Origin of the sequence: Streptomyces sp. SID8374, from assembly GCF_009865135.1 — a bacterium.
Taxonomy (GTDB): Bacteria; Actinomycetota; Actinomycetes; order Streptomycetales; family Streptomycetaceae; genus Streptomyces.
Genome location: NZ_WWGH01000001.1, coordinates 1,136,672 through 1,194,062, shown reverse-complemented (window position 1 = coordinate 1,194,062; position 57,391 = coordinate 1,136,672). Strand labels below are relative to the sequence as shown.

Annotated in this window: 52 protein-coding genes (1 of these 52 only partly in view); 41 read left to right on the top strand and 11 right to left on the bottom strand. The window is 72.1% G+C overall.

Going from position 1 to position 57,391, the window contains the following annotated elements; all coding sequences use genetic code 11:
- Positions 1–50: 50 nt before the first annotated feature.
- The 11 genes from GTY67_RS05370 (at position 51) to GTY67_RS05320 (ending at position 12,368) form a co-directional block, all read left to right on the top strand.
- Entirely contained in the window at positions 51–2,195 is a 2,145-nt protein-coding gene (locus GTY67_RS05370) for a tetratricopeptide repeat protein (RefSeq protein WP_161277943.1), read from the top strand.
- A gap of 143 nt (positions 2,196–2,338) precedes the next feature.
- Complete coding sequence (gene ald / locus GTY67_RS05365) at positions 2,339–3,454, top strand: alanine dehydrogenase (protein ID WP_093686509.1); 1,116 nt, start codon at positions 2,339–2,341, stop codon at positions 3,452–3,454.
- A gap of 368 nt (positions 3,455–3,822) precedes the next feature.
- On the top strand, positions 3,823–4,941 hold the full coding sequence (locus GTY67_RS35275; protein WP_018488026.1) for a ParA family protein: 1,119 nt from the start codon (positions 3,823–3,825) through the stop codon (positions 4,939–4,941).
- On the top strand, positions 4,938–5,510 hold the full coding sequence (locus tag GTY67_RS05355) for a hypothetical protein (RefSeq protein ID WP_343238742.1): 573 nt from the start codon (positions 4,938–4,940) through the stop codon (positions 5,508–5,510). Before GTY67_RS35275 ends, GTY67_RS05355 begins: the two co-directional genes overlap by 4 nt.
- 83 nt (positions 5,511–5,593) lie before the next feature.
- On the top strand, positions 5,594–6,718 hold the full coding sequence (locus GTY67_RS05350; RefSeq protein WP_161279959.1) for a segregation/condensation protein A: 1,125 nt from the start codon (positions 5,594–5,596) through the stop codon (positions 6,716–6,718).
- The gene (gene scpB, locus GTY67_RS05345; protein WP_093686506.1) at positions 6,715–7,371 is read left to right on the top strand and encodes an SMC-Scp complex subunit ScpB; all 657 of its coding nucleotides are present in this window, start codon (positions 6,715–6,717) and stop codon (positions 7,369–7,371) included. Before GTY67_RS05350 ends, scpB begins: the two co-directional genes overlap by 4 nt.
- Complete coding sequence (locus tag GTY67_RS05340) at positions 7,371–8,717, top strand: pseudouridine synthase (protein WP_161277941.1); 1,347 nt, start codon at positions 7,371–7,373, stop codon at positions 8,715–8,717. Before scpB ends, GTY67_RS05340 begins: the two co-directional genes overlap by 1 nt.
- A 123-nt stretch (positions 8,718–8,840) precedes the next feature.
- On the top strand, positions 8,841–9,497 hold the full coding sequence (pnuC, locus tag GTY67_RS05335) for a nicotinamide riboside transporter PnuC (protein WP_161277940.1): 657 nt from the start codon (positions 8,841–8,843) through the stop codon (positions 9,495–9,497).
- On the top strand, positions 9,494–10,573 hold the full coding sequence (locus tag GTY67_RS05330; protein WP_161277939.1) for an AAA family ATPase: 1,080 nt from the start codon (positions 9,494–9,496) through the stop codon (positions 10,571–10,573). Before pnuC ends, GTY67_RS05330 begins: the two co-directional genes overlap by 4 nt.
- Positions 10,570–11,295, top strand: a complete 726-nt coding sequence (locus GTY67_RS05325; protein ID WP_161277938.1) for an NUDIX domain-containing protein — start codon at positions 10,570–10,572, stop codon at positions 11,293–11,295. The genes GTY67_RS05330 and GTY67_RS05325 overlap by 4 nt, the downstream gene beginning before the upstream one ends.
- Before the next feature lie 47 nt (positions 11,296–11,342).
- Positions 11,343–12,368, top strand: coding sequence for an ADP-ribosylglycohydrolase family protein (locus GTY67_RS05320; protein ID WP_161277937.1), 1,026 nt, complete (start codon positions 11,343–11,345; stop codon positions 12,366–12,368).
- Between the two features lie 27 nt (positions 12,369–12,395).
- Here the strand turns inward: GTY67_RS05320 and GTY67_RS05315 are convergent, their stop codons facing one another.
- Both GTY67_RS05315 and GTY67_RS05310 read right to left on the bottom strand, forming a co-directional pair.
- Entirely contained in the window at positions 12,396–13,082 is a 687-nt protein-coding gene (locus tag GTY67_RS05315) for a nucleotidyltransferase domain-containing protein (protein ID WP_093685825.1), read from the bottom strand.
- 77 nt (positions 13,083–13,159) lie between these two features.
- Complete coding sequence (locus GTY67_RS05310) at positions 13,160–13,630, bottom strand: Rieske (2Fe-2S) protein (RefSeq protein ID WP_161277936.1); 471 nt, start codon at positions 13,628–13,630, stop codon at positions 13,160–13,162.
- 134 nt (positions 13,631–13,764) lie between these two features.
- On the opposite strand from GTY67_RS05310, the gene GTY67_RS05305 reads away from it, so the two are divergent.
- The 7 genes from GTY67_RS05305 (at position 13,765) to der (ending at position 19,279) form a co-directional block, all read left to right on the top strand.
- On the top strand, positions 13,765–14,127 hold the full coding sequence (locus GTY67_RS05305; protein ID WP_161277935.1) for a DUF1304 domain-containing protein: 363 nt from the start codon (positions 13,765–13,767) through the stop codon (positions 14,125–14,127).
- 7 nt (positions 14,128–14,134) lie between these two features.
- Entirely contained in the window at positions 14,135–14,737 is a 603-nt protein-coding gene (locus GTY67_RS05300) for a TetR family transcriptional regulator (protein WP_161277934.1), read from the top strand.
- Between the two features lie 68 nt (positions 14,738–14,805).
- Positions 14,806–15,168: a chorismate mutase gene (aroH, locus tag GTY67_RS05295; RefSeq protein WP_161277933.1), complete on the top strand. Its 363-nt coding sequence runs from the start codon at positions 14,806–14,808 to the stop codon at positions 15,166–15,168.
- Positions 15,165–16,250, top strand: a complete 1,086-nt coding sequence (locus GTY67_RS05290; protein WP_161277932.1) for a prephenate dehydrogenase — start codon at positions 15,165–15,167, stop codon at positions 16,248–16,250. Before aroH ends, GTY67_RS05290 begins: the two co-directional genes overlap by 4 nt.
- 132 nt (positions 16,251–16,382) lie before the next feature.
- A complete protein-coding gene (cmk, locus tag GTY67_RS05285) occupies positions 16,383–17,078 on the top strand; it encodes a (d)CMP kinase (protein WP_093685831.1) in 696 nt (231 codons plus the stop codon).
- On the top strand, positions 17,075–17,731 hold the full coding sequence (locus tag GTY67_RS05280) for a lysophospholipid acyltransferase family protein (RefSeq protein ID WP_093685832.1): 657 nt from the start codon (positions 17,075–17,077) through the stop codon (positions 17,729–17,731). Before cmk ends, GTY67_RS05280 begins: the two co-directional genes overlap by 4 nt.
- Before the next feature lie 78 nt (positions 17,732–17,809).
- Positions 17,810–19,279, top strand: coding sequence for a ribosome biogenesis GTPase Der (gene der / locus GTY67_RS05275; RefSeq protein ID WP_093685833.1), 1,470 nt, complete (start codon positions 17,810–17,812; stop codon positions 19,277–19,279).
- Positions 19,280–19,343: 64 nt separating this feature from the next.
- Here the strand turns inward: der and GTY67_RS05270 are convergent, their stop codons facing one another.
- Both GTY67_RS05270 and GTY67_RS05265 read right to left on the bottom strand, forming a co-directional pair.
- On the bottom strand, positions 19,344–19,673 hold the full coding sequence (locus tag GTY67_RS05270) for a hypothetical protein (protein ID WP_093685834.1): 330 nt from the start codon (positions 19,671–19,673) through the stop codon (positions 19,344–19,346).
- 137 nt (positions 19,674–19,810) lie between these two features.
- Positions 19,811–20,593, bottom strand: a complete 783-nt coding sequence (locus tag GTY67_RS05265) for a hypothetical protein (protein ID WP_093685835.1) — start codon at positions 20,591–20,593, stop codon at positions 19,811–19,813.
- 531 nt (positions 20,594–21,124) lie between these two features.
- Here GTY67_RS05265 and GTY67_RS05260 point away from each other — a divergent pair.
- The 4 genes from GTY67_RS05260 (at position 21,125) to GTY67_RS05245 (ending at position 24,778) form a co-directional block, all read left to right on the top strand.
- The gene (locus GTY67_RS05260) at positions 21,125–22,408 is read left to right on the top strand and encodes a glycosyltransferase family 4 protein (RefSeq protein ID WP_161277931.1); all 1,284 of its coding nucleotides are present in this window, start codon (positions 21,125–21,127) and stop codon (positions 22,406–22,408) included.
- On the top strand, positions 22,405–23,223 hold the full coding sequence (locus tag GTY67_RS05255) for a transferase (protein WP_161277930.1): 819 nt from the start codon (positions 22,405–22,407) through the stop codon (positions 23,221–23,223). Before GTY67_RS05260 ends, GTY67_RS05255 begins: the two co-directional genes overlap by 4 nt.
- Before the next feature lie 48 nt (positions 23,224–23,271).
- Positions 23,272–24,243: a YafY family protein gene (locus GTY67_RS05250; RefSeq protein WP_161277929.1), complete on the top strand. Its 972-nt coding sequence runs from the start codon at positions 23,272–23,274 to the stop codon at positions 24,241–24,243.
- Between the two features lie 319 nt (positions 24,244–24,562).
- A complete protein-coding gene (locus GTY67_RS05245; protein ID WP_093685838.1) occupies positions 24,563–24,778 on the top strand; it encodes an I78 family peptidase inhibitor in 216 nt (71 codons plus the stop codon).
- A gap of 75 nt (positions 24,779–24,853) precedes the next feature.
- Here GTY67_RS05245 and GTY67_RS05240 read toward each other — a convergent pair whose 3' ends face one another.
- Positions 24,854–25,858: a phosphatase PAP2 family protein gene (locus tag GTY67_RS05240; RefSeq protein WP_161277928.1), complete on the bottom strand. Its 1,005-nt coding sequence runs from the start codon at positions 25,856–25,858 to the stop codon at positions 24,854–24,856.
- A 453-nt stretch (positions 25,859–26,311) separates the two neighbouring features.
- Here GTY67_RS05240 and GTY67_RS05235 point away from each other — a divergent pair, with 453 nt between their 5' ends.
- Both GTY67_RS05235 and GTY67_RS05230 read left to right on the top strand, forming a co-directional pair.
- A complete protein-coding gene (locus tag GTY67_RS05235; RefSeq protein ID WP_093685840.1) occupies positions 26,312–28,063 on the top strand; it encodes an MFS transporter in 1,752 nt (583 codons plus the stop codon).
- 104 nt (positions 28,064–28,167) lie between these two features.
- Positions 28,168–29,388, top strand: coding sequence for an acyl-CoA dehydrogenase family protein (locus tag GTY67_RS05230; protein ID WP_161277927.1), 1,221 nt, complete (start codon positions 28,168–28,170; stop codon positions 29,386–29,388).
- Between the two features lie 67 nt (positions 29,389–29,455).
- Here the strand turns inward: GTY67_RS05230 and sepF are convergent, their stop codons facing one another.
- Positions 29,456–29,899: a cell division protein SepF gene (sepF, locus tag GTY67_RS05225; protein WP_093685842.1), complete on the bottom strand. Its 444-nt coding sequence runs from the start codon at positions 29,897–29,899 to the stop codon at positions 29,456–29,458.
- Positions 29,900–30,212: 313 nt separating this feature from the next.
- Here sepF and GTY67_RS05220 point away from each other — a divergent pair, with 313 nt between their 5' ends.
- Positions 30,213–31,445, top strand: a complete 1,233-nt coding sequence (locus GTY67_RS05220; RefSeq protein WP_343238640.1) for a DUF5685 family protein — start codon at positions 30,213–30,215, stop codon at positions 31,443–31,445.
- Between the two features lie 25 nt (positions 31,446–31,470).
- On the opposite strand, the gene GTY67_RS05215 is transcribed toward GTY67_RS05220, so the two are convergent.
- A complete protein-coding gene (locus GTY67_RS05215) occupies positions 31,471–32,424 on the bottom strand; it encodes an ABC transporter substrate-binding protein (protein ID WP_161277925.1) in 954 nt (317 codons plus the stop codon).
- Positions 32,425–32,935: 511 nt separating this feature from the next.
- Here GTY67_RS05215 and GTY67_RS05210 point away from each other — a divergent pair.
- The 10 genes from GTY67_RS05210 to GTY67_RS05165 all read left to right on the top strand — a co-directional run bounded on the left by GTY67_RS05210 (position 32,936) and on the right by GTY67_RS05165 (position 43,542).
- Positions 32,936–33,805 carry an amino acid ABC transporter permease gene (locus GTY67_RS05210; RefSeq protein ID WP_093685845.1) on the top strand — a complete coding sequence of 290 codons (870 nt, stop codon included), beginning with the start codon at positions 32,936–32,938 and terminating at the stop codon, positions 33,803–33,805.
- Positions 33,802–35,643, top strand: a complete 1,842-nt coding sequence (locus tag GTY67_RS05205; RefSeq protein ID WP_161277924.1) for an FAD/NAD(P)-binding protein — start codon at positions 33,802–33,804, stop codon at positions 35,641–35,643. Before GTY67_RS05210 ends, GTY67_RS05205 begins: the two co-directional genes overlap by 4 nt.
- A gap of 46 nt (positions 35,644–35,689) precedes the next feature.
- Positions 35,690–36,607, top strand: a complete 918-nt coding sequence (locus tag GTY67_RS05200) for an amino acid ABC transporter permease (protein ID WP_093685847.1) — start codon at positions 35,690–35,692, stop codon at positions 36,605–36,607.
- Between the two features lie 17 nt (positions 36,608–36,624).
- Positions 36,625–37,377 (top strand): amino acid ABC transporter ATP-binding protein, encoded by a 753-nt coding sequence (locus GTY67_RS05195; RefSeq protein WP_093685848.1) that lies wholly within the window; start codon positions 36,625–36,627, stop codon positions 37,375–37,377.
- A gap of 51 nt (positions 37,378–37,428) precedes the next feature.
- Positions 37,429–38,403, top strand: a complete 975-nt coding sequence (locus tag GTY67_RS05190) for an ABC transporter substrate-binding protein (RefSeq protein WP_093685849.1) — start codon at positions 37,429–37,431, stop codon at positions 38,401–38,403.
- Positions 38,404–38,545: 142 nt separating this feature from the next.
- Complete coding sequence (locus GTY67_RS05185; RefSeq protein ID WP_161277923.1) at positions 38,546–39,622, top strand: LLM class flavin-dependent oxidoreductase; 1,077 nt, start codon at positions 38,546–38,548, stop codon at positions 39,620–39,622.
- A gap of 14 nt (positions 39,623–39,636) precedes the next feature.
- Complete coding sequence (locus GTY67_RS05180; RefSeq protein WP_161279958.1) at positions 39,637–40,917, top strand: NtaA/DmoA family FMN-dependent monooxygenase; 1,281 nt, start codon at positions 39,637–39,639, stop codon at positions 40,915–40,917.
- A 4-nt stretch (positions 40,918–40,921) separates the two neighbouring features.
- Entirely contained in the window at positions 40,922–41,743 is an 822-nt protein-coding gene (locus GTY67_RS05175) for a DUF1684 domain-containing protein (protein WP_161277922.1), read from the top strand.
- A gap of 228 nt (positions 41,744–41,971) precedes the next feature.
- The gene (locus GTY67_RS05170) at positions 41,972–42,871 is read left to right on the top strand and encodes a S1 family peptidase (RefSeq protein WP_093685852.1); all 900 of its coding nucleotides are present in this window, start codon (positions 41,972–41,974) and stop codon (positions 42,869–42,871) included.
- A gap of 191 nt (positions 42,872–43,062) precedes the next feature.
- Complete coding sequence (locus tag GTY67_RS05165; protein ID WP_161277921.1) at positions 43,063–43,542, top strand: hypothetical protein; 480 nt, start codon at positions 43,063–43,065, stop codon at positions 43,540–43,542.
- A 7-nt stretch (positions 43,543–43,549) separates the two neighbouring features.
- Here the strand turns inward: GTY67_RS05165 and GTY67_RS05160 are convergent, their stop codons facing one another.
- Complete coding sequence (locus GTY67_RS05160) at positions 43,550–44,449, bottom strand: DUF4231 domain-containing protein (protein ID WP_237502552.1); 900 nt, start codon at positions 44,447–44,449, stop codon at positions 43,550–43,552.
- Between the two features lie 241 nt (positions 44,450–44,690).
- Here GTY67_RS05160 and fxsA point away from each other — a divergent pair, with 241 nt between their 5' ends.
- From fxsA to fxsT, 4 genes are all read left to right on the top strand, one after another.
- Positions 44,691–44,858: an FxSxx-COOH cyclophane-containing RiPP peptide gene (fxsA, locus tag GTY67_RS34445; protein ID WP_093685855.1), complete on the top strand. Its 168-nt coding sequence runs from the start codon at positions 44,691–44,693 to the stop codon at positions 44,856–44,858.
- Positions 44,859–44,908: 50 nt separating this feature from the next.
- Complete coding sequence (gene fxsB / locus GTY67_RS05150) at positions 44,909–47,206, top strand: radical SAM/SPASM protein FxsB, inactivated metallohydrolase extension form (protein ID WP_161277919.1); 2,298 nt, start codon at positions 44,909–44,911, stop codon at positions 47,204–47,206.
- A 111-nt stretch (positions 47,207–47,317) separates the two neighbouring features.
- Positions 47,318–48,664 carry an FxsC protein gene (gene fsxC / locus GTY67_RS05145; protein ID WP_161213647.1) on the top strand — a complete coding sequence of 449 codons (1,347 nt, stop codon included), beginning with the start codon at positions 47,318–47,320 and terminating at the stop codon, positions 48,662–48,664.
- Complete coding sequence (gene fxsT / locus GTY67_RS05140) at positions 48,661–52,593, top strand: FxSxx-COOH system tetratricopeptide repeat protein (protein ID WP_161277918.1); 3,933 nt, start codon at positions 48,661–48,663, stop codon at positions 52,591–52,593. Before fsxC ends, fxsT begins: the two co-directional genes overlap by 4 nt.
- A 137-nt stretch (positions 52,594–52,730) precedes the next feature.
- Here fxsT and GTY67_RS05135 read toward each other — a convergent pair whose 3' ends face one another.
- Positions 52,731–53,639, bottom strand: a complete 909-nt coding sequence (locus tag GTY67_RS05135; protein ID WP_161277917.1) for an alpha/beta hydrolase — start codon at positions 53,637–53,639, stop codon at positions 52,731–52,733.
- Between the two features lie 475 nt (positions 53,640–54,114).
- On the opposite strand from GTY67_RS05135, the gene GTY67_RS05130 reads away from it, so the two are divergent.
- Positions 54,115–55,200 carry a S1 family peptidase gene (locus GTY67_RS05130; RefSeq protein ID WP_093685860.1) on the top strand — a complete coding sequence of 362 codons (1,086 nt, stop codon included), beginning with the start codon at positions 54,115–54,117 and terminating at the stop codon, positions 55,198–55,200.
- A 93-nt stretch (positions 55,201–55,293) separates the two neighbouring features.
- On the opposite strand, the gene GTY67_RS05125 is transcribed toward GTY67_RS05130, so the two are convergent.
- Positions 55,294–55,791: a phospholipase gene (locus GTY67_RS05125; protein WP_161279957.1), complete on the bottom strand. Its 498-nt coding sequence runs from the start codon at positions 55,789–55,791 to the stop codon at positions 55,294–55,296.
- Positions 55,792–56,008: 217 nt separating this feature from the next.
- Positions 56,009–57,082: a DUF3533 domain-containing protein gene (locus tag GTY67_RS05120; RefSeq protein WP_161277916.1), complete on the bottom strand. Its 1,074-nt coding sequence runs from the start codon at positions 57,080–57,082 to the stop codon at positions 56,009–56,011.
- Positions 57,083–57,268: 186 nt separating this feature from the next.
- On the opposite strand from GTY67_RS05120, the gene GTY67_RS05115 reads away from it, so the two are divergent.
- Positions 57,269–57,391, top strand: partial view of a DNA polymerase III subunit alpha gene (locus GTY67_RS05115; RefSeq protein WP_161277915.1) — the beginning only. It continues 3,426 nt past the right edge of the window; only the first 123 of its 3,549 coding nucleotides appear in the window; it begins with the start codon at positions 57,269–57,271; its stop codon lies off the right edge, out of view.

The window sequence follows — 57,391 nt, the reverse complement described above, 5'->3', positions numbered from 1 at the left end:
CCCGCCGGAGTTCCGGCGGGCACCGCGTGGAGCGAAGTGGAGCGTGGCCCGTGACCGATCAGGCGGTGGACACCAGCGGCCCGGCCGGGACCGCGGGGACCGAGGAGCCGTCCGGCGCCGCCCCGCCCCGATTCTTCGGCCGGGAACGGGAGTTGAAGGCCCTGCGGGCGGACATCGAACGCGCGGGCCTGGACACCCTGGCCGGGCGCAAGACCCCCCGCGCCCGGGTCCTCCTCATCGCGGGCCGCCCCGGCTCCGGCCGCAGCGCCCTCGCCGCCGAACTCGCGGGCGCCCTCACCGGTACGGGCACGGCCCCCGCCGACGCCTCGGGACCCGAAACCGGAACGGGCGCGCTGCCCTGGGCCGTTCCCGGTACGGGCTCCGGCGACTACCCCGACGGGGTGCTCCGGGTCGGCCTCACCGAACCCGGCGGCGAACCCGCCCCCACCGAACGCACCGCGGGCGAGATCCTCGGGCTGCTCGGCGTCGCCGTCCCGCCCGGCGCCGACCAGGACGAACTCTCCGAGATGGTCCGCGAGGCCCTCGCCGTACGCCGTGTCGTCCTGCTCCTCGACGACGCGGCCGACGCCGAACAGGTCGACCCGCTGCTCCCGGAGAACCCGGACTGCCTGGTCGTCGCCACCGCCACCGGCCCGCTGACCGGAATCCCGGACGTGCGGCCCTGCACCATCGGCGGGCTGGAGGCGGGCGCCGCCGTCCAGCAGCTGGCCCGCGCCATCGGCCAGGTCCGCATCACCGTCGACCCGCGCACCGCCGAGACCCTGGCCGAGGAGTGCGGGGGACAGCCCGCCGCGCTCGCCCTGATCGGCGGCTGGCTCGCCGCCCACCCCATGGCCTCCGTCGCCGACGTCACCAAGCAGCTCCACGAACTCCCCGACGCCGGTGACCAGCAGCCCACCGGCGCGCGTCCGCTGGCCCGCGCCTTCCGGCTCGTCCACGACTCCCTGCCGTCGGCCGCCGCCCGGATACTGCGCCTGCTCGCCCTCGCCCCCGCCGGGCTCGCCGACGCCCACACCGCCTCCGCGCTGGCCGGCTGCTCGGTCTCGGCCGCCGAGAAGACCCTGGACGACTTCGTACGGCTCGGGCTGCTGCGGACCGACGGCGCCGCGCACCCGCAGTACGGGGTGCCCGGCTGCCTCGCCCCGATGCTGCGCGCCCTCCTGGAGGACCGGGACCGGCCCGCCGAGATCCAGCTCGCCCGCGCCCGGATGCTGGAGCGGACCGTACGGAGGCTCCAGGCCTGCCGCGCGGTCACCGAACCGGAAGGCTCCACCGCCCACCGCAAGCTCGCCGGGCTGCCCCGCTCCCTGCGCTTCCCCAGCGCCGAGGAGGCGGGCGTCTGGCTCCTGCTGCGCCAGCCCGCCCTGCTCGCCTCGGCCCGGCTGGCGGTGGCCGACGGCGAGCTGGACACCCTGGCCCGCCGCCTCGTCGCCTCCCTGGTGCGGGCGCTGGCGGTGCACCGGGGCACCGAGGCCGCCGCCCCCGAGCTGTACGGGCTGCACGGCCTGGTCCTGGACGTGGCCGAACGCCGCAACCTGCCCCGCGAGCAGGCGGCGGCCCTGCTCAACCTCGCCGACCTGGACGCCCGCACCGGCCGCACCCGGGACGCCCTGACCCGCTACCGGGCCGCGCTGGACGCCGGACGGGCCGCCGCTGATCTGTACGCGACGGGCCGCGCGATGGAATCCGTAGGCAGTACGTACGCCGAGCTGGGCGACTACCACCGGGCCTCCGACTGGTACGGCCGCGCGCTCGCCCAGCGCCTCACCCAGGGGGAGCGGGCGGACGAGGCACGTCTCTACGGACGGCTCGGCGCCGTCCACAGCTACGCCGGGCGCTACGGCGAGGCCCTGCGGAACTGGCGGGCCGCCGCGGCGGGCCACCGCAGGCTCGGCGACCTGGCGGCCCAGGCGCGGGCGCTCAGCGAGGCGGCCCGGGTGCAGGAGTACGCGGGGCGGCCGCAGGAGGCGCTGCACACCTGCCGGGAGGCGGCCGAGCTGGCCCGTCGCGCCGATGACGTGCGGCTTCAGGCGGCGCTCCAGCTGCGGCTGGCCGACACCCTGGACCGGCTCGGCGACCCGGCGGCGGCCCGGCTGCACCGGGCGGCTGCCGACAGATTGCTGGGCGAGGAGGGTTCTGCCTACGAAATCCGCAGTGCTTCGACAGAAAGTTAATGCTTTGTAAGGCTAGACAGCGCGAAGTCCTTCATTAGACTGGCTCTGCCGCGTTCCTCCGTGGCGTCTCCATTTATGCTGTATATGTCCGGGTCTGTTCTGTCGTGCCCGGATTACCCTCCGAGCCAAGGACCGTGATCGACGTGAAGGTCGGCATCCCCCGCGAAGTCAAGAACAACGAGTTCCGGGTGGCGATCACCCCCGCCGGAGTGCATGAGCTCGTCCGCCACGGCCACCAGGTCGTCATCGAGAAGGACGCCGGCCTCGGCTCGTCCATCCCGGACCAGGAGTACGTCGCCGCCGGCGCGCAGATCCTGGACACCGCCGACGAGGTCTGGGCCACCGCCGACCTGCTGCTCAAGGTCAAGGAGCCGGTCGCCGAGGAGTACCACCGCCTCCGCAAGGACCAGACCCTCTTCACCTACCTGCACCTCGCCGCCTCCCGCGAGTGCACCGACGCACTGCTGGCCTCCGGCACCACCGCCATCGCCTACGAGACGGTCGAGACCGCGAACCGCGCGCTCCCGCTGCTCGCCCCGATGTCCGAGGTCGCGGGCCGTCTCGCCCCGCAGGTCGGCGCGTACCACCTGATGCGCTCGGTCGGCGGCCGCGGTGTCCTCCCCGGCGGCGTCCCCGGCACCCACGCCGGCCGCGCCGTCGTCATCGGCGGCGGTGTCTCCGGCTGGAACGCCACGCAGATCGCCGTGGGCCTCGGCTTCCACGTCACGCTGCTGGACCGCGACATCAACAAGCTGCGCGAGGCCGACAAGATCTTCGGCACCAAGGTGCAGACCGTCGTCTCCAACGCCTTCGAGCTGGAGAAGGCCGTCGTCGAGGCCGACCTCGTCATCGGCGCCGTGCTGATCCCCGGAGCCAAGGCCCCGAAGCTGGTCACCAACGAGCTCGTCGCCAAGATGAAGCCCGGAAGTGTACTTGTCGACATTGCGATCGACCAGGGCGGCTGCTTCGAGGACTCGCACCCGACCACCCACGCCGAGCCGACCTTCCAGGTCCACGAATCGGTCTTCTACTGCGTCGCCAACATGCCCGGCGCGGTCCCGAACACCTCCACGTACGCGCTCACCAACGCCACGCTGCCGTACATCGTGGAGCTGGCGAACCGCGGCTGGGCCGACGCCCTGCGTCGCGACGCCGCGCTGGCCAAGGGCCTCAACACCCATGAGGGCCAGGTCGTTTACCGCGAGGTGGCCGAGGCGCACGGCCTCCCGCACGTCGAGTTGAGCACGCTGCTCGGCTGACGGGTCAACACCTCCCGTCAACATCGCGCGTCCGGCCGGACCTTGCCGAGCAAGGTCCGGCCGGAGGTGTATCGGGCCCTGTGAGGCCCTTGTGCAACTCGCCTCGAACGTAACCCTTTACCCGTTTCGTGCAGCGGCGAAATGTGCGGCTTGGTCGCTGTGCACCCTTGACATCGAGGTGTTCGATTGCCGACACATCGGGCCGGGTCCGGCGGATTGTGTTGCTGCGGACCGGTGACACGCCATAGAGTCGCCAATCGTCGGCATGGTGCCACGCTGACCTATCGATAAGTTTCCTGGTCACGTCCAAGGAGGTAAGACGACTTGTGAATGAGTCGACAATTACTCCCGGGGGTGGTCAACCAGGGATGCCTGCACGGGGTCTGAGCCCGATCGGGCTCGAAGCTGTCGGCTCCGTCGCTGTCCGCACCTTCGCCACCCAACAGCACATGACGACAGCCCCCCAGATGATGGACGGCCTACACGTGAACGCCACGGCCGGCAACGAGAGTGGCCGGAACACCGACCGCTTCGCCGACTTCGCCGAGGTGCCCGAGGGGCACTTCTACGACCCCGACGCCGAGTACGAGCCCGATCCGGAGTACGCGGCCACGCTCGCGCCCGACGCCGCGCGCCAGCGCCGCGAGCGCATCGGCCCGACCGGACGGCCCCTGCCGTACTTCCCGATCCCGGGCCCCCTGACCGACCACGGCCCCGCGAAGATCATCGCGATGTGCAACCAGAAGGGCGGCGTCGGCAAGACCACGTCGACCATCAACCTGGGTGCCGCGCTCGCCGAGTACGGACGCCGCGTCCTCCTCGTCGACTTCGACCCGCAGGGCGCCCTCTCGGTCGGCCTCGGGGTCAACCCGATGGAACTCGACCTGACCGTCTACAACCTGCTCATGGAGCGGGGCATGGCGGCCGACGAGGTCCTGCTGAAGACCGCCGTCCCCAACATGGACCTGCTGCCGAGCAACATCGACCTCTCGGCCGCCGAGGTGCAGCTCGTCAGCGAGGTGGCCCGCGAGTCCACGCTCCAGCGCGCCCTGAAGCCGCTGATGGCCGACTACGACTACATCGTGATCGACTGTCAGCCCTCGCTCGGCCTGCTCACCGTGAACGCACTGACGGCCGCTCACAAGGTCATAGTGCCGCTGGAGTGCGAGTTCTTCGCGCTGCGCGGGGTGGCGCTGCTCACCGAGACCATCGAGAAGGTCCAGGAGCGGCTCAACCCCGAGCTGGAACTCGACGGCATCCTCGCCACCATGTACGACTCCCGTACGGTGCACAGCCGCGAGGTCCTGGCCCGCGTCGTCGAGGCCTTCGACGAGCACGTCTACCACACGGTCATCGGGCGCACGGTCCGCTTCCCGGAGACCACGGTCGCCGGTGAGCCCATCACCACGTACGCCTCCAACTCGGTCGGTGCCGCCGCCTATCGCCAGCTCGCCAGGGAGGTGCTCGCCCGGTGTCACGCCGAGTGAGTCTGCCGGGGGCCGACGAACTGTTCCGTACGACCGGGGGAGGGATGGGCCTCCAGTCCTCCTCCCCGGCGGACCGGCGACGCAAGGCGAACGGCGAGCCACGGGTGCCCGCACCGGCGGGGGAGAGCGACCCCTCGGGCCAGGGCGGCGCTCCCGCCGAGGGCCGCGAGGAGCACGCCTCCGCCGATGCCGAGGACGCGCGCGGCCGAGGCGGTGAGGGCGACCGCCAGGCCGCCGCTGCCGCCCCCGCCCCGTCGTCCGGCGACCGGTCGGCCTCCGCGGCCCCGGCGGAGCAGTCCCCGGCCGTCCAGCAGCAGCGCAGGCGCGGCGGCGGACGCGGTGCCAACCGGCGCCCCAGCGGACGCGAGCGCCACGACGAGAAGATCACGGTCTACGTCTCCGCCGAGGAGCTGATGGACCTCGAACACGCCCGGCTCGTCCTGCGCGGCGAGCACGGCCTCGCCGTCGACCGCGGCCGCATCGTCCGTGAGGCGGTGGCGGTGGTCCTCGCCGACCTGGAGTCCCGGGGCGACGCGAGCATCCTCGTACGGCGGCTGCGCGGCCGCTGACCGGCGCCGCGCCGGTAGCCTGCCGGATGGGACCCGCCGACCGGCGGGGCCCGTCCGCGCCCCCGCCCCACCCCTGGACCACCATGCCCCCGCCCCACGACCCCGCCGCCCCGCGCCGCCGTGCCCTGGGCCGGGGACCGGGGGCGGCGGCGCCGCCCGTGGAGCCCGTGGAGACGCCTGCGGGGGCCGTGGATGCCCCTGCGGAGGCGGAGGAGGCGGCTCCGGAGCCCGTGGAGGCGCCGGAAGCCGTTCCCGTACAGGAAGCGCCGGAAAGCGCGCCGGAGGCCGCACAAGCCGGGCCTGAGCCCGTACGGGAGCCGGAGGCCCCGCCCGGGCCCGAGGTCGCAGAAACGGATCCGGAGCCCGCAGAAGCTCCGGAAGCATCCGACGACAAGCGCTTCACCGTCCGGCTGGTGAACTTCGAGGGCCCCTTCGACCTGCTCCTCCAGCTGATCTCGCGGCACAAGCTGGACGTGACCGAGGTCGCGCTCTCGAAGGTCACCGACGAGTTCATGGCGTACATCCGCGCCATGGGCCCGGACTGGGACCTCGACCAGACCACCGAGTTCCTCGTGGTCGCCGCCACCCTGCTGGACCTCAAGGCCGCCCGGCTGCTGCCCGCCGCCGAGGTGGAGGACGAGGCGGACCTGGCGCTCCTGGAGGCGCGGGACCTGCTCTTCGCGCGGCTGCTCCAGTACCGCGCGTACAAGCAGATCGCGGACATCTTCAGCGGCCGCCTGGAGTCCGAGGCCCGCCGCCACCCCCGTACCGTCGGCCTGGAGGACCACCACGCGGAGCTGCTGCCCGAGGTGGTCATCAGCATCGGGCCCGAGGGGTTCGCCAAGCTCGCGGTCAAGGCGATGCAGCCGAAGCCGAAGCCCCAGGTGTACGTCGACCACATCCACGCCCCGCTGGTCAGCGTGCGGGAGCAGGCGGGCATCGTGGTGGAGCGGCTGCGCGAGGCCGGGGCGGCGATGAGCTTCCGGGTGCTCACCGAGGACGCCCCGGACACCCTCACCGTGGTCGCCCGCTTCCTGGCCCTGCTGGAGCTGTACCGGGAGAAGGCCGTCACCCTGGACCAGGACGAGGCGCTCGGCGACCTGATGGTGGCCTGGTGCGGCGGGGCGGACGCGGAGCCGGTGGTGACGGACGAGTTCGACCAGGAGCTGAACGGGGCGGGCGAGCAGGAGGAGGACGTACGGGAATGAGCGAGCAGCCGATCCGGGCGGAGGGCGGGAGCGCCGTCGCCTCACTCGACCTGAAGCCCGCCCTGGAGGCGGTCCTCATGGTGGTCGACGAGCCCGCCACCGTCGACCACCTCGCCAAGGTGCTCCAGCGGCCCCGCAGAGCCGTGGCGGACGCGCTGCGGGAGCTGGCCGACGAGTACACCGTGCAGCGCCGGGGCTTCGACCTGCGGCTGGTGGCGGGCGGCTGGCGGTTCTACACCCGCCCCGAGTACGCGGCGGCCGTCGAGGGCTTCGTCCTGGACGGCCAGCACGCCCGGCTGACCCAGGCCGCGCTGGAGACCCTGGCGGTGGTCGCCTACCGGCAGCCGGTGAGCCGTTCGCGGGTCTCGGCGGTGCGCGGAGTCAACTGCGACGGCGTCATGCGGACCCTCCTCCAGAGGGGCTTGGTGGCCGAGGCGGGCGCGGAACCCGAAACAGGTGCGATCCTGTACAGGACGACGAACTACTTTCTGGAGCGAATGGGCCTGCGCGGCCTGGACGAGCTCCCGGAACTCGCGCCCTTCCTCCCCGAGGCGGACGCGATCGAGGCTGAGACGCTAGAGGGTGTGCCGTCGTTCGATCCGGACGCACCGGACACCCCGGATACTCACGCAGACGACAAGACGGAATTTTGATGCGAAGCAGTGGCAGGAACAGCGGAAGCGGCGGCAGCGGCCGGAGCGGCGGCGGCGCGGGCAGTGGCGGCCGCAGCGGCGGCGGCTCCTTCCGCCAGGGCCAGGGCGGCGGTGGCCAGGGCGGTCGCCCCGGCGGCCAGGGCGGCGGCGGACGCGGCGGCAGCGGCCAGGGCGGGCGGCCCGGAGCCTCGGGCGGCCGTCCCGGCGGTCAGGGCGGACGGCCCACCGGCCAGGGCGGACGCGGCGGCAGCCAGGGCGGTCGTCCCGGCGGTCAGGGCGGGCGCTCCCAGGACGGGCGTCCCGGCTACCAGGGCGGCGGCCGTGACGAGGAGCAGCGCCCCCGCCGTCCCCGCCCCGAGGAGCGCCGCTACGACGTCGGCAACGACGCCCCCGGCGCCCGGTCCGAGCAGGACGGCCCCCGCAAGGGCCGCGGCTCGGCGGCCCGCGGCGGCGCCAAGGGCGGCCCGAAGTCGGCACAGGGCGGCTCCGGCCGCACCGGCGGTTTCCGCCGTGCCGCACCCTCGCGCCCGCGTGAGCTGGACGCCAAGATCGAACAGCGCAACCGCGACCGGTACGCGAACAAGCCCGAGATCAACCTCCCCAAGACCCACCCGGGCGCCGAGCAGGAGGGCGAGCGGCTGCAAAAGGTGCTCGCCCGGGCCGGCATGGGCTCGCGCCGCGCGTGCGAGGAGCTGATCGAACAGTCCCGGGTCGAGGTCAACGGCGAGATCGTCGTGGAGCAGGGCATGCGGGTCGACGTCCACCAGGACGAGATCAAGGTCGACGGCCTGACCGTCGCCGCGCAGTCCTACCTCTTCTTCGCGCTGAACAAGCCCGCGGGCGTCGTCTCCTCGATGGAGGACCCGGACGGCCGCCAGTGCCTCGGCGACTACGTGACCAACCGCGAGACGCGGCTGTTCCACGTCGGCCGTCTCGACACCGAGACGGAGGGCATCATCATGCTCACCAACCACGGTGAGCTGGCCCACCGCCTCACGCACCCCAAGTACGGCGTGAAGAAGACCTACCTGGCCGCCATCCAGGGCCCCCTGCCGCGCGACCTCGGCAAGCGGCTCAAGGACGGCATCCAGCTGGAGGACGGCTACGCCCGTGCCGACCACTTCCGCGTCGTCGAGAACACCGGCAAGAACTACCTGGTCGAGGTGACCCTCCACGAGGGCCGCAAGCACATCGTGCGCCGGATGCTGGCCGAGGCCGGCTTCCCGGTGGAGCGCCTCGTGCGGACGTCCTTCGGGCCGATCCCGCTGGGCGACCAGAAGTCCGGCTGGCTGCGCCGCCTCACCAACACCGAGGTCGGCATGCTGATGCGCGAGGTCGGTCTCTGACAGCGCTCCGCAAGGCCCGCGGCCGGTTCCGTTCGGAAAGTTCGAACGGAACCGGCCGCGGGCCTTTTGCTGCCCCCGCCCACCCTTTATAGTCAGAGTGACTATTAAAGAGGAGGCGGGCCCGTGAGCCTCGCGGACATACTCGATCCCCTCCAGCAGCCCCTGGTGACCGTCCTGGACACCCCGGTCAGCTGGACCGAGGTGCTGGGATTCGGCAGCGGGGCGCTCTGCGTGTGGCTCGTGGCCCGCCAGCACATCGCCAACTGGCCGATCGGCATCGCCAACAACGTCTTCTTCATCCTGCTGTTCGCCCAGGCCGGCCTGTACGCCGACGCGGGCCTCCAGATCGTCTTCATCACCCTCGCCGCGTACGGCTGGTGGACCTGGACCCACGGGGGTGGACCAGGCTCCTCCGTCCTGCCGGTGCGCAGAACGACCCGCACCGAATGGACCGGGCTGCTCGCGGCGGGGGTGGTGGGGACCGCCGGGCTCACCCTGCTGCTCACCCGGGCCACCGACTCCACCGTCCCGTTCTGGGACGCCCTGACGACCTCGCTGTCGCTGATGGCGACGTACGGGCAGTGCCGGAAGCGGCTGGAGTCCTGGTGGCTGTGGATCGCGGCCGACCTGGTCTACATCCCGCTCTACGCGCACAAGGGGCTGTATCTGACCTCGCTGCTGTACGCCGGGTTCCTCGCGCTCTGCCTGGTCGGGCTGCGCAGCTGGCACCGCGACCTGACCGCCCGCAACGCCCGCCCGCTGGAGGTGGCCACGGCATGAAGGCTTACGAACACGGCCTGGTGCTGGGCAAGTTCTACCCGCCGCACGCGGGCCACCACCACCTCGTCCGGTCCGCCCAGGACCGCTGCGAACGGCTGACCGTGCTGGTCTGCGCCGCCTCCGTGGAGTCCGTGCCGCTCGCGGACCGGGTGGCCTGGATGCGCGAGGTGCACCCGGACGTCACGGTGGTCGGCGCGGTCGACGACACGCACATGGACGTGACCGACCCGGCGGTCTGGGACGCCCACATGGCCGTCTTCACCGCCGCCGTGCCCGAGCGGGTCGACGCGGTCTTCACCTCGGAGGCGTACGGGGAGGAGCTCGGCCGCCGCTTCGGTGCCGCGTCCGTCCTCGTCGACCCCGACCGCACCCTCTTCCCGGTCTCCGGCACCGCCGTGCGCAAGGACCCGGTCGGCTGCTGGGACTTCCTCCGGGCGCCGGTCCGGGCCGCCCTCGCCCGCCGGGTCGTCGTCCTCGGCGCCGAGTCCACCGGCACCACCACCCTGGCGCGGGCCCTCACCGACCGCTACCGGGGCCGGGGCGGGGTCTGGGCGCGGACGGGGTACGTCGCGGAGTACGGGCGCGAGTACAGCGAGCAGAAGCTCGCCGCCCTGCGGGAGCGGTGGCCCGGGGCCGCCTGGGAGGACGTCACCTTCACCACCGACGACTTCCCGCTCATCGCGCGGACCCAGAACGAGCGGGAGGAAGCCGCCGCCCGCACCGGCTCCCCGGTCCTCTTCTGCGACACGGACTCCTTCGCCACCACCGTCTGGCACGAGCGGTACGTCGGCGGGCGCAACCCGCTCGTCGAGGAGATCGCGGACCGGACCGCCCACCACCTCTGGCTGCTCACCGACCACGAGGGCGTCGCCTTCGAGGACGACGGGCTGCGCGACGGCGAAGAGCTGCGGCCCTGGATGACCGACCGCTTCCGCGCCGAACTCACCCGCACGGGACGCCGGTTCATCGAGATCACCGGCCCGCCCGAGGCCCGTCTCGCCGCCGCCGTCACCGCCGTGGACGAACTCCTCGCCACCGGCTGGGACTTCGCCGCCCCGCTCCCGGAGAAGCGATGAGCACCGGCGTACCGGAAGGGTACGACCCGCACGCCTTCCCGCCCTTCGCGGTCACCGTCGACCTCGCGGTCTTCACCGTCCGGGCCGCGGCGCTCCACGTCCTGCTGGTGGAACGCGGCCAGGAACCGTTCCGGGGGCGCTGGGCGCTGCCGGGCGGCTTCGTCCTGCCCCGCGAGTCCGCCGACGAGGCCGCCCGCCGCGAGCTGGCCGAGGAGACCGGCCTTGGCCCCGACGCCGTGGGCACCCTCCACCTGGAGCAGCTGCGCACCTACACCGACCCGGACCGCGACCCGAGGATGCGGGTCGTCTCGGTCGCGTACGCCGCACTCCTGCCCGACCTGCCCGAACCGCGCGGCGGCGGCGACGCGGCGAGCGCGCGGTGGTGGGACGTGGGCTCCACCGGTCCGCTCGCCTTCGACCACGACCGCATCGTGGCCGACGCCCGCGACCGGATCGGCGCCAAGCTCGAATACACCTGCCTGGCCACGGAGTTCTGCCCGGCCGAGTTCACGCTCGGCGAGCTTCAGCAGGTGTACGAGACGGTGTGGGGCGTCGAGTTGGACCGCCCCAACTTCCGGCGCAAGGTCCTGAACGTGCCGGGCTTCGTCCAGCCGGTGGACGGCCCGCCGCGCCGCACGGGAGGCCGGGGCAAACCGGCCGCGCTGTACCGGGCGGGCGGCACGGCGACCCTGCACCCGCCCCTGCTGCGCCCGCAGCCGTAGCCCTCGGAAAGACTCCCACCTCTCTCGCGCCCGGAAGGACGAACGCCATGACCACAGCCACCCGAAGAATCACCAAGCAGGCGGCCACCGGCTCACTGACCGGGCTCGCGCTCGGTGACGCGCTGGGCTTCCCCACCGAGTTCGACGACGTGCCCGCCATCCTCGCCAAGTGCGGCCCCTGGCGGCACATGGAGCTGCCGACGCCCGCCATCGTCACCGACGACACCCAGATGACGATCGCGCTCGGCCGGGGAATCCGTACCGCCATGGACAGCGGGCTGCTCACCCCGGAGCGCCTGGTGGACCCGGTACGGCGGGAGTTCATCGCCTGGTACCACTCGCCGGAGAACAACCGGGCCCCCGGCAACACCTGCCTCACCGCCTGCCGCATGCTCGAATCCACCCGCGTCTGGCAGGAGGCGAGCCAGACCCGCTCCAAGGGGTGCGGCGCCAACATGCGGGTCGCGCCGATCGGCCTCGTCCCCGGCCTCAGCGACGAGCAGCGCGCCGGAGCCGCCCAGCTCCAGGCCGCCCTCACCCACGGCCACCCCACCGCGCTGGCCGCCTCCGACCTCACCGCCCGCGCGGTCCACCTGCTCGCCCAGGGCGCCGAACCGCTCGGCCTGATCGGCCAGTTGCGCAGCTACGCCTACGACAACACCGGCCGCTACCACGCCCGCTGGCTCGGCGACCTGTGGCGGTACGCGGGGGACACCTCGCCCGAGGCGTTCATCAGCCGCGGCTGGGACGAGTGCCAGGTGGCCCTGGCCGCCCTCCAGGAGGCGCTGCGCACCCCGTCCCCGGAGACCGACCCGTGCGAGCGGACCGGCGACGGCTGGATCGCCGAGGAGGCCCTCGCCACGGCCCTGCACTGCTTCCTGCTCTTCCCCGAGGACCCGCTCACCGCCCTGCGCCGGGCCGCCTGCACCCGGGGCGACTCCGACTCCATCGCCTGCCTGGCAGGCGCGTTCGCCGGCGCCCACCTGGGCGCGGGGGCCTGGCCCCAGGAGTGGTCGGAGCGCATCGAGTACCGCAGCGACCTGCTCTCCCTGGCGGCGCTCTGGGACGCCTGAGCCGACAGGATCCCCGACGCCCGGCCCCTAGGCCGACGCCGCCCGGACCCGTACCAGGAAGTCCTCCACCGCCGCCCGGTCCGGCCCGGGCGGCAGCGGGGACGAGGTCACCGCCTCGTCGTTCTCCTCCGCCAGGCGGTTCATCCGGCGCTCCACCTCCGGCCAGGGCACCTCGCCCCGCTTCACCGCCAGCAGCTCATCGCGGGCGTCGCCGACACCGATGTGCAGCTCGCCGGTACGCAGGAGGTCCCGGCTGCTCGCCAGGAGCCGCAGCAGGTGCATGGCGTGCTTCCAGCGCGGCGCCCCGAACTGCCGTACGTCCGCCTCCAGCTTCCTCCGCTGGCCCAGCGCGTAGCGGACGAACGTGGTGTGGGCCAGGCGGGAGAGGAACGCCCCGCGCAGCGCCACCAGTTCGCGGCCGGTGCCGTCCACGTACTCCACCAGCGGGGAGTGCAGGCACTCCAGCACATTCGGGTTGGCCCGCAGTGCCAGCTCGCAGAAGCGCTCCAGCTCCCACGAGAACTGCTCGGGGGCGGGGCCCTCGATGTGCGTCGGGGGCTTGTCGAGGCGCCAGAACAGCGGGGTGGGGGCGACGAACACACCCCGCCGGTCCGTGTCGCTGTCCTCCGTCGCCAGACCGAAGGCGCGTGAGCCCATCACGCACGCGTAGACCGTGTGGTCGCGTACGAGGGATTCGTCGGCGGGAGTGATCATGGCCGAGAGCGTACGGGGACGGCGGGCGCCCCGCTCCCGGGTTTTCGGCCCCTCGCCCCCGGGGTGCCGCCCCGCCCTCAGCCCAGCCGGATCGACCCGCCCGCGACGGTGATCTGTTCGGCCGGCAGCGGGCGGGTCGCCGGGCCGGTCTCGACCGCCGCGTCCGTGATGGAGAACTTGGAGCCGTGGCACGGGCAGTTGATGGTGCCGTCGCTGACCGTCGAGACGAGGCACTGGGCGTGCGTGCAGACGGCGGAGAAGGCCTTGAACTCGCCCTCCTCCGGCTGCGTCACCACCACCTTCTGCTCCTTGAAGATCGTGCCGCCGCCGACCGGGATGTCGTCCGTCGAGGCGAGTTCCTCCCCGCCGCCGGGCGAGGCGTCGGGGGAGGTCCCGGGCGATGCGGCGTCCGAGGCCGTACCCGTCGGCGTACCACTCGCGTCTCCGCCGCCGCTCTCGTCGCCGGAGGATCCGCAGCCGGTCACCAGCGCGGCGGCGCCCGCCGCACCCGCGGTCAGAACAGTCCTTCGCCGTGTGTTCGCGTTCATGGGCTCTCCAGTTGTCGTGGGGTGATCCGTGCTCGCCATCGTGGTGCCGGGGAGCGCGCAGGTGAAGCAACCGGGCGGGCCCAGGACACTTCCTGTACAGTCGTCCAGGAAATCGCCCCTGGGAGGCCGACCCCATGCACATCACCGCTCAGGTCCTGGTCGCGCTCGTCGCGCTGATCCACGCCTACTTCCTCGTCCTGGAGATGTTCCTCTGGGACACCGACCGCGGCCGCAATGCCTTCGGCACGACCCCCGCCTTCTCCCGGGAGAGCGCCACCCTCGCCGCCAACCAGGGCCTCTACAACGGCTTCATGGCCGCCGGTCTGGTCTGGGGACTCGTCGCCGCCGACCCCGTCGCCTTCCAGGCGCAGGTCTTCTTCCTGAGCTGCCTGATCGTCGCCGGGGTCTACGGGGCCGCCACCGTGAGCCGGAAGATCCTCTACGTCCAGGCCGTGCCGGCCGCGCTCGCCCTCGGCGCCGTCCTGCTCGCCGGGTGAGCCTCCGTTGACGCCCGCGGTGACCGACGGCAGCGCCGACCCCCGTACCGCACGCACCCGGGCCAAGCTCCGCGCCGCCCTGCTCGCCGCCTGCGAGCACCGGCCACTCGAACAGGTCAGCGTCGCGCAGGTGGTCCGGGGTGCCGGGGTCGGGCGCGCCACCTTCTACCTCCACTACGACGACCTGCACGCCCTCGCGGTGGACGCCTGCGCCGAGGTCGTCACCGAGGCGGTCGACGCCCTGCACGCCTGGGACGGCGCACCGCCCGGCCCCGACGCGCCCCCGGCCCCGCTCGCCGCCCTCCTCGCCTCCGTCCACGCCCGGGCGCCCGTCTACCGCAGCCTGCTCCGCGAGGGCGGCGGCGGGCCGCTCGGTGAGCTGCTCCACCGGGAGCTGCGGCAGCGCAGCCTCGACGAGCTGCGCGCCCGCCGCCCGGGGGAGACCGGACACGACCTCACCGCGAGCGCCGTCGCCGGGATCTTCACCGGGGTCCTCGCCGACTGGGTGCACGGGCGGGTCGCCGCCGACCCCGGGCAGCTCGCCGGCCGGATCTGGCGCATGCTCCTCGCGGTCCACGCCACCGCCCGTCTCAACCGGAGAGCGCGGTGACCGGGCCCGGCACGTCCCCTCTAGGGTGATCGGGAGCAGCGCTGACGTGAACGAACAAGGAGTACGACGTGGCGGTACGAGCGGTCCGAGGCGCCGTCCAGCTGGAGCGGGACGAGGCCGGACACATGGACGAGCGGGTCGGTGAGCTGCTCACGGCCGTCCTGGAACGCAACGGGCTGGTCGCCGACGACCTGATCAGCATCTGGTTCACCGCCACCCCGGACCTGCACAGCGACTTCCCGGCCGCCGCCGCGCGCGGCCTCGGGGTCGTCGACGTACCCCTGATCTGCGCCCAGGAGCTGGACATCGAGGGCGCCATGCCCCGCGTCGTCCGCCTCCTCGCCCACGTCGAGACCTACCTCCCGCGCGCCGAGATCAGCCACGTCTACCTCGGTGCCACCGCCGCCCTGCGCAAGGACATCGCCCAGTGAGAACCGCCCTCGTCATCGGAACCGGGCTCGTCGGCACCTCCGCCGCCCTCGCGCTCTCCGGCCGCTCCGTCCACGTCCACCTCGTCGACCACGACCCCGAGTCGGCCCGCACAGCCGCTGCCCTCGGCGCCGGTACGGACGAGCCGCCCGCAGGCCCGGTCGACCTCGCGGTCATCGCCGTACCGCCCGCCCACACCGCCACCGTCCTCGCCCGCGCCATGCGCGACGGGGTGGCGCGCGGCTACCTGGACGTCGCCAGCGTCAAGGGCGGGCCCCGCCGTGAGCTGGAGGCGATGGGCCTCGACCTCACCCCGTACATCGGTACGCACCCGATGGCGGGCAAGGAGCGCTCGGGGCCGCTCGCCGCCACCGGCGACCTCTTCGAGGGGCGCCCCTGGGTCCTCACCCCGACCAGGGACACCGACACCGAGGTCCTCAACCTCGCGCTGGAGCTGGTGGCACTCTGCCGGGCCGTCCCGGTGGTCATGGACGCCGATGCCCACGACCGGGCCGTCGCCCTCGTCTCGCATACCCCGCAGCTGATCTCCTCCATGGTCGCCGCACGCCTTGAGGAGGCCGACGAGAGTGCCGTACGCCTCTGCGGCCAGGGCATCCGCGATGTGACCCGGATCGCCGCATCCGACCCCCGGATGTGGGTGGAGATCCTCTCCGCCAACCCCGGACCCGTCGCCGACGTCCTCGCCGGGGTCGCCGCCGACCTGGAGGAGACCGTGACCGCGCTGCGCGGCCTGCACTCCGCCGACGAGGAGAAGCGGCGCGCGGGCACCGACGCCATCGAGGACGTCCTGCGCCGGGGCAACGCGGGCCGCGTCCGGGTCCCCGGCAAGCACGGCGCCGCCCCCGCCGCGTACGAGACCGTGGCCGTCCTCATCGGCGACAAGCCGGGCGAGCTGGCCGCGATCTTCGCCGACGCAGGCCGGGCCGGGGTCAACATCGAGGACGTACGCATCGAACACGCCACCGGGCAGCAGGCGGGCCTGGTCCAGATCATGGTGGAGCCGAGCTCGGTCCCCGTGCTGAGCGCCGCCCTCACCGAGCGCGGCTGGTCGGTCCGCAGCTGAGGCCGGTGGGGGAGAGGCGGCCGGGGGCCCGGCCGCCTCCGCCGTACGGGGTACAAGGGCGCGCCCGGCACTCGGTAACCTGGTACGAGGCCGCCCGCAGGCCCGTCCGTCCCCACCCCGTGTACCAGGAAGGTGTCCACCGCCGTGGAAACCGCAAGCTCCGCAGTGATCGTCGCCATCGACGGGCCCTCCGGCACCGGCAAGTCGAGCACTTCCAAGGCCGTCGCCGCCAAGCTCGGCCTGAGCTACCTGGACACCGGCGCGCAGTACCGGGCCATCACCTGGTGGATGCTGAACAACGGCATCGACGTGACCAGCCCCGCCGAGATCGCCACCGCCGCCGCCAAGCCCGTGATCGTCTCCGGCACCGACCCGACCGGACCGACGATCACCGTCGACGGCGAGGACGCCTCGGGCCCGATCCGCACCCAGGAGGTCACCTCCAAGGTCAGCGCCGTCAGCGCGGTCCCCGAGGTGCGCACGATCATCACCGAGCTCCAGCGCACCATCGCCGCGGGCGCCGAGGGCGGCATCGTCGTCGAGGGCCGGGACATCGGCACCACCGTGCTGCCCGACGCCGACATCAAGATCTTCCTCACCGCCTCCCCGGAAGCCCGCGCCGCCCGCCGCAGCGGTGAGGTCAAGGGCTCCGACCTGGCGGCCACCCGCGAGGCCCTGATCAAGCGGGACGCCGCCGACTCCGGCCGGAAGACCTCCCCCCTCGCCAAGGCGGACGACGCCGTCGAGGTGGACACCACCGAGCTGACCCTCCAGCAGGTCATCGAGTGCGTCGTCACCCTCGTCGAGGAGAAGCGGACCGCCGCGTGAGCGACGCCACGGGGGCGCCCACCCTGCGCGGAGCGGCGGTCGGGCGGCGGATCGGCATCGGCCTGATGTACGGGCTGTGGAAGCCGCGGGTGCTCGGCGCGTGGCGCGTGCCCGCCGCCGGACCCGTCATACTCGCGGTGAACCACTCCCACAACATCGACGGACCGATGCTGATGGGGACCGCACCCCGGCCGGTGCACTTCCTGATCAAGAAGGAGGCGTTCGTCGGCCCCCTCGACCCGTTCCTGCACGGGATCGGCCAGATCGAGGTGGACCGTACGACCGTCGACCGCACCGCCATCAGCCACGCGCTCGGTGTGCTGGCGGACGGCGGGGCGCTCGGGATCTTCCCGGAGGGCACCCGGGGCGAGGGCGACTTCGCCTCGCTGCGGGCCGGACTCGCGTACTTCGCGGTACGGGGCGGGGCGCCCATCGTCCCCGTCGCCGTCCTGGGAAGCACCGAGCGGCGCGGGCGGTTGATACGAGGGCTGCCCCCGCTGCGCAGCCGGGTCGACGTCGTCTTCGGTGACGCGTTCGACGCGAGCGCCGGTGACGGGCGGCGCACCCGCAAGGCGCTGGACGAGGCGACGCTGCGGATCCAGGCGAAGCTCACCGCCCACCTGGAAAGCGCCAAGCGCCTCACCGGGCGATAGGCGAGACTTGACCTGACTTGAGTAGTGGACCGCGGTGATCGTGGTCCATCGATGATGATGCAAAGAGGAACGGACTTCATGAACGACCAGATTCACTCCGACGGCTCGGACCACGAGCACGGAGAACTTGGCGATGCCGAGTACGCGGAGTTCATGGAGCTCGCCGCGCAGGAGGGCTTCGACCCCGAAGAGGTCGAGGGCGCCCTCGGCGAGGCCGGTCACGGCCCGCTTCCCGTGCTCGCCGTCGTCGGCCGCCCCAATGTCGGCAAGTCGACGCTGGTGAACCGGATCATCGGCCGCCGTGAGGCCGTCGTGCAGGACAAGCCCGGCGTCACCCGCGACCGCGTCAGCTACGAGGCCGAGTGGGCGGGCCGCCGCTTCAAGGTCATGGACACCGGCGGCTGGGAGCAGGACGTGCTGGGGCTTGACGCCTCCGTCGCCGCCCAGGCGGAGTACGCCATCGAGACGGCCGACGCCGTCGTCTTCGTGGTCGACGCGACCGTCGGCGCCACCGACACCGACGAGGCCGTCGTCAAGCTGCTGCGCCGCGCGGGCAAGCCCGTCGTGCTCTGCGCCAACAAGGTCGACGGCCAGAGCGGCGAGGCGGACGCCACCGCCCTGTGGTCGCTCGGCCTCGGCGAGCCCTACCCGGTCTCCTCGCTGCACGGCCGCGGCACCGGCGACATGCTGGACGCGGTCCTCGAAGCCCTCCCGGACGCCCCGGAGCAGAAGTTCGGCACCACGCTCGGCGGTCCCCGCCGCATCGCGCTGATCGGCCGCCCGAACGTCGGCAAGTCCTCCCTGCTGAACAAGGTCGCGGGCGAGGACCGGGTCGTCGTCAACGAGCAGGCCGGCACCACCCGCGACCCGGTCGACGAGCTGATCAAGCTCGGCGGCATCACCTGGAAGTTCATCGACACGGCCGGTATCCGCCGCCGCGTCCACCTCCAGGAAGGCGCGGACTACTACGCCTCGCTCCGTACGGCGGCCGCCGTGGAGAAGGCGGAGGTCGCCGTCGTCCTGATCGACTCCAGCGAGTCCATCAGCGTCCAGGACCAGCGGATCATCACCATGGCCGTGGATGCCGGGCGCGCGCTCGTCGTGGCGTTCAACAAGTGGGACACCCTCGACGAGGAGCGCCGCTACTACCTGGAGCGCGAGATCGAGACGGAGCTCGCGCAGATCTCCTGGGCGCCCCGCGTCAATGTCTCGGCCCTCACCGGCCGGCACATGGAGAAGCTCGTCCCGGCGATCGAGACCGCGATCGAGGGCTGGGAGACCCGCGTCCCCACCGGCCGGCTCAACGCCTTCCTCGGTGAGATCGTCGCCTCCCACCCGCACCCGATCCGCGGTGGCAAGCAGCCGCGCATCCTGTTCGGCACCCAGGCGGGCACCAAGCCGCCGCGGTTCGTGCTCTTCGCCTCCGGCTTCCTGGAGCACGGCTACCGCCGCTTCGTGGAGCGCCGTCTGCGGGAGGAGTTCGGCTTCGAGGGCACCCCGATCCACATCTCGGTCCGCGTCCGCGAGAAGCGCGGCCGCAACAAGTAGCACGTCGCGGGTACGAGAGTGGCCCGGCACCCACATGGGTGCCGGGCCACTCTCGTACCCGCTCTCAGGACTCCCGGGAGCCCGGCGGAAGCGCCGCCGGCCGGGGGCGTCCGGCGTGCCGGCCCACCCGCTGCCAGGACCCGAGGGTCCCGGTGGTGTGCTGGCTCTGGGCGCTGCCGGTCCCGCTGTGCCGGCCCTGAGCGGCCGGGGAGGGGTGGCCGCTCAGCGGCGCCCGGGTGGCGAAGAGCCCGGCGCCGAAGGCCGGGAAGCGGAGGTTCTCCTCACCGCTCCGGTCACCCGGCAGCGCCCGGAACGAGCGCCGGTACTCGGAGTACAGCGCGTCGTAGATCGGGGTGGCGGACGTGCCCACCGATGGCTCCTGCGAGGGACGCATGGCAGGAATCTGGCTCTGGTGCTGGCGGGAGGGGTCGTATGAGTGCACGTAGGTGCCAACGACCTCGTCGCCCGTCGGATGCGGCCCCGCCGGAGAAAACGCTGTTCGGCGGGGGTGCCCGGACGGGGCGGACATGATCAGGTCCCGGCCAGCGGCATGGACGCGGCGACCAGGACCCCGTTGACCGCGGCCTTCTCCAGGGCGTCCCGGAGCAGGTCCTCGCGCGGCTGCTGGCCGATGGTCCCGGCCGGGGCGGCGAAGACGAGGACCGTCTGCGACTTGTTGACCGCGGCCCGCCAGCCGTCGGTCACCTGGAGCGGCTGATGGGCCTGCCACCAGGCGACCGGGTTGCCGCCGCCGGAGCCCGGCTGGAGCACGGCGTGCAGCTGGCCCACGGCGAGCAGCACGGACCAGCCGGGCAGCGGCGCCGGGAGCGCGGTCAGGTCGGGGGCCGGGTGGAAGCCCTGCTCCAGCAGCAGCTGGAGGAACTCGTCGCCCCCGCTGCCGTCGGTGCCGGGCCGGGCGACCGGTCCGGTCGGTTCGACGACCAGGGCCGGGCGGACATCGTCCTCGATGAGAACGAGACCGCTGGTGATGCCGAGGACGGCCTGTTCGGGCATGCGCCCCTCCGTATTCTGCTGCTCGCTGCCGGTGATACTGCGCACCGCGCCCTGGAGCTGGTCCTCCGCGACCTTGACGACCTGCGAGGGGATGCACGTCGCGTGGGCGAACGCGAGCACGGCGGTCTCGTCCCCGATGAACAGCACCGTGCTGGTGCGCTCCTGGTCGGAGTCGCCGGGGGTGCGGCAGGAGGTGCAGTCGTAGCTGCCGGGAGTGTCGTCGCCGACGAGCAGCCGGTCGGCTTCGTCGTCGCCGATCTCGGCGCGTACGTCCTGGCTGACGTCGAGCATGCGCGGCACGGGTGGCTCCTCGAACTCGGTACGTGGGCCGGGGGGTTCCCGGCTCATGAAGAGACAACGCGGGATCCGTGGCCGGGGTCACGCACCGGCGGGGACGGAAGTGCAGACCAGGTCGACACATCGCTACGTCGAGGAGTCGACTTCCGCGTCCCGGGAACCGGTGTGGAGCGGGCGTGCGTATTCCCGGGAAGTTTTTGCCCGGACGCAGGCAACCTCCCCGCTTTCTTTCACGTCAAGCACCGAGGAAAGCGTCGCCGAATCGGGTGGCGGGCAGGCGTCCGGGGAGTGGACCGGCCGCCCCCGTGACATGCCCGGGCCGACGGGCGCCGGCGGTGAACCGGATCCAGGTATTCCAGGAACGTGCTGGTCAGCCAGGGTTCAGGGGAGGCGGCCGGTCCACCGGAAATCGCGACGGATTCCGCAGCGGAATCCGGCCGGAAACCAGCCGGATTCCGGGCACATCCGGGGTGGTGAATCGCCGGGACGTACAGTCGGAAGAGACCGGCCAGACCAGGGGGAAACAGCGGCGCCATGCATATTTCATTTCTTCTGCACAATGCGTACGGCATCGGGGGGACGATCCGCACGACCTTCACGCTCGCCCGTACGCTCGCCGAGCAGCACGACGTCGAGATCGTGTCCGTCTTCCGGCACCGCGACACCCCCGTGCTCGGCGCGCCCGAGGGCGTGACGATGAGCCACCTCGTCGACCTGCGGAAGAAGAGCGCGACGTACGAGGGCGACGCGGCCGAACACGCCCGGCCCGCGGTGGTGTTCCCGCGCGGCGACAGCCGGCACAGGCAGTACAGCCGGCTCACCGACGCCCGGATCGCCGCCCACCTCCAGGGACTCGAAGCCGATGTCGTCGTCGGCACCCGCCCCGGTCTGAACGTCCACATCAGCCGGCAGACCCGCCGGGGCCCGGTGCGCGTCGGGCAGGAGCACCTCACCCTCGACAACCACGGCTACCGGCTGCGGCGCGAGATCGCCCACCGCTACACCCTCCTCGACGCCCTCACCACCGTCACCCGCGCCGACGCCGAGGACTACCGCAGCCGGATGAAGCTGCCGGGCGTACGGATCGAGGCCATCCCCAACGCCGTTCCCGAGCCCGCCTGTCCGCCCGCGGGCGGTGACCTGAAGTGGGTCGTCGCGGCGGGCCGGCTGCACCGGGTCAAGCGGTACGACCTGCTCCTGCGGGCCTTCGCCCAGGTCTCCGCGGCCCGCCCCGACTGGCGGCTGCGGATCTACGGCGGCGGGGACGCCTCCGGCAACGAGGAGGCGTCGCTGCGGGCGCTCATCGACCAACTCGACCTGCACAACCATGTGTTCCTGATGGGCTCGGTCAACCCGCTGGAGGCCGAGTGGCCCAAGGGGTCGATCGCCGCCGTCACTTCGGACCGCGAGTCCTTCGGTATGACCATCGTCGAGGCGATGCGCGGCGGACTCCCCGTCGTGGCCACCGACTGCCCGCACGGACCTGCCGAGATCGTCGAGGACGGCACCGACGGCCGCCTCGTCCCGGTGGGAGACTCCGACGCGATCGCCGCCGCGCTGCTCCAGCTGATCGAGGACGACGGGCTGCGCCACCGGATGGGCCGCGCCGCGCTCTCCGCATCCGAGCGCTTCGACCCGGCGCGGATCGCGGAGCGCCACGAGAGCCTGTACGCCGAACTCGTGGCCCGCGGCGCCCAGGGCCGGGGCCGCAGCCCCCTGCGCACCGCTCTGCACCGCACCCGGGGCACCGTACTCGACGGGGCGTACGCCCTCCGCTACAAGGCCGCCGACGTGCTCCGCAAGGGGAAGACCGCATGACCGCCACCGCCACCACCGTACGGGCCGACTGCGCCGCCGATCCGGCCGGAACGCTCACCTTCGACCTGGCCCCCGTCGCCGCCCCCGAGGCCGTGCTCCTGCTGCGGCGCCGGGGAGCGGCGGGAACCACGGTCCGGCTCCCGCTCAGCCGCACCGCCCCCGGCCGGCTGCGGGCGGTGCTGGAGCCCTCCACCGAACTGCCCGAGGGGCGCTGGGACGCCTATGTCGAGGAGCCCGGCTCCGAACGCACCCTGACCGTGGAGCCCGGGCTGCGGGACCTGCGCGCCCTGGTCGACCGCACCCCCGCCACCGGCACCGCCACCGTCAGCTCCCGGGTGCCCTACCCCACCCTCGACGGCCGCCTCGCGGTGCGCTGCTGGCTCCGTGCCCCGCACGCCGAGGCCGGGGCCGTCCGTGTCGGCCCGTCCGGGATGAGTACCGAGGGCGTGCTGTACGGGGTCGCGGCGGGGGAGGGGGCCGTGGTCGAGGCCCGGCTGCCGGGGGAGCCCGCCCGGGTCCACCGCGTGCCGCTCACCGCCGCCGGGGAGCCGGGCGGCGCCTTCTCCTTCACCCTCCCCTACGCCCCGCTGGCCACCGGCCCCGTGGAGGGCGAGAAGCTCTGGCAGCTGTGGCTCGTCCCCTCGGCGGGCGCGGACCCGGTCAGGATCTCGCGCATCCTCGACGACGTCTGGTCCCGGAACAGGTCCTTCGTCTACCCGGGCCGCCCGGCGGCCGACGGTGTCCGGGCCACCCCCTGCTACACCGCCGAGAACGACCTCTGCGTACGCCTCTCGCCCCGGCCCGCCAAGGACTGAGCCGCTTGCGGACGGGAGCTGTCCGCAAGCCCTGGCAGACTCGTCCCCATGTTGGAGACCTCGGCACGGCTGCTCCGCCTGCTCTCACTGCTCCAGGCCCACCGGGACTGGTCCGGCGCCGACCTGGCCGAACGGCTCGGCGTCACCCCGCGCACCGTACGCCGGGACGTCGACAAGCTGCGCGAGCTCGGCTACCCGGTGAACGCCAGCCCCGGCACCGGCGGCGGCTACCAGCTCGGTGCCGGGGCCGAGCTGCCGCCGCTCCTGCTGGACGACGAGGAGGCCGTCGCGGTCGCCGTGGGGCTGCGGACGGCGGCCGGCCACGGCATCGAGGGCATCGGCGAGACCTCCGTACGTGCGCTGGCCAAGCTGGAGCAGGTGCTGCCCAACCGGCTGCGGCGCCGGGTGAGCGCGCTCGGCGCCTTCACCGTGCCGATGCTGCGCGGGGCGGACACCTCCACCGTCGACCCGGCCCTCCTCACCGAGCTGGCCGGAGCCTGCCGGGACAGCGAGCGGCTCCGCTTCTCCTACCGCTCCCACGGAGGCGCGGACTCCCGCCGGACCGTGGAACCGCACCGGCTCGTCTGCACCGAGCACCGCTGGTACCTGGTCGCCTGGGACGTGGACCGGGAGGACTGGCGGACGTTCCGGGTGGACCGGATCACCCCGACCCCGCCGCACGGCCCCCGTTTCACACCCCGGCCCCCGCCCGCCGAGGACCTGGCCGCCTATGTCTCCCAGGGCGTCTCGGTCTCCGCCTACGCGGCCCGGGCGGTGGTTCTGCTGAAGGCTCCGGTGGAAGAGGCGGCCCGGCGCATCCCGCCCTCCGCCGGGGTCCTGGAGCCCGTCGACGAGGGGACCTGCCGGCTCACCGCCGGGGCGCCCGACCTGGACGTCCTGGTGATCCACGTGCTGCTCATGGGGATCGACTTCGAGGTGGTGGAGCCGCCCGAACTCGTCGAGGTGATGGTCCGGGCCAGGGACCGGCTCGACCGGGCGCTCGCCGGGGAGAAAACGTGAGGGAATATAAGAGAGGTATAAGGAAGCATGAAATTCAGGTGCTCCGGCCATTCGGGTGACGGGCCGCCTGACGGTAAAAGCAGCAGGTCACCGCATGTGTTTCCGGAGGCCGGCCACCGTCCCCGCCGTGCGCAGCTCCGAGGGTGGCCCGGCTATTTCGCGCCCTCATTCCGGCCGGGCCGTTCGAGTGAATAAGCGGGGATATATGTGTGTGGGGATCCTGTGACACAAGCGTGACCGCGACGGCACGCGGGGATGCAGGGGGCGGCCCCGGGGTCCGGCCTTCCGTCCTGGTCCGCGGCCGCCTACGGTGAGGGGTATGGCCTCTGAACCGACCACTCCCGCACAGCCGGACGATGCCCCCGAGACGTACGTCGGCCTCGGCGCCGACACCGCCGAACAGCTGGCGAGAAGCCGCGGCTGGGACACGGTCCGGGCGGTGCCGCCGGGCACCTTCCTGACGATGGAGTTCCGTTCCGGACGCATCAACTTCCAGGTCGAGGACGCCACGGTGACCCGCTGCTGGGTGGGCTGACCCCCGCTCCCGTCGTACGGGGAAGGCCCCGGCCACCACATGGTGGCCGGGGCCTTCCCCGTACGAAGTGCGTTCCTAGCCGCCCGTCATCGGACGCGCCGGGCTCGCGGTGCCCCGGGGGCCGTGGTCCGGGTGCGTGGGCGGGCGGCGGGTGCCCGCCGGGGCCACCGGCGGCCGCTCCGGGCAGACGGTGGGCACGGTGTGCGCCCGCGCCCTGGCCCCGGTCGCCACATGCGCGGCGGGAGCGCCCGCACCGGCCGCCAGGGCCGTCCCCTCGGCGGCGATCGCCTGGGGGAGGAGCACCGGCTGCGGCACGACCTCGTGGGTGGGCACGGGACGGCCCGCCCGGCGCCGCGCGCGCCACCGCTCGCGGACGTCGAAGATGTAGCTCTCCGTCCTGGCGATCAGCGGCTCGAACCAGGGCAGCGCCAGCAGGATGAGCAGCCCCGCCGCCCAGCCCAGCACCACATCGCTGAGCCAGTGCGTGCCGATGTAGACGGTGGTAAGGCCGACGCCCAGCGAGACCGTGGCGGAGACCGCCGACAGATAGCGCCTGGCCCTGGGCGTGGTGGCCAGATAGGCGAGGATTCCCCAGGTCACGACGGCGTTCGCGGTGTGGCCGGAGGGAAATATATCGCCGCCGGCGAACATCTCGGCCGAGCCGATCTGCGTCGCGTAGTGCGGGCCGAGCCGCCCCAGGCCCAGCTTGACCGCGCCCACCGTCACGTTGAGCAGCAGCAGCGAGGTGCCGAGGACCAGCAGCGGCCGCAGCGTGTGCTGACGCCAGGAGCGCCAGCCCAGCCAGCAGGCGACCATCACCGCCGTCGGTCCGCGCTGGCCGAGCACGACGTAGTAGTCGAGGAAGGCGTGCATTTCGGGCCACTGCTGGTAGGGCCGGAACAGCATGACCTTCCAGTCCAGGGCCACCAGCCAGGATGTCACGAGCACGGCGAAGACGATGGCGAGATAGAACGCCAACGTCCCGCCGAAGAGGGCGATGCGGTGACGGCTCATCCGCGGTGCCACTATCTTCGGCGGTTCCGGCTCCCGGTCCAGGCGGGCAAAGATGTCGGTACGCACCCAATCGACGTTACAGCGAGTGAGTGTGTGTGCAGGCCAATCCGGCCGCTTTGTGATGACGATGTGATGTGGACTTTGTCTCAGGACGGTGACTTTTTCCGGGCGCGGAGAAGAATCTCCGTGATCTTGCGGGCCATTTCCCCGGGGTTCCGTTCGGAAACATGTTTGATCTTCCGGCCAATTTCGTACACAGGAATCCGCGGGAATTGATCCGGCCGTTCGGGGGAGGCGCACACCGCCCGGCCCGGCTCCCGCGGGGCCCCGGAGGAGGGGCGCGAGTGGCGTACGCCACACTGTGTGGCGGACCGGCGTATGAGGTGGGCCACGTGTCACCAGGCCGAACTCGCGTACGCTGACGGCGCACTCGCCCGTCGATGCCGGGCCCCGGGAGACACGTCAGACCACGTCCCCGCCGGTCCACCGAGCGCGAGGAACCCATCGGGAGGTACGTAGATGTCCGGGACGACCACGGCCGGAGTCCGGCTGCGCCGAGCCGCCGACGGCGCCAACCGCTGGGTCGTCCTCGTCGTCCTCTGCCTCAGCCTGCTGGTGGTCGCCCTCGACGCGACCGTGCTCCATGTCGCCGTCCCCTCGCTCACCGAGGACCTGCGCCCGAGCGCCACCGGACTCCTGTGGATCGTCGACGCCTACCCCCTCGTCTGCGCCTCGCTGCTCATCCTCTTCGGCACGCTGGGTGACCGGATCGGCCGACGGCGGGTGCTGCTCATCGGCTACGCGCTGTTCGGCGTCGCCTCCCTGCTCGCCGCGACCGCCGACACACCCGCCGTGCTCATCGCGGCCCGCGCCCTGCTCGGCGTCGGCGGCGCGATGATCATGCCCGCCACCCTGTCGATCCTGCGCCAGGTCTTCCCCGACCGGCGCGAGCGCGCCATGGCCATCGGGGTGTGGACCGCGGTCGCCGCGGTCGGCGCCGCCACCGGCCCCGTCGTCGGCGGCTTCCTGGTCGAACACTTCTGGTGGGGCTCGGTCTTCCTGATCAACATCCCGCTGATGGCGGTCATCCTGCCGCTCGGCCGCTGGCTCCTGCCGGAGTCGCGCGGCGCCGAGGACGGCCCGTGGGACGTGCTGGGCGCGCTGACCGCCGCCGCCGGGGTGCTCGGAGTCGTCCTCGGCGTCAAGCGCCTGGGCGGCGGCGCGGGCCTCCTGGACCCCATCTCGCTGGGCCCGCTGGCCCTCGGTGCCGCGCTCCTGATCCTCTTCGTACGCCGCCAGAGGCGCCGTACACACCCGCTGATCGACATCTCCATGTTCGCGCGCCCGGCCTTCTCCACGGCCGTCGGCTGCATCGTGCTCGCCATGCTGGCCCTGGTCGGCCTCCAGCTGATCGCCGTCCAGTACCTCCAGCTGGTGCTGGGCCTCAGCCCGCTGGAGACCGGGCTGCGGCTGCTCCCGCTGACCTTCGCCGCGATGGCGGCGGGCGCCACCGGCTCGTACACCCTGCGCCGGGTGGGCCCCCGGAAGATGGTCGGCTGGGGCTTCGTCCTGACGGCCTCCTCCGTGCTGCTGCTCACCTCGATGGGCCACCACGACCGGCCCGTCCTGCTGACCGGCGCCTTCGTCCTGCTCGGCTTCGGGCTCCAGACGACGCTCTTCGGGGCGTACGAGTCGATGCTCAGCGACGCCCCCGCCGAACGGGCGGGCGGGGCCGCGGCGATAGGGGAGACCTCCTACCAGCTCGGCGCGGGCCTGGGCATCGCCCTCCTCGGCAGCGTCATGAACGCCGCGTACGCCCCCGGCCTCGCCTCCCTGCGGGAGAAGGGCGTGCCCGCCCGCGCGGGCGTGGAGGCCTCCCACTCGCTGGGCGAGGCCTACCAGGTGGCCGGGCAGCTCGGCGGCCCGACGGGGGAGCTGCTCCGCTCCACGGCCCGGCACGCCTTCGTCGGCGGGCTGCACGTCACGCTCTTCGTCAGCGCGGGCCTGCTGCTGCTCGGCGCGCTCGCCGCACTGCGCCTGCCGAGGGCGATGGACTGCCCGCCGAAGGACCTCTGCCCGCTGGGCGACCGCCCGGACTCCGAGCCCGTGGCCTCCGAGCACCTCGCCGCCGAGCCCAAGGCCGTCGACCGCGCGGCCGCCGCGCCCCAGGCCCCCGTCGCCGCCCCGGACCGCCCGGCCGCCCCGCGCCTGAGGCTCCCCGCGCGGCGCGAACCGGCCGAGGCGACCGGCTCTGGACGAGCGGCACGCTGAGCCGTAACGTCTCCACGACGCCCTGACTACCACTGCTAGTTTTCGGAGGGCCGCGGCCGACCCCCGCCCCTCCGGACACCGTGCGAGCCGCCGGAGGCACCCTCATGTCCAGCACCGATTCCGCGAAGCCGTCGAAGCTCCCGCCGTTCGACGCCACCGACCCCCTCGGCATCGACGATCTGCTCGGCCCCGACGACCTGGCGATCCGCGACACCGTCCGCACCTGGGCCACCGACCGGGTCCTGCCGCACATCGCCGAGTGGTACGAGAAGGGGGAGCTGCCCGGCATCCGGGAGCTGGCCCGGGAGCTCGGCGCGCTGGGCGCCCTCGGGATGTCCCTCGACGGGTACGGCTGTGCCGGGGCGAGCGCCGTCCAGTACGGGCTGGCCTGCCTGGAGCTGGAGGCCGCCGACTCCGGGATCCGCTCGCTCGTCTCCGTACAGGGTTCGCTCGCCATGTACGCGATCCACCGGTTCGGCTCGGAGGAGCAGAAGCAGCGGTGGCTGCCCGGCATGGCGGCGGGCGAGACCATCGGCTGCTTCGGGCTGACCGAGCCGGACCACGGCTCGGACCCGGCCGGGATGCGGACGTACGCCAAGCGCGACGGCGAGGACTGGGTGCTCACCGGGCGCAAGATGTGGATCACCAACGGATCGGTCGCGGGCGTGGCGGTCGTCTGGGCGCAGACCGACGAGGGCGACGAGGGCCGCGGCATCCGGGGCTTCGTCGTCCCGACCGACACCCCCGGCTTCTCGGCGCCCGAGATCCGCCACAAGTGGTCGCTGCGCGCCTCGGTCACCAGCGAGCTGGTCATGGACGGCGTGCGGCTCCCCGCCGACGCGGTCCTCCCGGACGCGCGGGGGCTGCGCGGCCCGCTCAGCTGTCTGAGCCACGCCCGGTACGGGATCGTCTGGGGCGCCATGGGCGCCGCGCGGGCCAGCTTCGAGTCGGCCCTCGACTACGCGAGGACCCGGGAACAGTTCGGCCGGCCGATCGGCGGCTTCCAGCTTACCCAGGCGAAGCTGGCGGACATGGCCGTGGAACTGCACAAGGGCATCCTGCTCGCCCACCATCTGGGCAGGCGCATGGACGCGGGGCGGCTCCGCCCCGAGCAGGCCAGCTTCGGCAAGCTCAACAACGTGCGGGAGGCGATCGAGATCTGCCGAACCTCGCGCACGATCCTCGGTGCCAACGGGATCTCCCTGGAGTACCCGGTGATGCGGCACGCGACGAATCTGGAGTCGGTGCTCACGTACGAGGGCACCGTGGAGATGCACCAGCTGGTGCTGGGCAAGGCGCTCACCGGTCTCGACGCCTTCCGGTGAACACGACCCGCCCCGAGGGGCGTGCCGACCGGAGGCGCTGACCGGAACTTTCCGGCGAGCGCCCTGCTCAGCTCTGGTTGAAGAAGCCGTCGGCCTTGCGGCCGGCGGCTTCCCCGGCGACCACCTGGGTGTCGGCCGGGGAGAGCAGGAAGACCCGGGTGGCCACCCGGTCGATCGAACCGCGCAGACCGAAGATCAGCCCGGCGGCGAAGTCCACCACGCGCTTGGCGTCGGCGGGGTCCATGGCCGTGAGGTTGACGATCACCGGGACACCGTCCCGGAACAGCTCACCGATGGCCCGTGCGTCCCGGAAGCTGTCCGGGGTCACCGTGGCGATCCGGCGGTCCTGCTCCTGCGCCGCCTCGGCGGCCACCTGCACCCGGGGGTCGGTGACCCAGGCCTGGTTGCCCGTGCCCGTCTCCGCACCCTCGGCGTACTCGTCGTCGTAGTACCGCTCGTCGTTGTCCTCTACGAGGCCCAGCCAGGCACTCGCCTTGCGCACCGATCCCATGGACGCCTCCTCTCACACCGCGGTTCCTTGGTGTTCCGCATCTCTTTCGTATCCCTATGGTCGTCCATGATGCGGATACCGCGCCAAGTGGATAGTCGCCGCACAGGTGATTCGTGACGGTACTGGTGCAGAACATGTGGCGGTTCGTCAAGGTTCCTCCTGGATAAGGGCGGTCCCGGTGGGAAAATATGATGCACCGGTCCGTACGGGTGACATGGGGGACGTACGGGTGAACGGATCACTCGATACGATGCACGGCGCTCAGGTGCGCGAGCGGCGCGCACCCGGTTGGAACGGCTCTCGGGGGATCGTCGTGTTCGGAATCGTGAGGCCCTGTACCCACCGGCTCTCCGAAGGTCTGCGGACCGAGTGGATGGCCCATCTCTGCGGTCTCTGCCTGGCCCTGAGGGCGGATCACGGACAATTTGCCCGGATCGTCACGAACTATGACGGTCTGATCGTCTCGGTCCTGACGGAGGCTCAGACGGGTACCACCCCGGCCGGACGCCGTACCGCCGGGCCGTGCCCGCTGCGCGCGATGCGGACCGCCCCGGTCGCCATGGGGGAGGGGGCCAGGCTCGCCGCCGCCGTCTCGCTCGTCCTCGCCTCCGCTAAGGTCCGCGACCACGTCGCCGACCGGGACGGGCTGTTGGCCCGGCGGCCGGTCGCGGCGGCCGCGCGCCGGGTGGCGGCGGGCTGGGACCGGGCAGGTGCTCGTGCGGGGGCGGCGCTCGGCTTCGACACCGCCCTCCTGGTCGACGCGGTCGACCGGCAGACCGGCATCGAGACCCTCGCCGGGCCCGGCACCCCGCTGCTGACGGTCACCGAACCCACCGAGACCGCCACCGCGGCCGCCTTCGCCCACACCGCGCACCTCGCCGGGAAGCCGCAGAACGCCGCCCCGCTCGCGGAGGCCGGGCGGCTCTTCGGGCGGCTCGCGCATCTGCTGGACGCCGTGGAGGACCGGGAAGCTGACGCCGCGTCGGGTGCCTGGAACCCGCTGACGGTGACCGGTACGCCGCTGACCGAGGCGCGCCGGCTCTGCGACGACGCGCTGCACGGCGTACGGCTCGCGCTGCGGGAGGTGGAGTTCACCGACGGCGAGCTCGTCCACGTCCTGCTCGCCCATGAGCTGCGGCGCTCGGTCGACCGGGCGTTCGGCACGTCGTCCTGCTCGCACACGGGGCTCGAACTGCCGGAGGGCTCCTTCGGCCCGCCGCCCGGCAACCCGTACGGCCCGACCCCTGGCAATCCGTACGGTCCCACCCCCGGCAACCCCTACGGCCCGGCCCCCGGCGGCCCGGCCGCCCCGCCCCCGCCCCGGCCGCCGCGCGAGCGGCGCGGGCTGGTCGCCGGGTGCCTGGTGTGGGCCGGGCTCGCCTGCACCTGCCAGATGTGCTGCGGGAGCTTCGAGGACCCGTGGAGCCGGGAGCGGCGGGAGGCGCCGTGCAACAGCTGCGGCGACTGCTGCGATGCCTGCAACTGCTGCGGCCAGTGCGGCGACGGGTGCTGCTGTTGCGGCGAGTCCTGCGGGTGCGACTGCTGACCCCGCAGGACTCGCCGGCCCCGGGCTACTTCGGCTCGGGGCCCTTCAGCTCCGGCGGCGAGATCTGCGACGTCTCGATCGCGGACTCGGTGGTGCCCCACTTCTCCAGGATCCGGTCGTAGGTCCCGTCCTTCTTCAGCTGGTTGACCGCCGCCTGGAAGGCCGGGGTCAGCGGGCTGCCCTTCTTGAAGGCGAAGCCCACGTCGAGGCGCTTGTACTCGTTGAGGAAGCGCAGCCCCTCCTGCTGGCTCACGGCGTAGCGCAGTCCGTTGATGGTGGACATGTTCACGTCGGTGCGGCCCTGCTTGAGGGAGAGCCAGACCGCCGCCGGGTCGGCGTACGTCTTCACCTCGTAGGGCTTCTTGCCCTTCTCCGCGCACCGGGGGAGGTTCTCCTGGAGCGTCACCTCGAAGGTGGTGCCCGCACCGGTGGAGATGTTCAGGCCGCACAGGTCGGTGAGGTCGGTGACCTCCTTCAGCTTGCTGTCCTCGCGGACGGCGAAGCCCTGGCCGTCGTTGATGTACGTCACGAAGTCGACGGTCTTGCGGCGCACGTCGGTGACACCGAAGTTCCCCGTGCCCAGGTCGTACTTCCCGCTGCCGAGCGCCGGGAGGATCGCCTCGAAGGACGCCACCTCGCGCTTCAGCTCGATCCCCAGCACCTTGGCCACGGCGTCCGCGAAGTCGATGTCCGCCCCCGACAGCGTGGTGCCGTCCTTCTCGTAGAAGGCGCCGGGCGGGGAGCCGGTGGCGGCGGCGATCCGCAGGGTGCCGGCCTTGCGGACCTCCTCGGGCAGCAGCTTCGCCGCGGCCTCGTCCTTCTTCACCGAGGAGACCACGTCCGTGGTCGGGGTGTCCCCCTTCTTGGCCTCGCCCTTGGCGGTGCCCGCCCCGGGTTCCGCCGGGTCCGCGCAGCCGGTGAGGGCCAGTGCGGCGACGGTGATCAAGGCGAAGAGGGCGCTGTGGCGCGATCTGGGCATGGCTCTGTTTTCTCCGGGTTCGTCAAGGTATGCCGACCGGCCCCGGGCCCGGAAGGGCACGGAGCGGCGGCGACGGGTTCAGCGGTGCGTGAGCGCGGATCACTGGTGCGTGAGCACGGGAAAGTACGGCGGAGCGAGGGGAGGGTGACGCGGTGTGGTGGAGGTGAAGTCACGCGAGGAACGGTGCTCGAACGCCTTCAGACCAGGCGTGAGCAGGGAAAACCGGAAAGCAGAGGGTCAGCTCAACAGGAAGAGGACCACACGCGACCGAAGTCGATGTGGGAGCGGGTGACCAGCCACTGCTGCGAATACATGGGGCCAGTGGAACAGGCATCCGGGTGCGCGTCAACTGAGATGAGACAAGCCGCTCAGAGTGTGGACGGGCTTGACAACGCGCCGTGTTCACCGCTTATCTCGGAGGCGGACCGGCGCTGAGGGGCCCGGTCCGTGTGTGGTTCTCCGGTGTGAAGGTACGCCCCGTGTTCGATCTCAGCATCCACGGAGCCCTCGCATGCCCCCGCAGACCGATCTGCTGCCTCCCTCGTCCTCCGCTCCGCCCCCCGTCAAGAACGACGACAGTGCGGTTCCCCGCATCGTCCCCGTACGCCGAACGGGCCGCTGGGCAGCGGCGGTTGCCGTCCTCGTCCTCCTCGCACTGGCGCTGAACTCGGTCATCCGCAACGAGGCCTTCCAGTGGGACGTGGTGGCCTCCTACTTCGCCACCGCGACCGTCCTGCGCGGGCTCTGGCTCACCCTGTGGCTCACCGCGGTCGTCATGGTGCTCGGCTTCGCGCTCGGGGCGCTCCTCGCCGTCCTGCGGCTCTCGGGCAACCCCGTTCTCCAGGCGGTCAGTTGGGGGTACGTCTGGCTCTTCCGGTCCACGCCGATCCTGGTCCAGCTGCTGTTCTGGTTCAACATCGGCGCCCTGTACCCGCAGATCTTCGGCGTCTCCACGGTCACCCTCCTCGGCCCGGTCACCATCGCCGTCATCGGGCTGACTCTGCACGAGGCCGCGTACGCCGCCGAGGTCGTCCGCGGCGGGATCCTCTCCGTGGAGCGCGGCCAGGTCGAGGCCGCCCAGTCCCTGGGGCTCGGGCCCTGGCGCCGCTTCCGGCGGATCGTGCTGCCGCAGGCGATGCGCTCCATCGTCCCGCCGGCCGGGAACATGCTGATCGGCACCCTCAAGGGCACCTCCATCGTCAGCATCATCGCCGTGCAGGACCTTCTCTACTCCGTCCAGCTCGTCTACCACCGCACGTACGAGGTCATCCCGCTGCTCCTCGTCGCCACCCTCTGGTACGCGGCGGTCACCTCCCTGCTGAGCGTCGGCCAGCGCTATGTGGAGCGCTACTACGCCCGCGGCACGGCGGGTGCCCGATGAGCGCGGCACCCACCCTCGTGGTGATAGGCGGCGGTCCGCGCGGCACCGGTGTCATCGAACGCATCGCCGCCAACGCCCGTGAGCTGTACGGGGATCTGCCTCTGGACATCCACCTCGTCGACCCCTATCCGGCCGGCGGCGGACGGATCTGGCGGCCGGACCAGTCGCCGCTGCTCTGGATGAACTCCATGGCCGAGGACGTCACCATGTTCACCGACGAGACGGTGGAGCTGGCCGGACCGGTCGTCGCGGGACCCGCCCTGCACGCCTGGGCCGAGGACGTCCGCGCCGGGCGCATCACCCCCGACGCCGAGCCCGCCGTCCTGGCGGAGATACACGGCCTCACCGGCCAGGACTTCCCCAGCCGGCGGCTCCAGAGCGCCTATCTGCGCTGGACCTACCAGCGCGCCCTGGCGGCCCTGCCGCCCTCCGTCACCGTCCATGAGCACCGCACCACCGCCCTCTCCGTCACCGGGCCGCGCGGCTCCCGCCAGCGCGTCCGCCTCAAGGACCGCGACCAACCGCTCATCGCCGACCTCGTCGTCCTGACCGTGGGCCACCTGGACGCCGAACAGGAGCCGGAACAGGCGGATTTGAGCGACTTCGCGGCGCGGCACGGGCTCATCCACCTGCCGCCCGACTTCACCGCCGACACCGACCTCACCGCCCTGCCCGCAGGCGAACCCGTCATCGTCCGGGGCTTCGGCCTCGCCTTCATCGACCTGATGGTCCTGCTCACCGAGGGGCGCGGCGGCCGCCACGAGAACGGCGTCTACGTGCCCTCGGGGCGTGAGCCCGTGCTCTACGTGGGATCGCGGCGCGGGGTCCCGTACCACTCGAAGATCGGCTACACCTGGACCGGTGAACGCCCGCCCCTGCCGCGCTACTTGACCCCGGCATGGGCCGACGAACTGCTGAGCCGCCCCGGGACGCTCGACTTCCGGCGCGATGTGTGGCCGCTGGTCGCCAAGGAGCTCGGCCACGCCCACTACCACCGCCTGTTCACCGCCCACCCCGAGCGCACCACCCTGGACCCCGAGGTCTTCGACGCGAAGTACGCCGCCGCCGACCCCGGCTCACCCGAACTGGCCGACCTGGTCGCCGGTGCCGTACCCGACCCCGCCGACCGGCTGGACCTGGACGCACTCGACCGGCCGCTGGACGGGGTGACGTACGAGAGTGCCGAGGCGCTCCAGGACGGGCTGCGCGACTACATCACCGCCGACCTGACCCGCCGTCACGACCCGGGCCACAGCACGGATCTGGCGGTCTTCCTCGGGCTGCTCTCCGCCTACGCCCAGCTCATCCGGCTCGGCGACATCGGCAACTGGTGGCACGGCTTCTTCAGCTACCTCGCCTCCGGCCCGCCCGGACCCCGCCTGGAACAGCTCCTCGCCCTCTCCCGGGCCGGCGTCGTCCGCTTCCTCGGCGCCTCCATCGCCGTCGAGGCCGACGAGGAGCGCGGCGTCTTCCGGGCGAGCGGCGCCACCGTGCCCGGCGAGCACATCGAGGCCCGCGCCCTGGTGGAGGCCCGCCTCCCGGACCCCTCGCTGCGGCACACCGCCAGCCCGCTGCTGCGCACCCTGTACGAGGGCGGGGCCGCCGTCACCGACACCGGGCTGCTCTCCGTGGACCCGGGCGACAGCCGCATCGTCGACCGCGAGGGGAGCCCGCACCCGCGCCGCTTCGCGCTCGGCCCGTTCACCACGGCCCGCAACAGCGGGGCCTTCACCCGCCCCCGCACCGGCGGGCCCGCCTTCCGGCAGAACGACGCGGCGGCCCGCGCCGCGCTCACCTTCCTGCGCGACCTCTCCTGTCACGGCCGCCTCGCCTCCTGAACCCGCCGCAGACCTTCCCGTACCACCGCTCCCAAGGAACCCCGCCATGTCGCTGACCAGCGATCCACCCATCGATCCAGCCGCCGGCACCCCCGACGGCCTGCCCCCCGGGAAAGGCGCCGACCCCGGCACCGACTACGGAGAGCTGACCGTCGTCCCGGCCCGCCACCCCTGGCGCTGGGTCGCCGTCGCCGTGACCGCCGTCCTGGTCGCCCAGTTCATCAACGGGCTGGTCACCAACCCCGGTTGGGAATGGGACGTCTTCGCGCAGTTCTTCACCGCGCCGGTCATCCTCAAGGCCGTCTGGCTCACCCTCCAGCTGACCTTCTACGGCACGGTCCTCGGCTTCGCGCTCGGCATCGTGCTGGCGTTCATGCGGCTGTCGGCCAGCCCGTTCCTGCGGACGGTCGCGTACGGCTACATCTGGGCGTTCCGGTCGATCCCGCTCATCGTGCAGCTGCTGTTCTGGTTCAACCTGGCCTATCTGTACAAGGAGTTGAAGTTCGGCATCCCGTTCGGGCCGGGCTTCTTCACCTTCGACACGATGAACCTGGTGGGCGCGGTCAGCGCGGCCGTCCTCGGGCTCGCGCTGCACCAGGCGGCGTACGCGGCGGAGATCGTGCGCGGTGGCGTACTGGCCGTCGGCGGCGGGCAGTTGGAAGCGGCGGCCGCCCTCGGCATCCCCAAGTTCCGGCAGCTGCGCCGGATCGTGCTGCCGCAGGCTATGCGCTCCATCCTGCCCAACGCGGCCAACGAGATCATCTCGCTCTTCAAAGGCACCTCGATCGTCTCCGTCATGGCGATCGGCGAACTCTTCTACCAGGTGCAGGTCGTCTACGGCCGCAGCGGCCGGGTCGTCCCCCTGCTGATGGTCGCCACCGCCTGGTACATCCTCCTGACCACCGCCCTCTCGATCATCCAGTACTACGTCGAACGCCACTACTCCAAGGGGGCCGTGCGATGAGCGCACCCAGCGAAGCCATGGTCGAGATCCGCTCCGTACACAAGAACTTCGGCTCCCTGGAGGTGCTGCGCGGCGTCGACCTGTCCGTGCGGCCCGGCGAGGTCACCGTCATCCTCGGCCCCTCCGGCTCCGGCAAGTCCACCCTGCTGCGCACCATCAACCACCTGGAGAAGGTCGACCAGGGCTGGATCAGCGTCGACGGCACCCTCGTCGGCTACCGCAGGGACGGCAACAAGCTCTACGAACTCCGCGAGCGCGAGGTGCTGCGCCAGCGCACCAAGATCGGGTTCGTCTTCCAGAACTTCAACCTCTTCCCCCACCTCACCGTGGTGGAGAACATCATCGAGGCGCCGGTCTCCGCGCTGCGCCGCCCCCGCAAGGAGGCCGTCGAAGCGGCGGAGAAGCTGCTCGCCCGGGTCGGCCTCGCCGACAAGGCCTCGGCCTACCCCGCCCAGCTCTCCGGCGGCCAGCAGCAGCGCGTCGCCATCGCCCGCGCCCTGGCGCTGGAGCCCCGGCTGCTGCTCTTCGACGAGCCGACGTCCGCACTGGACCCGGAGCTCGTCGGCGAGGTCCTGGACGTCATCAAGGACCTGGCGCACGGCGGCACCACGATGATCGTCGTCACCCATGAGATCGGCTTCGCCCGTGAGGTCGCCGACACCGTCGTCTTCATGGACGAGGGCCGGATCGTCGAACAGGGCCCGCCCGCCGACGTTCTGGACCACCCGACCCAGGAACGCACCCGAGCGTTCCTCTCCAAGGTTCTCTGAACCGCTCCTCCCCGCCCCACCCCATCCGCACCATCCACAAGGAGTACGTACGTGTCCGTCCGCCGCAGCATCACCCTCGCCATCGCCACACTCACCGCCACCGGACTGCTCACCGCCTGCGGCAACTCCGACGCCTCCACCGACGTGGCCGCGTCCAAGGACAAGAAGGACACCGGGATCAACACCAGTCCCGACCAGGACCGCCTCAGAGGCAAGAAGGTGGACGCCGTCGCCGACCTCGTACCCGAGGCGATCCGCAAGCGCGGCACCCTCAAGATCGGGGCGAGCGCGGACGCCGTGCCGCCGCTCGGCTTCTACGCCACCGACGACAAGACCCGCATCGGCTCCGAGATCGACATCGCCACCCTCGTCGCCGACACCCTGGGCCTGAAGCCGGAGTTCGAGCAGGTCTCCTGGGAGAACCTCTTCGTCGGCCTGGACAGCTCCAAGTTCGACGCGGTCCTCTCCAACGTCACCGTGACCGAGGAGCGCAAGGAGAAGTACGACTTCGCCACCTACCGGCTGGACAACATCGCCTTCGAGGCCAAGAAGGGCTCCGGCTGGAAGGTGAACGGCCCCGCCGACGTCGCAGGCAAGACGATCTCGGTCTCCTCCGGCACCAACCAGGAGAAGATCCTCGTCGAGTGGAGCGAGGAGAACGTCAAGGCCGGGCGCAAGCCCGTGGAGATCAAGTATTTCCAGAAGGAGAACGACTACTACCTGCCCCTCCAGTCGGGCCGGATCGACGCCCACCTCGGCCCGAGCCCGTCCGCCGCCTACCACGTGGCGACGGCCGGCCAGAGCGAGATCGCCGGACAGATCTCCGGGGCAGGCGGCGACCTCCAGGGCAAGATCGCCGCGACCACCAAGAAGGACAGCGGCCTGGTCGAGGCGTACGCCGCCGCGATCGACCACATCATCGAGGACGGCTCGTACGGCAAGGTCCTCAAGCGCTGGGGCCTGACCGGCGAGGCCGTGGAGAAGTCCGAGATCAACCCGCCCGGCCTGCCCAAGACCAAGAGCTGACCCGCTCGGGCCTCGCGGGACCGGCACCGTCCGGCCGCTCCCGCGAGGCCCGGCAGGTCTCCCTCTCCGGGGCCTCGCACCGCCGATGACCAGGACCGTTCCGCGAGGCCCCCGCCCGACCGCCGACCCGAGAGGTCCCGCAATGTCCGCCCGTAAACCCCTCCACCTGGCCGCCGAGATCGGCGGCCCGCCGCACTACGACGCCGGCCACTACCTCCGCCTCGCCCGGCTCGCCGAAGGCGGCGCCCTCGACTACGTCACCCTCGGCGACTCCTTCGCCCGCCCCGGCCTCGACGCGCTCGCGGTCCTCGCCCGCGTCGCGCCCGCCACCGACCGCATCGGCCTCGTCCCGACCGTCACCACCACCCACACCGAACCGTTCCACGTCTCCTCGGCCGTCGCCACCCTGGACTGGGTCAGCAACGGCCGGGCCGGCTGGCACGCCGACGTCTCCACCACCGAGGCCGAGGCCCGGCTCTTCGGCCGCCGCCCGGCCGCCCCGCCCGCCGCCCTGTGGCAGGAGGCCGGAGAGGTCGCCGACGTCTCCGCGCGGCTCTGGGACAGCTGGGAGGACGACGCGGAGATCCGGGACACCGCGACCGGACGCTTCATCGACCGGGAGAAGCTGCACTACGTCGACTTCGAGGGCACCACCTTCACGGTGAAGGGCCCCGCCATCGTGCCGCGCCCGCCCCAGGGGAACCCCGTCACCGTCATCGACGCCGTCGGCGCCCCCTCCAAGGAGGCCGCCGCCCGGCACGCCGACGTCATCCACATCCGGGCCACCAGCCCCGAGCAGGCCGCCGCGCTCCGGGACGAGCTGCGCGCCAAGGCCTCGGCCCACGGGCGCGACCCGGACGCGCTGCGGGTCCTCGTCGCGCTCACCGTCGACCTCGGCGACGTCGAGAGCGCTCCCGAACCCGGACTGGAGAGCGGCCCCCAACTCGCCGGGCGCGGCACCTACTTCCGGGGCGGCCCGGTCGACCTCGCCGACCTCATCGCCCAGTGGCACCGGGCGGGGGCGTCCGACGGCTTCCACCTCACCCCCATCACCCCGGAGCGCGACCTCGAACGGATCGTCAACGGCACCGTCGCCCTCCTCCAGCACCGCAGCCTCTTCCGCACCTTCCATCCCGGCGGAACCCTGCGCGAACACCTGGGGCTGCTCCGCCCCGCCAGCCGCTACGCGACCGCCAGGGCCGCTTCGAAGGAGGCCTGACCGTGCCCCGCACCATGCATCTGGCCGCGCACTTCCCGGGCGTCAACGCCACCACCGTGTGGGCCGACCCCCGCTCCCGCAGCCAGATCGACTTCTCGTCCTTCGTGCATCTGGCCAGGACGGCGGAGCGCGGCAAGTTCGACTTCTTCTTCCTCGCCGAGGGGCTGCGGCTGCGCGAGCACAACGGCCGCATCCACGACCTCGACGTCGTCGGCCGCCCCGAGTCGCTGACCGTGCTGAACGCGCTGGCCGCCGTCACCGAACGGCTCGGCCTCGCCGCCACCGTCAACGCCACCTTCAACGAGCCCTACGAGCTGGCCCGCCGGCTCGCCACCCTCGACCACCTCAGCGAGGGGCGCGCCGCCTGGAACGTGGTGACCTCCTCCGACGCCTTCACCGGGGAGAACTTCCGCCGGGGCGGCTATCTGGACCGGGCCGACCGCTACACCCGGGCCGCCGAGTTCGTCGCCACCGCCCGCGAGCTGTGGGACTCCTGGACGCCGGACGGCGAGTCGCGGCCCTTCGCGCACGAGGGCGAACAGTTCACGATCTCCGGCGAGTTCACCGTGCCCCGCTCCCCGCAGGGCCACCCGGTGGTGATCCAGGCCGGGGACTCCGGCGAGGGCCGCGAGTTCGCCGCCTCCGCCGCCGACATCATCTTCACCCGGCACGGCACCCTGGAGGCGGGCCGCGACTTCTACGCCGACGTCAAGGGCCGGCTCGCCGCGTACGGGCGGCAGCCCGACGACCTCAAGATCATGCCCGGGGTCACCGTGGTGGTCGGCGACAACGATGCCGAGGCGCAGGAGCGCGCGTACGAGATCCGCCGCCGGCAGGTCTCCCCGCAGAACGCGATCCTCGCCGCCGAGCAGCTCTGGGGCACGGACCTCTCCGCGTACGACCCCGACGGGCCGCTCCCCGAGATCGACCCCGTCCTCGACTCCGGGCTCGTCAAGGGCAGGGTCCTGCACGGGGACCCGTTCGCCGTCGTCGCCCGCTGGCGCGCGATCGCCGAGGCCAAGGGGCTCTCGCTGCGGCAGACGGTGATCGAGACGACCACCCGGCAGTCGTTCATCGGCTCGCCGCAGACCGTCGCGGCGGAGCTGACCGCGTTCGTCGACGAGCGGGCGGCCGACGGCTTCATCCTCGTACCGCATCTCACCCCCGGCGGCCTGGACGACTTCGTCGACCGGGTCGTCCCGCTCCTCCAGGAGAGCGGAGCATTCCGCTCCGAATACTCCGGCTCCACGCTGCGGTCGCACCTCGGCCTCGCGGAGCCGGTGTGGAAAGGTTGATCGCATGAGCACGGACGCAGAGCAGCACCAGCAGGCCGGGGACCCGGACGCCGCCCAGGAGTGGCAGCGGTGGCACGAGGAGCGCGTCCTCGCGGTCGCGGCCCCCTACGGCCCCCTCTCGCTGACCGGAACCCACTGGCTCTCCGACTACCCGGAAGGGCGAATTCCGGCCGTCCCGGGTCAGTGGCGCGAGGACGGCGACGAGGTGGTGCTGACCGCCACCGCGGAGAACGGCATCGTGGTCGACGGCAAGCCGCTGACCGGCGAGGTCCGGCTCTCGGCGGACCGCGGCCCCATCGACGACTCCCGGGTGGCGCAGGGCGAGCGGCGGCTGGTGGTGCTCCGCCGCGAAGGGCTCTGGGCGGTACGGGACTTCGACCCGGCGGCACCTTCCCGGCACGCCTTCTCGACCATCGACGCCACCCCGTACGACCCGAATTGGGCCCTGCCGGGGACCTTCCGTCCGTACGCCGAGGAGCGGGCCGTGCGGGTGCCCAACGCGGACGGGGCCGAGCGGGGTCTCGGGCTCGGCGGGGAGCTCGCCTTCACGGTGGACGGGGACGAGCACACGCTCCAGGTCGCCGTGGAGCCGGACGGTTCGCTCTGGGCCGTCTTCGCCGACGCCACCAGCGGGAACGGCAGCTACCGCTTCCGTTTCCTGCGGCCCGGAGCGCCCGCCGCCGACGGCAGCGTGAACGTCGACTTCAACCGCGCGCTGCTGCCGCCGTGCGCCTTCGCCGATCACTTCATCTGCCCCTTCCCGCCCCCGGGCAACACCCTGACCGTGCCGGTCCCGGCGGGGGAGCGGAACCGCCTGGACGCCTGAACCGCGCACAGCCCCGGCCCCCGGCAGTCCGACGGCTGCCGGGGGCCGGGGTGCGTGGGGCGCCGGTGGCTGAAAGGCATGCTTGCGCCGCCTGACCGGACCCCTCGATACTCCCGTCAGCGATTGTCAGGGGCACGGCAACTCCGGAATCCGGACAGGCCCCCGACTGCGCCTCACGGGCCCGCCACCCCACAGGAGGGCCCCCGATTCCCCTCGGAGGAACCCGAAGTGAGGATCAAGCGCACCAACCCCCGCCGCAACCACGCGAGACGGATCCGTACCACGGCCGTACTCGCCGGATTCGCCGCCGTCGCGGCGTTCACCGTTCCCACCGCCAGTGCCGAACCCACCGGTACGTTCAGCGCCACCCAGCTCTCCACCGCGAGCGACGCCGTGCTCGGCGCCGACATCGCGGGCACCGCCTGGAACATCGACCCGAAGACCAACCGCCTCGTCGTGACCGTGGACAGCACGGTCACCCAGGCGGAGATCGCCCAGATCAAGAAGGCCGCGGGCGCCAACGCCTCCGCCCTCACGATCGAGCGCACCCCCGGAAAGTTCAACAAGCTGATCTCCGGCGGCGACGCGATCTACTCCAACACCGGCCGCTGCTCGCTGGGCTTCAACGTCCGCAGCGGCTCCACCTATTACTTCCTGACCGCCGGTCACTGCACCAACGGTTCGAGCACCTGGTGGGCCAACTCCGCCCGCACCACCGTGCTCGGCACGACCTCCGGCTCCAGCTTCCCGGGCAACGACTACGGCATCGTGCGCTACACGAACACCACCATCCCCAAGGACGGCACGGTCGGCGGCCAGGACATCACCAGCGCCGCCAACGCCACCGTCGGGATGGCCGTCACCCGCCGCGGCTCCACCACCGGCACCCGCAGCGGATCGGTCACCGGTCTCAACGCCACCGTCAACTACGGCGGCGGCGACGTCGTGACCGGCATGATCCGCACCAACGTGTGCGCCGAGCCCGGCGACTCCGGCGGCCCGCTCTACTCCGGCACCCGGGCGATCGGTCTCACCTCCGGCGGCAGCGGCAACTGCTCCTCCGGCGGCACGACCTTCTTCCAGCCGGTCGTCGAGGCGCTGAACGCGTACGGCGTCAGCGTCTACTGACGGGCGCACCGGGTATCCCCACCGGCGCACGGGTTCCCCGGCCCGCGCACCGGCCACGCCCGGAACCGTCCGTGCCGACGAGCCCCCGTCCGGAATTCCGGACGGGGGCTCCCGTGCGCCCCCCGGCTCTTGAGAGGATGTCGCCACGGCCGGTCGCACGGGAAGCGCCGACACCAGGGGGTCCCAGGTCCGTGAATCGCATCGGAATCACCGGTCACCGCACCATCCCCGCCGGCGCCCGGGCCCATGTGCTCGCCGGACTGCGGGCCGCCCTGTGCGGACTCGACGGCGCCACCGAGGCGCTCTCCAGCCTGGCGGTCGGCGCGGACCAGCTCTTCGCCGGCCTCGCCCTCGACTGCGGCGCCAAGCTGACCGTGGTGATCCCCAGCGGCGACTACGAGGCCTGCTTCGAGTCCACCGCCGACCTGGAGCGCTACCGCCTCCTCAAGTCCCGCGCCGCCCAGGAGGTCCGGCTGCACTTCCCGCACTCCACCGACGAGGCGTACTACGCGGCGGGCGCCTACATCGCCGACCACTGCGACCTGCTGCTCGCCGTCTGGGACGGCCGCCCGGCCCGGGGCCTCGGCGGCACCGGTGACATCGTGACCTATGCCCGTACGCTGGGCCGCCCGGTCACCGTCATCTGGCGGGACGGCGTGGAGCGGGTGTGACAGCCGCTCAGGTACGGTGCCGCACAAGCCAGTCCGTGTGCTCCGGCGAGACGATCCGCTCGGTCTCGAAGACCGCCACCGGCCACTGCCGCTCGGTGAGCGTGGTCTCCATCGCGGCCTGCATCGACTCCAGGTCGTCCTCCACCAGGGAGTGCGCGGAGATCAGCGGATGGTGGCGGCGCAGCTCGTTCCAGGCGAGGCAGGCCGCGGCGGCCGCCGACAGCACCCCGGTCAGCCCGAGGGAGCGCCCCACCCCGAAGGCCTGCGCCACGCTCAGCGCCAGCGCCGGGAGGGTCAGCGCGACGATCGCCCCGGACCAGACGAGCGCCCCGCGCCGGGAGACCAGCCGCCGTCTGCGGTACCACCGCCGCTGTTCGATCAGCCGGTCCCGTACATACGTCTCCTTGCGTACGGTGAAGGCCTTGTCCCGTAACTCCCGCATGGACGGGGTGATGACCGCGCCGTCGGCCTCCTCCACCGCCTCGCGCGGATCGGCCCAGCCCACCTTCCGCAGCTCCTGGAGCCCCTCCTCCAGCCGGTTGGCGAAGAGCGCCTCGGGGTGGGGCGCCGCACTCTCGAAGGGCGAACCGTGGACCGCGTAACGCCAGCAGAGGGACTTGATGAACTCCGCTGCTGAGCGGTTGAGTTGCCAGTGCGACTTTGCTTTGCGGCGGGAGGCGAGGTACGTCGTGAACAGGACACCCAGGTACGCCAACACCGCTGAGCCGTAGAGGAGTTGGACGGCGAGACCGTCCTCGGCGTGCCAGGGGAGGGCCGCGGGCACCGTGCCCGCCACGAGCAGCGCCAGCTGGGCCCTGGTGGTGTTCACGGCCTCGCGCTGGCGGGCCACCGCGATGGCGTCCGTACGGTGGAAGAGGGCGGGCAGGTCGGCGTTCCTGAAGACCATGCTCTGAAGAGGTCCGGGAATCGCCGTCATGTTCACTCCCGTATCCCATGTAGTCGGGGCTCCGTTGTCGGAATGAAGGATTCCGAACCATTTGGAGCAGTCCCGTATGTCACTCGGCTTACGAGGGTGCGACACGAGTTGCACACCTAGGTCATGAGAGTAAAGTCGTGCCGCCAGGCACTGCAATGGTGCAACTGCCGGTGTTGTCCCCCTGACCGGAACGAGCCCCCCTAGGACGGCCGTGAAGACCTACGAATCATCCCCTCTCTTCGCTGATGCGAAGAAGAGCCGTGTGCCGCTCGCCAAGATCGACATTTCCGGTGGCTCCGCTGTCCGGAAGCTTGCGCGAGTGATCCCCGCGGACGACGGCCGCCCCTCCCGTATTTCCACCTTCAACTCGGCGCTCTGACCCCCCGCACCGTCGGAATTCGGTACGGAACGCTGGACTAGACTGGTGGAATGACAGGACCCGCGGTCCCATTCCGCGAAATCGTTCTGAAGGTTCACAGCAGGTGCGATCTGGCCTGCGACCATTGTTATGTCTACGAACATGCTGATCAGAGCTGGCGAACCCGGCCGAAGGCAATCTCTGACCATGTTGTTTCCCGGACGGCTCAACGCCTGGCTGAACACGCCAGGACCCACGCCCTGCCCTCCGTGACAGTGATCCTGCACGGAGGGGAGCCCCTGCTCGCCGGACCGGCCCGACTGCGCCTGGTCTGCGAGGAGTTCACCTCGGCCCTCGCCGGAATCGCCGAGCTGGATCTGCGCATCCACACCAACGGCCTCCAGCTGAGCCCCCGCTATCTCGACCTGTTCGACGAGTTCGACGTCAAGGTGGGCATCTCCCTCGACGGCGACCGCGCCGCCAACGACCGCCACCGCCGCTACGCCGACGGGCGCAGCAGCCACCCCCTGGTCCTCAAGGCCGTGGAGCTGCTCCGGCAGGAGCGCTACCGCCACCTCGATCTCGGCCTCCTGTGCACGATCGACATCGCCAACGACCCGGTCGCGGTCCTCGACGCGCTCACCGAACTCGACCCGCCGCTCATCGACTTCCTCCTCCCGCACGCCACCTGGGACGAGCCCCCGCCCCGCCCGGACGGATCCCCCACCGCCTACGCCGAGTGGCTCCTCACCGTCTTCGACCGCTGGCAGGAGCAGGGGCGGCCGGTGCCGGTCCGCCTCTTCTCCTCCGTGCTCTCCACCCTGAGCGGCGGCCCCAGCCTCACCGAATCCCTCGGGCTCGCCCCCACGGACCTGGTCGTCGTCGAGACCGACGGCCAGCTGGAGCAGGTCGACTCCCTCAAGAGCGCCTACGAAGGCGCCGCGGCCACCGGGTTCGACGTCTTCACCCACACCTTCGACGAGGTGGCGGCGCACCCCGGGGTCCGGGCCCGCCAGCTCGGCCTGGCCGGGGTCAGCGAGACCTGCCGCCGCTGCCCCGTCGTACGCTCATGCGGCGGCGGGCTCTACACCCACCGCTACCGCTCGCCGGACGGCTTCGACAACCCGTCCGTCTACTGCGCCGACCTGGCCGCGCTGATCCGGGGCATCGAGGACCGGACGGCCGCCGCCACCGAGTCGCCCGCCGTCCGCGACCCGTACGAACTGCTCACCGCCCAGCAGGATCTGACCCGCACCCTGCTCGCCCACCTCCACGACAGCCTCGACGGCAGCGGCGGGGAGGCCTGGGAGACGGCGTGGGCGCTCGCCGCCGAGCTGGAGAGCGACCCGGCCGGGCAGGAGGGGATCGACCGGGTCCTCGCCCACCCCTACACCCGCACCTGGCTGCTCTCCACCCTGGACGCGGTACGGGCGGGCCGGCCGGTGCAGGGCCCCCCGGTGGAGCGGCTCGCCGCCACGGTGGCCGCCGCCGCCGTGCACGCCGGTCTCGACCTGGCCGTCCCGGTGGTCCACCGCGACGGCCGCCTCTTCCTGCCGACGCTCGGGGAGGTCCGGGTCGGCGGGACGGGGGAGACGGGCACGGCCCTGGTGCGGGCGGACGGCGAGGGGTTCACCGTCCGGACCGAAGGGGGCGCGCTCCACATCGCGCGCGGCGCGGGGGAGGGCCCGAACTGGTCGCCGGTACGCCGTCCCGGGGCAGCCGCCGGGGAGCCCGGCCCCGGCCCCGTACCCACACTCGTACGGGACGATCTCGATCCGTACCGCACCTGCTTCGACACGCCCGCCGCCGGCCGGCTCGCTCCCCAGGCCGCCGACGCCTGGTCCGCCTCCCTCGCCCAGGCCTGGGAGCTGCTGGCGCGGGCCGTCCCCGGCCAGGCGGCCGAAGCGGCCGCCGTCCTCACCACGGTCACCCCGCTCGCGGAGGGTGCGCCGGTCCAGGTGGGGCGCCACGGGTACGGGGCGCTGGGCATCGCGGCCGGCGGGGACGCCCACACCCTGGCGCTCGCGCTGCTGCGCGGGTTCCGCCGGGCGAAACTGCGGGCGCTGGCCGAGGTCACGGACCTGTACGCCTCGGACGGTTCCTGGGATCATCGGATGCCCTGGCAGGAGGAGCCCGTTCCGTTCTCCCGGCTGCTGTCGGAAACGTACGAGCGGGTCGGTCTCGCTCTCTTCGCACCACGGTTCCTCGCCGGAGTTCCGCAAGCGTTCGACCTGATCGAAGAAGCGGCCGAAACGACCGTCGACGGAAAACAATTGCTCGCCGGGATGCGCAAAGAGATCAACGGTACACACGGGACATCCGGGAGGAACGGTTGCAAGACCGATACGGAGCGCGCCGCAGTGCGGTGAACCCGGGCGCGGTTGACTGAAAAGTAGCGTTCAATGACCGAACGGCAGGGGGGTGGAGCGCAGTCCGCTCCGGAATGATGAATTCGCTCGCATTCCTTTCCTACTCCTCGGATGCGAGTGCTCACACAGGACGGGGGTCGTGTGCACGCATCGACGCAGCAGCGAGCGGCGGACCATCGGCCGTACTTCTTTCTGAGTTACGCGCACACTCCGGGGTACGCCGGCGGCACCGATCCCGATATGTGGGTCGAACGGCTTTTTCGAGACCTCTGCGGTCATGTGATGGCCATGACCGATCTTCCCGCGGGCGCGTCCGCCGGCTTCATGGACCGCGAGATACGCTCCGGCGAGGGCTGGTCCGAGCGGCTCGGTGAAGTCCTCGCCACCTGCCGGGTCTTCGTCCCGCTGTTCTCCCCGCGCTACTTCGCCAGCGAGATGTGCGGCAAGGAGTGGCATGCCTTCGAACAGCGCGCCATCCACCACCGGGCCCGCTCCAACCAGCCCGCCGAAGCGATCGTCCCGGCCCTGTGGGTGCCGGTGCCGCCGAGCCAACTCCCGGGATCCGCCGAGCGGTTACAGTTCAACCACCGCGACTTCGGGGACCGTTACGTCACCGACGGCCTCTACGGCCTCATCAAGCTCAGACTCTTCGCCCAGGAGTACGAACGGGCCGTCTACGAACTGGCCAAGCGCATCGTCCGGGTCGCCGACACCGTCCGCATCGACACCGGCAGACCCGTCGACTACCGCCTCGCACCCAGCGCCTTCGGCTCCCCGAGCAGCGGGGTCGGCGCCCCCCGCCCGATGCGGATCACCATCGCCGCACCCACCCGCCACGACCTGCCCGACGGGCGCGACAGCGACTACTACGGCGACCACCCGCAGGACTGGAACCCCTACCACCCCTCCGCCGCCCGCCCGCTGGCCTATGTCGCCGAGGAGCTGGTGCGCTCGCTCAACTACCAGGCCCAGATCACCTCGTTCGACGAGGAGTCGGGGCGGCCCGAGGGCAAGTCGCCGCCCACCACCCCCGAGATCCTCCTCGTCGACCGCTGGGCCCTCCAGGACGAGGACCGCCGCCGCAGGCTCGCCGCCTTCGACGCCGAGGACCGGCCCTGGGTGACCATGGTCGTGCCGTGGAGCCGCGAGGACCACCAGAGCCGGGCCGCGGAGGCCGAACTGACCGAGAAGCTCGAAGCGACCATGCCGGCCAAGATGCACCACGGGCGGACCTTCTGCCGGGCCGCGGCCCGGGGGGTGCCGACGATGGAGGCGTTCGGCCAGATCCTGCCCCAGGTCGTCGAGGTCGCCGCCCAGCAGTACCTGCGGCACGCGAAGGCCTATCCGCCGGTCGCCGGCGGAGGACACGGCGAACGGACCCGGCTGACGGGCCCCATGGGCGACACCAGCTACACACCCGACCCGCACGACCCTGCGACGGAAGCGGAGGACCTATGAGTGCCGGTCGTGACGGGCGCATCGTCACTTTCTACTCGTACAAGGGCGGCACGGGGCGCACCATGGCCCTGGCCAACACCGCCTGGATCCTCGCCGCCAACGGCAAGCGGGTGCTCGCCGTCGACTGGGACCTGGAGGCCCCCGGGCTGCACCGGTTCTTCCACCCCTTCCTCGACCCCGCCACCCTCGGCGCCACCACCGGCGTGATCGACCTGATCACCGAGTACGCCTGGGCCGCGACCAGCCCCGCCCAGCGCGCGGAGGACTGGCACCGCGACTACGCCCGCATCCAGCCGCACGCCGTCTCGCTCACCCCGGAGGCGCTCGGCTGGGAGTTCCCGCAGGGCGGCACCCTCGACTTCGTCTCCGCCGGACGGCAGAACCGCGAATACTCCGCGACCGTCTCCACCTTCGACTGGGACAACTTCTACGACCGGCTCGGCGGCGGCCACTTCTTCGACGCGCTGCGCGAGGACATGAAGACCAACTACGACTACGTCCTCATCGACAGCCGGACCGGCCTCAGCGACATCGCCGACATCTGCACCGTCCACCTCCCCGACGTCCTCGTCGACTGCTTCACCCTCAGCGACCAGTCCATCGACGGCGCCGCCTCCGTCGCCCGCCAGATCGCCGAGCGCTACACCGGCCGCCCCATCGCCATCTTCCCCGTGCCCATGCGCATCGACGAGGGCGAGAAGGAGAAGGCGGACGCCGGGCGGGCGCTGGCCCGGCTCAAGTTCGACCGGCTGCCCCGCGACCTGTCCGGCGACGAACTCACCGCCTACTGGGGCGCGGTGGAGATCCCCTACCGCCCCTACTACGCCTACGAGGAGACGCTCGCCACCTTCGGCGACGAGGCCGGGCTCACCAACTCCCTCCTCTCCGCCTTCGAACGGCTCACCGCCGTCATCACCGACCGCGAGATCACCTCGATGCCCCCGGTCGGCGAAGAGGTACGCCTGCGGATCCGCGACGCCTTCACCCGGCGCCGGCCCGCCCTGCCCGCCGACCTCTTCCTCAGCTATGTGGCGGAGAACCGGATGTGGGCCGACTGGATCGAATCGGTCCTCACCCGGGCCGGCTTCCGGGTCGTCCCGCGCGACGTCTCCGCCGAACCGGTCGCGCCCGAACCGGCGGCCACCGCCGCGAGCGCCCCCCGTACCGTGGTGCTGCTCTCCAGCGCCTATCTCAAGTCGCAGCGCGCGGTCGACCTGTGGGAGCGGGCCGTCGCGGAGGACCCGGGCGGCGGGCGGCGCCAGCTGCTGCCGCTGCGCGTCGGGGACGTACGGCTGTCCGCCCCGTACATCGACCGCAACCCGGTCGACCTCTTCCGCCTGGACGAGGTGCACGCCACCACCGCCCTGATGCGGGCCCTGGACCGGCCGGTGCAGCCCGCCGACGGGGTCTCGCCCGGACCGCGCTTCCCCGGCACCGTCCCCCGGATCTGGAACGTACCGCCCCGCAACCCGGGATTCACCGGCCGCTCCCTCGTCCTGGAGCGGATGCGCGACCAGCTCGGCGGCGGCATGGCCGTCGTCCTGCCGCAGCCCCAGACCCTGTACGGGCTCGGCGGCGTCGGCAAGACCCAGGTCGCCCTGGAGTACGTGCACCGCTTCATGGCCGACTACGACCTGGTCTGGTGGATATCGTCCGAGCAGGGCGACGACGTGGTCGCCTCGCTGGCCGAACTCGCCGTCCGGCTCGGCGCCCAGGGCGGCGAGGACATGGCGGCCGCCTCCCAGGAGGCCGTCGACCTGCTGCGGCGCGGGGTGCCCTCGGAGCGCTGGCTGCTGGTCTTCGACAACGCCGACGACCCCGAGACGCTGCGCCGCTTCTTCCCGCAAGGAGGCTCCGGCCACATCCTGGTGACCTCCCGCAACCAGAGCTGGTCCCAGCACGGGGACGCGCTGCCCGTCGACGTCTTCCTCCGGGAGGAGTCGGTCGAACACCTCCAGCGCCGGGCCCCGGGGCTGAGCGACGAGGACGCCGACCAGGTGGCCACCGCCGTGGGCGACCTGCCGCTCGCCGTGGAGCAGGCGGCGGCCTGGATCGCGGAGACCGCCACCCCTATCGACACCTACCTCGAACAGCTCGCCCGGCAGGCGCCGCAGGTGCTCGCCCTCAACCAGCCCGCCGGCTACCCGGAACCGGTCGCCGCGACCTGGAACATCTCCATCGCCCGGCTCCGGGAACGCTCGCCCGCCGCGGTGCGCCTCCTCCAGCTCTGCGCCTTCTTCGCCCCCGAGCCGATCTCCGCCAACCTCCTCTACAGCAAGGAGATGATCGAGGCGCTGAAGCCGTACGACTCCTCGCTCCAGGAGAAGCTGGTGCTGGGCCGGGTCATCCGGGAGATCGGCCGGTTCGCCCTCGCCAAGGTCGACCAGGTCTCCAACTCCATCCAGGTGCACCGACTCGTCCAGGCGGTGATCAAGGCCCAGCTCACCGAGGAGGAGCAGCGCGAGGCGCGCCACGTCGTCCACCGCATCCTGGCCGGCGCCCGGCCCGACGACGACGAGCCGATCGACAACCCGGAGACCTGGCCGCGCTTCGCCACGATCTGGCCGCACCTGGGCCCCTCCGACGCCCGCCACTGCAAGGAGCCGGAGACCCGCAGGCTCCTGATCGACCGGGTCCGCTACCTGTGGAAGCGCGGGGACGTGAGCACCGCGGGGACGCTGGGGGAGGAGCTGCGGCAGATCTGGCTGGAGATGCTGGGCGAGCGCGACCTCCAGTACCTCTACCTCTGCTTCCACCTCTCCAACATCCTGCGCACGCGGGGGCGTTACGTGGAGGCCAAGGAACTCGACGAGTTCACCCTGCGCCGCCAGCGGGAGGTGCTCGGCCCCGAGCACCCGCACACGTACATGACCACCAGCAGCCTGGCGATCGACCTGGGGCTGCTCGGGGACTACGGCCGGGCGATCGAGCTGGCCACCGAGGCCCACGACGGCTTCAGCCAGATCTTCCACGACTCGCACCCCAGGACCCTGGCGGCCGCCAACAACCTGGCCCTGAACCTGCGCAGCATCGGCCAGTACGCCCGGGCCCGGGAGATCGACCAGGACGTCTACGACCGGCGCACCGAGGTGCTCGGCGCCAAGCACCCCTACTCCCTCTCCTCCGCCATGAACCTCGCCCGCGACCTGCGGGAGGTGGGGCGGTACGAGGACTCCGTGGGCCTCCTCAGCCGCACCTACGAGAGCTTCAAGGAGACGCTCGGCCGCACCTACCCGACGACGCTGAGCGCGGCCAAGAGCCTGGCGGTGTCGCTGCGGCGGGCCGGCCGGTTCGAGGACGCCCACCGGCTGACGGTCGCCACCCGCGCCCGGTACCGGGCGAAGTACACCTCCGCCAACCCCGACTCGCTGGCCTGCGACCTCAACCTGGCGGCCGACCTGTTCGCCGCCGGGGATGCGGTCCAGGCCCGGGACACCGCCCAGGAGGTGGTGGACCAGTACATGAAGGTGCCGGGGGAGAAGCACCCGTACACCCTGGCCGCCCAGAACAACCTGGGCGTCTACCTCTCGGGGACCGGGGAGGCGGAGCGGTCGGAGAAGATCCTGACGCTGGTGGTGGCCTCGATGCGGGAGCGGTTCGGCCGGGAACACCCGAACACGCTCTTCTGCGTCATGAACCTGGCCAACGCCACGGCCGTCCGGGGCGACCTCCCCCTGGTGCTGGAGACGGAGCAGCGGCTGGCGACGCAGCTGACGGCGGCGCTGGGGGCCCACCACCCCGAGACCCTGGCGATGATCTCGAACATGGCGGTCACGCTGGACGCGATGGGGCGCGAGGAGGAGGCGGCGCAGGTGCGGGCCGAGCTGCTGGGCGAGCTGGCCCGGCAGCTCGGCGAGGAGCACCCGCTGACCCAGGTCGCCCGGGACGAGCGGCGCTTCCGGCGGGAACTGGAACCGCTGGCCGTGTGAGGGCGGGCGACCGGGGCCGTCGAGGCGGGCCCGGCCGGCTGGGTCACCCGGCGCCGCGGTGGGCCCGGCCGACTGGTGGGCCCGGCTGCTCCGGTCGTTCGCTCAGCCCGGCTGCTCCGCCCGCCCCGGTCGTTCGCTCACCCCGGTGCCGTGGCGGGCAGCGGCTCGCCCGGGGGCTCCCGCTCGTCCAGCAGCCAGTTGAGGATGCGGGGGAGTACGGAGAGCGCGTCGAAGTGCGCCGCCGCCGGTTCCAGTACGGCGGTGGCGCCCGGGATCTGCCCGGCGAGCCAGCGGGAGTGGCCCACCGGCGAGAACACGTCCTTCACCCCGTGCCAGAGCAGCACCCGGCCGGTGATGCCGGCCGGATCGAACCCCCAGGGGTTGCAGAACGCGATCGCGTCGTCGATCCAGCCGTACGCCGAAGTGCGCAGCCCCTCGCTGTAGTTGCGCAGCAGCATGGACCGGATCCCCGCGTCGTTGACCACCATCCGGTCGGAGTCGGTCAGCTCCCGGCGCAGATCGTCCAGGAGCCGGACCGGGTCCTGCCGGATCTGCGCCGAGCGGACGATGAACGACTCCGCGAGGGAGTCCGGATCGGCTGCGGCCGTGGAGTACGCGAGCACGTTGGACGCGGCCATCCCGTCGAACCAGTCGAGACCGGCCGCGCCCCAGGGGGCCAGGGTGACCAGAGCGGCGGTACGGGTGACCCGCTCGGGCAGCAGCGCCGCGCAGGCCAGCGCGTGCGGGGCCCCGCCGGAACGGCCCACGACGGCGAACCGCTCCAGCCCCAGCGAGTCGGCGATCGCCCGGACGTCCTCGACGACATCGCTGACCCGGCGCCCCTCCTGCCGGTCGCTGCCGCCGTACCCCGGGCGGTCGTAGGTGATCAGTTGCGTACGGCGCTGATAGAGGACCATGCCGCGGGGAGCGGGCCCGAGCCTGCTGCCCGGTGTCCCGTGGAGCAGGAACACCGGTCTGCCGCGGGGGTCCCCCAGCCGCTCCACCATCAGATGCCGCCCGTCCGCCGCGCGCACCCGATTGCGCACCCGCGCCTCCTCAGCTCGGTCACCCGGCCGGCCCGGGCACGGTGTGCCCCGGCGTGTTGCCGCCTTCTCGATGATGACCCATCAGGGCAATTACGGGGACTCCTTTACCGGCGTGCGGCCGGGCCGTCCGCCGGTCCTCCGGAGGCAGGATCTGTGAAGGTCCCGAGGTGCTTGTGGCGGACGATTTCCGTCTCGATCCGGACGGGTGCGTACAACATCCGGACCGGCAGGGGCGAATACCGGACAGGACTAGTCCTCACCCAGGGGCCGTCGATGGTTGCACCGGGTGTTCGCGAACGGAACCGACATGGCATGACCGCGGGTAAGTGAACGTCGCGCGCCTGAAGCGTCGGTGTCGTGTGCACGTCTGGAAGTCGACCTTGTGTGCTACTGGCCCCCTCGGAATAGTGGGCGCCCCATCCTCCGTGTACGAGCACCCCACTTGTTCCGTGCACGGCCCCACAGGAGGTCGAAGTTGAAGCATCGACGCATATCCAGGAAGCGCGCGACGGTGGCCGGATCGGCCGTGGCCGCCCTGGTCGTAGCGGGTTTCACGTTCCAGAGTGCGAACGCCAGTGACGAAGTACCCCAGTTCGCGGTCAAGACGCTCAACGCGGACGCGGCCGGAAAGCTCGCCACCACCCTCGACCGGGACCTGGGCGCGGACGCGGCCGGCTCGTACTACGACAGCAAGGCGAAGGCCCTCGTCGTGAACGTCGTCGACGAGGCCGCCGCCGAGCAGGTCCGCCAGGCGGGCGGCAAGGCCAGAGTCGTGGAGCACTCCCTCGCCGAGCTGAAGTCGGCCCGGCAGACCCTCACCGACAAGGCGACGATCCCGGGCACCTCCTGGGCCGTCGACCCGGTGAGCAACAAGGTCCTCGTCACCGCCGACCGCACGGTCGACGGCGCGGCCTGGAAGAAGCTCTCGGCCGTGGTCGAAGGGCTCGGCGGCAAGGCCGAACTGAACAAGACCGAGGGCGAGTTCAAGCCGCTGATCGCGGGCGGCGACGCGATCTGGGGCTCCGGCTCCCGCTGCTCGCTCGGCTTCAACGTGGTCAAGGACGGCGAGCCGTACTTCCTGACCGCCGGCCACTGCACCGAGTCGGTCACCAGCTGGTCGGACACCCAGGGCGGCTCGGAGATCGGGGCGAACGAGGGCTCCAGCTTCCCGGAGAACGACTACGGCCTGGTCAAGTACACCTCGGACGTCGAGCATCCGAGCGAGGTCAACCTCTACGACGGCTCCACCCAGGAGATCACCCAGGCGGGCGACGCGACGGTCGGCCAGCAGGTCACCCGCAGCGGCTCCACCACCCAGGTGCACACCGGTGAGGTCACCGCGCTGGACGCCACGGTCAACTACGGCAACGGCGACATCGTCAACGGCCTCATCCAGACGACGGTCTGCGCCGAACCTGGCGACAGCGGTGGCGCCCTCTTCGCGGGCAGCACCGCGCTCGGCCTGACCTCGGGCGGCAGCGGCGACTGCTCCTCGGGCGGTACGACGTTCTTCCAGCCGGTCCCCGAGGCGCTCGCCGCCTACGGTGCCGAGATCGGCTGACGTAACACCGCACCACGGCAGAAAGGAAAGGCCCCCGGTCCGCCGGGGGCCTTTCCCGTGGTCAGCCTGTGGTCATCCCATGGGCGGCCCGGGTCAGGCGGCCTTGGCCAGGCTGCCCGAGTCCGCCTTGGCCGGGGCGATGCCGAAGATGTTCACGGCCTGGTAATACGTCCAGGCGGTGCTGTTGCACGAGGTCCGCTTGGCTCCGGAGTAGGCGGCGCACACGCGCTTGAGGTCCTCGTAGAAGGCGGAGTCGATGCGGGCCTTGTTGGCGGAGAACGTACCGGCGGCCTTGTAGTTCCGGTAGCCGAAGTCGTGGCGGGCGCAGGCGGTCTGGAAGGGGAAGCCGAAGGGGTTGTCGGGGGAGCTGCTGCAGTAATCCGTCGACCAGTCGAAGCCGTACGCGGACCAGGCGCCCCGGTTGTTGCGGGCCGCGTTCCAGGAGTTGTAGCTGGAGGCGCTCGTCTGGGTCCAGGAGCTGAGCACCTGGGGCTTGTCGGCGGGGGCGGCCGAGGCGGACGGGGCGGTGATCAGGGCGAGCGGGAGAGACAGGGCGACTGCGGCGAGCGGAGCCATGGATCGACGACGCATGAGCGACCTCCGTGGGGGTGGGAAGGAGTTGACCTGGCCGTGCTCCTCGTCGGGTGGTACGAGGCCGCTCCAGGATGTCGTCATGTACCTGTCATGCCTAGCCGTTGTACCGACCTGTCATCAGGAATTGGGGTGAACGTCGGACGGGGCCGCCACCAGGGCGGCCCCACGGATGGATCATCACGGAGGAATCGGGCGAAGGGGGAGAGGAGCGGCCTCAGACCGCCGTCGACCCGCCGGTGCCCGGTGCCGGACCGGCGGCCGTGGCAGGGGTGTCGGCCGCGTCGGCTTCCGTGGCATGTCCCCGGTGCCGCATCGACAGCAGCAGGGTCAGCGCCGTGCCCACGACCGCCCAGGCGGAGAGCACCAGCAGTGGGCCGGTGGCCGCGTTGCCCCGGAAGTAGGCGATCGAACGGGCCACCCAGGTGCCCGCGCCCGGCGGGAGGGCCGGGCCGATCGCCCGCCAGAAGTCCGGGAGCATCGGGAGCGGGAAGGCGCCGCCCGCGCTCGGGTTGCCCGCGATGACGATGATCAGGACGGCCAGGCCGATGCCGACGATGCCGGTGAGGGCCTCCAGCGCGAGCGTGATCATGCCGACCGAGAAGACGACCAGCGCCCCGAGACCGGCCAGGCCCCAGACGCTGCCCGGCAGCGCGCCGAGGATCGGGCCGATGATGATCGCGCCGCCGATGCCGCCCGCGATCGCGTACACCGCCATCACCAAGGTCCGGATCAGCGCGCGCTGCCGGTTGGCGGGCTTGGTGCCGGCGCTGATCGCCAGGATCGAGGCGCAGAGGTAGCCGCCCACGCACCAGCCGACCACCAGGTAGAAGGACGACAGCCCGTCGAAGTCGTCGGCGGAGGCCGGCGCCACGTCCACGGTCCGTACGGTCCGCTGCTGGGAGCCCTCGACCTGGGTGAGGATCCGCTCCAGGGCGCTGGACAGGACGGTCCCGCCGCCGGAGGCCACCAGCAGGGTGTCGGTCCGGCCCTCCGGCGAGACGATCAGGGCGCCGTCGATGTCACGGTTCATGATCTGCTCGCGCGCCTCGGCCTCGCTGCTCACCGTGCGGGGGTCCAGCGGCCCGCCGGGAAGTCCGTCGAGTCGGCTGACGAGCTGCTGGGACATCTGCTGCGGGGCCACCACCCCGAAGGCCACGTCCGTCGGCTTCGGCTTGTGCAGCGCGCCGACGTAGGAGGCGATGAACAGCAGCTGGAGTCCGAGTACGCCGATGACGAGCAGGGCGGCCCGTGGAGTGACGGCGTTCTTCACCTCGTCGACGAAAGTCATGCCCCCACCGTCCGGGCGGGACGGTGTTCGTGCAGGCGGGGCGGGGCCGAACGGCGTAGTGGGCCCGCCGCCGGTCGGTGATATGCCCCGCACTCTGGATATCGTACGAATGTTCGAAGCTGGTCTATGGTGGAGAACAGGGGGGTGGTGAGTGACGGAACGATCGGAACGGTTCAGGAGGTGCGGATGTCCGGTTTCACGCATCTCCATACCGCCTCGGGGTTCTCCCTGCGGTACGGGGCCTCGCACCCCGAGCAGCTCGCCCGGCGCGCCGCCGAGCGGGGGATGGGCGCCCTCGCGCTGACCGAC

Excerpts from the sequence above, each read along its gene's own strand:
- GTY67_RS35275 (WP_018488026.1), top strand. The coding sequence starts at position 3,823 with ATGCCTGCACGGGGTCTGAGCCCGATCGGGCTCGAAGCTGTCGGCTCC.
- GTY67_RS05350 (WP_161279959.1), top strand. The coding sequence starts at position 5,594 with ATGCCCCCGCCCCACGACCCCGCCGCCCCGCGCCGCCGTGCCCTGGGC.
- scpB (WP_093686506.1), top strand. The coding sequence starts at position 6,715 with ATGAGCGAGCAGCCGATCCGGGCGGAGGGCGGGAGCGCCGTCGCCTCA.
- GTY67_RS05340 (WP_161277941.1), top strand. The coding sequence starts at position 7,371 with ATGCGAAGCAGTGGCAGGAACAGCGGAAGCGGCGGCAGCGGCCGGAGC.
- GTY67_RS05330 (WP_161277939.1), top strand. The coding sequence starts at position 9,494 with ATGAAGGCTTACGAACACGGCCTGGTGCTGGGCAAGTTCTACCCGCCG.
- GTY67_RS05325 (WP_161277938.1), top strand. The coding sequence starts at position 10,570 with ATGAGCACCGGCGTACCGGAAGGGTACGACCCGCACGCCTTCCCGCCC.
- GTY67_RS05320 (WP_161277937.1), top strand. The coding sequence starts at position 11,343 with ATGACCACAGCCACCCGAAGAATCACCAAGCAGGCGGCCACCGGCTCA.
- GTY67_RS05315 (WP_093685825.1), bottom strand. The coding sequence starts at position 13,082 with ATGATCACTCCCGCCGACGAATCCCTCGTACGCGACCACACGGTCTAC.
- GTY67_RS05310 (WP_161277936.1), bottom strand. The coding sequence starts at position 13,630 with ATGAACGCGAACACACGGCGAAGGACTGTTCTGACCGCGGGTGCGGCG.
- GTY67_RS05305 (WP_161277935.1), top strand. The coding sequence starts at position 13,765 with ATGCACATCACCGCTCAGGTCCTGGTCGCGCTCGTCGCGCTGATCCAC.
- der (WP_093685833.1), top strand. The coding sequence starts at position 17,810 with ATGAACGACCAGATTCACTCCGACGGCTCGGACCACGAGCACGGAGAA.
- GTY67_RS05270 (WP_093685834.1), bottom strand. The coding sequence starts at position 19,673 with ATGCGTCCCTCGCAGGAGCCATCGGTGGGCACGTCCGCCACCCCGATC.
- GTY67_RS05260 (WP_161277931.1), top strand. The coding sequence starts at position 21,125 with ATGCATATTTCATTTCTTCTGCACAATGCGTACGGCATCGGGGGGACG.
- GTY67_RS05255 (WP_161277930.1), top strand. The coding sequence starts at position 22,405 with ATGACCGCCACCGCCACCACCGTACGGGCCGACTGCGCCGCCGATCCG.
- GTY67_RS05250 (WP_161277929.1), top strand. The coding sequence starts at position 23,272 with ATGTTGGAGACCTCGGCACGGCTGCTCCGCCTGCTCTCACTGCTCCAG.
- GTY67_RS05245 (WP_093685838.1), top strand. The coding sequence starts at position 24,563 with ATGGCCTCTGAACCGACCACTCCCGCACAGCCGGACGATGCCCCCGAG.
- GTY67_RS05235 (WP_093685840.1), top strand. The coding sequence starts at position 26,312 with ATGTCCGGGACGACCACGGCCGGAGTCCGGCTGCGCCGAGCCGCCGAC.
- GTY67_RS05230 (WP_161277927.1), top strand. The coding sequence starts at position 28,168 with ATGTCCAGCACCGATTCCGCGAAGCCGTCGAAGCTCCCGCCGTTCGAC.
- sepF (WP_093685842.1), bottom strand. The coding sequence starts at position 29,899 with ATGGGATCGGTGCGCAAGGCGAGTGCCTGGCTGGGCCTCGTAGAGGAC.
- GTY67_RS05215 (WP_161277925.1), bottom strand. The coding sequence starts at position 32,424 with ATGCCCAGATCGCGCCACAGCGCCCTCTTCGCCTTGATCACCGTCGCC.
- GTY67_RS05210 (WP_093685845.1), top strand. The coding sequence starts at position 32,936 with ATGCCCCCGCAGACCGATCTGCTGCCTCCCTCGTCCTCCGCTCCGCCC.
- GTY67_RS05205 (WP_161277924.1), top strand. The coding sequence starts at position 33,802 with ATGAGCGCGGCACCCACCCTCGTGGTGATAGGCGGCGGTCCGCGCGGC.
- GTY67_RS05200 (WP_093685847.1), top strand. The coding sequence starts at position 35,690 with ATGTCGCTGACCAGCGATCCACCCATCGATCCAGCCGCCGGCACCCCC.
- GTY67_RS05195 (WP_093685848.1), top strand. The coding sequence starts at position 36,625 with ATGGTCGAGATCCGCTCCGTACACAAGAACTTCGGCTCCCTGGAGGTG.
- GTY67_RS05185 (WP_161277923.1), top strand. The coding sequence starts at position 38,546 with ATGTCCGCCCGTAAACCCCTCCACCTGGCCGCCGAGATCGGCGGCCCG.
- GTY67_RS05180 (WP_161279958.1), top strand. The coding sequence starts at position 39,637 with ATGCATCTGGCCGCGCACTTCCCGGGCGTCAACGCCACCACCGTGTGG.
- GTY67_RS05175 (WP_161277922.1), top strand. The coding sequence starts at position 40,922 with ATGAGCACGGACGCAGAGCAGCACCAGCAGGCCGGGGACCCGGACGCC.
- GTY67_RS05160 (WP_237502552.1), bottom strand. The coding sequence starts at position 44,449 with ATGGTCTTCAGGAACGCCGACCTGCCCGCCCTCTTCCACCGTACGGAC.
- fxsB (WP_161277919.1), top strand. The coding sequence starts at position 44,909 with ATGACAGGACCCGCGGTCCCATTCCGCGAAATCGTTCTGAAGGTTCAC.
- fsxC (WP_161213647.1), top strand. The coding sequence starts at position 47,318 with ATGCGAGTGCTCACACAGGACGGGGGTCGTGTGCACGCATCGACGCAG.
- fxsT (WP_161277918.1), top strand. The coding sequence starts at position 48,661 with ATGAGTGCCGGTCGTGACGGGCGCATCGTCACTTTCTACTCGTACAAG.
- GTY67_RS05125 (WP_161279957.1), bottom strand. The coding sequence starts at position 55,791 with ATGCGTCGTCGATCCATGGCTCCGCTCGCCGCAGTCGCCCTGTCTCTC.
- GTY67_RS05120 (WP_161277916.1), bottom strand. The coding sequence starts at position 57,082 with ATGACTTTCGTCGACGAGGTGAAGAACGCCGTCACTCCACGGGCCGCC.